This window comes from Mesorhizobium sp. M0276 (genome assembly GCF_040321755.1).
Taxonomy (GTDB): domain Bacteria; phylum Pseudomonadota; class Alphaproteobacteria; order Rhizobiales; family Rhizobiaceae; genus Mesorhizobium.
Genome location: NZ_JAMYSC010000021.1, coordinates 55,170 through 110,173, shown reverse-complemented (window position 1 = coordinate 110,173; position 55,004 = coordinate 55,170). Strand labels below are relative to the sequence as shown.

57 protein-coding genes (1 of these 57 only partly in view) are annotated in these 55,004 nt (G+C 61.8%); 24 read left to right on the top strand and 33 right to left on the bottom strand.

Features of this window, described 5'->3' with window-relative positions; translation table 11 throughout:
* Window positions 1-154 precede the first annotated feature (154 nt).
* Window positions 155-1,144, bottom strand: a complete 990-nt coding sequence (locus tag NKJ01_RS18275) for a methyltransferase (RefSeq protein WP_352729898.1) — start codon at window positions 1,142-1,144, stop codon at window positions 155-157.
* 269 nt (window positions 1,145-1,413) lie between these two features.
* On the opposite strand from NKJ01_RS18275, the gene purM reads away from it, so the two are divergent.
* From purM to NKJ01_RS18260, 3 genes are read left to right on the top strand one after another with little or no spacing between them, the layout of a single operon-like run.
* The gene (gene purM / locus NKJ01_RS18270) at window positions 1,414-2,535 is read left to right on the top strand and encodes a phosphoribosylformylglycinamidine cyclo-ligase (RefSeq protein ID WP_352729896.1); all 1,122 of its coding nucleotides are present in this window, start codon (window positions 1,414-1,416) and stop codon (window positions 2,533-2,535) included.
* Window positions 2,532-3,245, top strand: a complete 714-nt coding sequence (gene purN, locus NKJ01_RS18265; RefSeq protein ID WP_352729894.1) for a phosphoribosylglycinamide formyltransferase — start codon at window positions 2,532-2,534, stop codon at window positions 3,243-3,245. The genes purM and purN overlap by 4 nt, the downstream gene beginning before the upstream one ends.
* Before the next feature lie 17 nt (window positions 3,246-3,262).
* The gene (locus tag NKJ01_RS18260; RefSeq protein WP_023761928.1) at window positions 3,263-3,772 is read left to right on the top strand and encodes a SixA phosphatase family protein; all 510 of its coding nucleotides are present in this window, start codon (window positions 3,263-3,265) and stop codon (window positions 3,770-3,772) included.
* A 209-nt stretch (window positions 3,773-3,981) separates the two neighbouring features.
* Here the strand turns inward: NKJ01_RS18260 and NKJ01_RS18255 are convergent, their stop codons facing one another.
* Window positions 3,982-4,239, bottom strand: a complete 258-nt coding sequence (locus NKJ01_RS18255) for a DUF680 domain-containing protein (RefSeq protein WP_352729892.1) — start codon at window positions 4,237-4,239, stop codon at window positions 3,982-3,984.
* Window positions 4,240-4,821: 582 nt separating this feature from the next.
* On the opposite strand from NKJ01_RS18255, the gene NKJ01_RS18250 reads away from it, so the two are divergent.
* Complete coding sequence (locus NKJ01_RS18250; RefSeq protein WP_352599055.1) at window positions 4,822-5,499, top strand: response regulator; 678 nt, start codon at window positions 4,822-4,824, stop codon at window positions 5,497-5,499.
* Window positions 5,496-6,848: a sensor histidine kinase gene (locus tag NKJ01_RS18245; RefSeq protein ID WP_352729890.1), complete on the top strand. Its 1,353-nt coding sequence runs from the start codon at window positions 5,496-5,498 to the stop codon at window positions 6,846-6,848. Before NKJ01_RS18250 ends, NKJ01_RS18245 begins: the two co-directional genes overlap by 4 nt.
* A gap of 17 nt (window positions 6,849-6,865) precedes the next feature.
* Here the strand turns inward: NKJ01_RS18245 and NKJ01_RS18240 are convergent, their stop codons facing one another.
* The 6 genes from NKJ01_RS18240 to NKJ01_RS18215 form a co-directional block, all read right to left on the bottom strand.
* Window positions 6,866-7,744 (bottom strand): ABC transporter permease, encoded by an 879-nt coding sequence (locus tag NKJ01_RS18240; RefSeq protein ID WP_023761924.1) that lies wholly within the window; start codon window positions 7,742-7,744, stop codon window positions 6,866-6,868.
* A gap of 100 nt (window positions 7,745-7,844) precedes the next feature.
* On the bottom strand, window positions 7,845-8,699 hold the full coding sequence (locus tag NKJ01_RS18235; protein WP_023761923.1) for an ABC transporter ATP-binding protein: 855 nt from the start codon (window positions 8,697-8,699) through the stop codon (window positions 7,845-7,847).
* A gap of 160 nt (window positions 8,700-8,859) precedes the next feature.
* Window positions 8,860-9,873, bottom strand: coding sequence for an ABC transporter substrate-binding protein (locus NKJ01_RS18230; protein WP_352599059.1), 1,014 nt, complete (start codon window positions 9,871-9,873; stop codon window positions 8,860-8,862).
* A gap of 150 nt (window positions 9,874-10,023) precedes the next feature.
* Entirely contained in the window at window positions 10,024-10,818 is a 795-nt protein-coding gene (gene dapB, locus NKJ01_RS18225) for a 4-hydroxy-tetrahydrodipicolinate reductase (RefSeq protein WP_352729887.1), read from the bottom strand.
* 17 nt (window positions 10,819-10,835) lie between these two features.
* Window positions 10,836-12,929: an ATP-dependent helicase gene (locus tag NKJ01_RS18220; protein ID WP_352729885.1), complete on the bottom strand. Its 2,094-nt coding sequence runs from the start codon at window positions 12,927-12,929 to the stop codon at window positions 10,836-10,838.
* Between the two features lie 84 nt (window positions 12,930-13,013).
* Entirely contained in the window at window positions 13,014-13,187 is a 174-nt protein-coding gene (locus NKJ01_RS18215; RefSeq protein WP_352729883.1) for a hypothetical protein, read from the bottom strand.
* Between the two features lie 406 nt (window positions 13,188-13,593).
* Between NKJ01_RS18215 and NKJ01_RS18210 the strand changes: the two genes are divergently transcribed.
* On the top strand, window positions 13,594-13,788 hold the full coding sequence (locus NKJ01_RS18210; protein ID WP_352729881.1) for a hypothetical protein: 195 nt from the start codon (window positions 13,594-13,596) through the stop codon (window positions 13,786-13,788).
* 24 nt (window positions 13,789-13,812) lie between these two features.
* On the opposite strand, the gene NKJ01_RS18205 is transcribed toward NKJ01_RS18210, so the two are convergent.
* From NKJ01_RS18205 to NKJ01_RS18180, 6 genes are all read right to left on the bottom strand, one after another.
* The gene (locus tag NKJ01_RS18205) at window positions 13,813-15,921 is read right to left on the bottom strand and encodes a molybdopterin-containing oxidoreductase family protein (RefSeq protein WP_352729879.1); all 2,109 of its coding nucleotides are present in this window, start codon (window positions 15,919-15,921) and stop codon (window positions 13,813-13,815) included.
* A 214-nt stretch (window positions 15,922-16,135) separates the two neighbouring features.
* On the bottom strand, window positions 16,136-18,013 hold the full coding sequence (locus NKJ01_RS18200; RefSeq protein ID WP_352729877.1) for an ABC-F family ATP-binding cassette domain-containing protein: 1,878 nt from the start codon (window positions 18,011-18,013) through the stop codon (window positions 16,136-16,138).
* Between the two features lie 135 nt (window positions 18,014-18,148).
* A complete protein-coding gene (locus NKJ01_RS18195) occupies window positions 18,149-18,607 on the bottom strand; it encodes a Ros/MucR family transcriptional regulator (protein WP_023761547.1) in 459 nt (152 codons plus the stop codon).
* A gap of 152 nt (window positions 18,608-18,759) precedes the next feature.
* Window positions 18,760-18,963 (bottom strand): hypothetical protein, encoded by a 204-nt coding sequence (locus NKJ01_RS18190; protein WP_023761548.1) that lies wholly within the window; start codon window positions 18,961-18,963, stop codon window positions 18,760-18,762.
* Window positions 18,956-19,876, bottom strand: a complete 921-nt coding sequence (locus tag NKJ01_RS18185; protein ID WP_352729875.1) for a DMT family transporter — start codon at window positions 19,874-19,876, stop codon at window positions 18,956-18,958. The genes NKJ01_RS18190 and NKJ01_RS18185 overlap by 8 nt, the downstream gene beginning before the upstream one ends.
* 45 nt (window positions 19,877-19,921) lie before the next feature.
* A complete protein-coding gene (locus tag NKJ01_RS18180) occupies window positions 19,922-20,755 on the bottom strand; it encodes a hypothetical protein (RefSeq protein ID WP_023761550.1) in 834 nt (277 codons plus the stop codon).
* Window positions 20,756-20,865: 110 nt separating this feature from the next.
* Here NKJ01_RS18180 and NKJ01_RS18175 point away from each other — a divergent pair, with 110 nt between their 5' ends.
* Window positions 20,866-21,825: a LysR substrate-binding domain-containing protein gene (locus NKJ01_RS18175; protein WP_023761551.1), complete on the top strand. Its 960-nt coding sequence runs from the start codon at window positions 20,866-20,868 to the stop codon at window positions 21,823-21,825.
* A 159-nt stretch (window positions 21,826-21,984) separates the two neighbouring features.
* On the opposite strand, the gene NKJ01_RS18170 is transcribed toward NKJ01_RS18175, so the two are convergent.
* The gene (locus tag NKJ01_RS18170; RefSeq protein WP_023761552.1) at window positions 21,985-22,497 is read right to left on the bottom strand and encodes a DinB family protein; all 513 of its coding nucleotides are present in this window, start codon (window positions 22,495-22,497) and stop codon (window positions 21,985-21,987) included.
* 61 nt (window positions 22,498-22,558) lie between these two features.
* Between NKJ01_RS18170 and NKJ01_RS18165 the strand changes: the two genes are divergently transcribed.
* On the top strand, window positions 22,559-23,251 hold the full coding sequence (locus tag NKJ01_RS18165) for a glutathione S-transferase family protein (RefSeq protein ID WP_352729872.1): 693 nt from the start codon (window positions 22,559-22,561) through the stop codon (window positions 23,249-23,251).
* A gap of 73 nt (window positions 23,252-23,324) precedes the next feature.
* Here NKJ01_RS18165 and NKJ01_RS18160 read toward each other — a convergent pair whose 3' ends face one another.
* Window positions 23,325-23,579 (bottom strand): DUF2934 domain-containing protein, encoded by a 255-nt coding sequence (locus tag NKJ01_RS18160; protein WP_352599077.1) that lies wholly within the window; start codon window positions 23,577-23,579, stop codon window positions 23,325-23,327.
* A gap of 291 nt (window positions 23,580-23,870) precedes the next feature.
* On the opposite strand from NKJ01_RS18160, the gene ndk reads away from it, so the two are divergent.
* Together ndk and NKJ01_RS18150 are read left to right on the top strand one after the other, a co-directional pair.
* Window positions 23,871-24,293: a nucleoside-diphosphate kinase gene (gene ndk, locus NKJ01_RS18155; protein WP_023761556.1), complete on the top strand. Its 423-nt coding sequence runs from the start codon at window positions 23,871-23,873 to the stop codon at window positions 24,291-24,293.
* 110 nt (window positions 24,294-24,403) lie between these two features.
* The gene (locus NKJ01_RS18150) at window positions 24,404-24,547 is read left to right on the top strand and encodes a hypothetical protein (RefSeq protein WP_352729870.1); all 144 of its coding nucleotides are present in this window, start codon (window positions 24,404-24,406) and stop codon (window positions 24,545-24,547) included.
* A gap of 30 nt (window positions 24,548-24,577) precedes the next feature.
* On the opposite strand, the gene NKJ01_RS18145 is transcribed toward NKJ01_RS18150, so the two are convergent.
* The 7 genes from NKJ01_RS18145 to NKJ01_RS18115 all read right to left on the bottom strand — a co-directional run bounded on the left by NKJ01_RS18145 (window position 24,578) and on the right by NKJ01_RS18115 (window position 30,097).
* Entirely contained in the window at window positions 24,578-24,847 is a 270-nt protein-coding gene (locus NKJ01_RS18145) for a hypothetical protein (RefSeq protein WP_352729868.1), read from the bottom strand.
* Window positions 24,848-25,009: 162 nt separating this feature from the next.
* The gene (locus NKJ01_RS18140; protein ID WP_352729866.1) at window positions 25,010-25,774 is read right to left on the bottom strand and encodes a YbaY family lipoprotein; all 765 of its coding nucleotides are present in this window, start codon (window positions 25,772-25,774) and stop codon (window positions 25,010-25,012) included.
* 63 nt (window positions 25,775-25,837) lie between these two features.
* The gene (locus NKJ01_RS18135) at window positions 25,838-26,314 is read right to left on the bottom strand and encodes a molybdenum cofactor biosynthesis protein MoaE (protein ID WP_352729864.1); all 477 of its coding nucleotides are present in this window, start codon (window positions 26,312-26,314) and stop codon (window positions 25,838-25,840) included.
* A 1-nt stretch (window position 26,315) separates the two neighbouring features.
* On the bottom strand, window positions 26,316-26,573 hold the full coding sequence (gene moaD / locus NKJ01_RS18130; protein ID WP_352599085.1) for a molybdopterin converting factor subunit 1: 258 nt from the start codon (window positions 26,571-26,573) through the stop codon (window positions 26,316-26,318).
* 1 nt (window position 26,574) lies between these two features.
* Window positions 26,575-27,171: a CDP-diacylglycerol--glycerol-3-phosphate 3-phosphatidyltransferase gene (gene pgsA / locus NKJ01_RS18125; RefSeq protein ID WP_352599087.1), complete on the bottom strand. Its 597-nt coding sequence runs from the start codon at window positions 27,169-27,171 to the stop codon at window positions 26,575-26,577.
* Between the two features lie 101 nt (window positions 27,172-27,272).
* Entirely contained in the window at window positions 27,273-29,336 is a 2,064-nt protein-coding gene (uvrC, locus tag NKJ01_RS18120) for an excinuclease ABC subunit UvrC (RefSeq protein ID WP_352729861.1), read from the bottom strand.
* Window positions 29,333-30,097 carry an SDR family oxidoreductase gene (locus tag NKJ01_RS18115; protein WP_352729860.1) on the bottom strand — a complete coding sequence of 255 codons (765 nt, stop codon included), beginning with the start codon at window positions 30,095-30,097 and terminating at the stop codon, window positions 29,333-29,335. Before NKJ01_RS18115 ends, uvrC begins: the two co-directional genes overlap by 4 nt.
* Window positions 30,098-30,508: 411 nt before the next feature.
* Between NKJ01_RS18115 and NKJ01_RS18110 the strand changes: the two genes are divergently transcribed.
* Window positions 30,509-31,168 (top strand): outer membrane protein, encoded by a 660-nt coding sequence (locus NKJ01_RS18110; RefSeq protein WP_023761565.1) that lies wholly within the window; start codon window positions 30,509-30,511, stop codon window positions 31,166-31,168.
* 125 nt (window positions 31,169-31,293) lie between these two features.
* Here NKJ01_RS18110 and NKJ01_RS18105 read toward each other — a convergent pair whose 3' ends face one another.
* Both NKJ01_RS18105 and NKJ01_RS18100 read right to left on the bottom strand, forming a co-directional pair.
* A complete protein-coding gene (locus NKJ01_RS18105) occupies window positions 31,294-31,890 on the bottom strand; it encodes a glutathione S-transferase family protein (protein ID WP_352729858.1) in 597 nt (198 codons plus the stop codon).
* Between the two features lie 304 nt (window positions 31,891-32,194).
* Window positions 32,195-32,659, bottom strand: a complete 465-nt coding sequence (locus tag NKJ01_RS18100; protein WP_352729856.1) for a hypothetical protein — start codon at window positions 32,657-32,659, stop codon at window positions 32,195-32,197.
* 561 nt (window positions 32,660-33,220) lie between these two features.
* Here NKJ01_RS18100 and NKJ01_RS18095 point away from each other — a divergent pair.
* The gene (locus tag NKJ01_RS18095) at window positions 33,221-33,532 is read left to right on the top strand and encodes a transcriptional regulator (protein ID WP_352729854.1); all 312 of its coding nucleotides are present in this window, start codon (window positions 33,221-33,223) and stop codon (window positions 33,530-33,532) included.
* A gap of 194 nt (window positions 33,533-33,726) precedes the next feature.
* Here NKJ01_RS18095 and NKJ01_RS18090 read toward each other — a convergent pair whose 3' ends face one another.
* From NKJ01_RS18090 to NKJ01_RS18080, 3 genes are all read right to left on the bottom strand, one after another.
* Window positions 33,727-34,179: a hypothetical protein gene (locus tag NKJ01_RS18090; RefSeq protein WP_352599099.1), complete on the bottom strand. Its 453-nt coding sequence runs from the start codon at window positions 34,177-34,179 to the stop codon at window positions 33,727-33,729.
* Between the two features lie 255 nt (window positions 34,180-34,434).
* Window positions 34,435-35,289 (bottom strand): 23S rRNA (adenine(2030)-N(6))-methyltransferase RlmJ, encoded by an 855-nt coding sequence (locus tag NKJ01_RS18085; protein WP_352729852.1) that lies wholly within the window; start codon window positions 35,287-35,289, stop codon window positions 34,435-34,437.
* Between the two features lie 62 nt (window positions 35,290-35,351).
* A complete protein-coding gene (locus NKJ01_RS18080; RefSeq protein ID WP_352729850.1) occupies window positions 35,352-35,954 on the bottom strand; it encodes a hypothetical protein in 603 nt (200 codons plus the stop codon).
* 773 nt (window positions 35,955-36,727) lie between these two features.
* Between NKJ01_RS18080 and NKJ01_RS18075 the strand changes: the two genes are divergently transcribed.
* Complete coding sequence (locus NKJ01_RS18075) at window positions 36,728-37,765, top strand: UDP-glucuronic acid decarboxylase family protein (RefSeq protein WP_352729848.1); 1,038 nt, start codon at window positions 36,728-36,730, stop codon at window positions 37,763-37,765.
* Entirely contained in the window at window positions 37,762-38,829 is a 1,068-nt protein-coding gene (gene galE, locus NKJ01_RS18070) for a UDP-glucose 4-epimerase GalE (RefSeq protein WP_352729846.1), read from the top strand. The genes NKJ01_RS18075 and galE overlap by 4 nt, the downstream gene beginning before the upstream one ends.
* A gap of 849 nt (window positions 38,830-39,678) precedes the next feature.
* Here galE and NKJ01_RS18065 read toward each other — a convergent pair.
* Entirely contained in the window at window positions 39,679-40,149 is a 471-nt protein-coding gene (locus NKJ01_RS18065) for a DUF995 domain-containing protein (protein ID WP_352729844.1), read from the bottom strand.
* A gap of 351 nt (window positions 40,150-40,500) precedes the next feature.
* Between NKJ01_RS18065 and NKJ01_RS18060 the strand changes: the two genes are divergently transcribed.
* From NKJ01_RS18060 to NKJ01_RS18045, 4 genes are all read left to right on the top strand, one after another.
* Window positions 40,501-42,129, top strand: a complete 1,629-nt coding sequence (locus NKJ01_RS18060) for an ArnT family glycosyltransferase (protein ID WP_352729842.1) — start codon at window positions 40,501-40,503, stop codon at window positions 42,127-42,129.
* A gap of 184 nt (window positions 42,130-42,313) precedes the next feature.
* The gene (locus tag NKJ01_RS18055; RefSeq protein ID WP_352729841.1) at window positions 42,314-43,240 is read left to right on the top strand and encodes a lysylphosphatidylglycerol synthase transmembrane domain-containing protein; all 927 of its coding nucleotides are present in this window, start codon (window positions 42,314-42,316) and stop codon (window positions 43,238-43,240) included.
* A gap of 44 nt (window positions 43,241-43,284) precedes the next feature.
* Window positions 43,285-44,286, top strand: a complete 1,002-nt coding sequence (locus tag NKJ01_RS18050; protein WP_352729911.1) for a glycosyltransferase family 2 protein — start codon at window positions 43,285-43,287, stop codon at window positions 44,284-44,286.
* 26 nt (window positions 44,287-44,312) lie between these two features.
* Complete coding sequence (locus NKJ01_RS18045) at window positions 44,313-44,495, top strand: hypothetical protein (protein WP_352729839.1); 183 nt, start codon at window positions 44,313-44,315, stop codon at window positions 44,493-44,495.
* A 138-nt stretch (window positions 44,496-44,633) separates the two neighbouring features.
* On the opposite strand, the gene NKJ01_RS18040 is transcribed toward NKJ01_RS18045, so the two are convergent.
* Together NKJ01_RS18040 and NKJ01_RS18035 are read right to left on the bottom strand one after the other, a co-directional pair.
* Window positions 44,634-45,041, bottom strand: a complete 408-nt coding sequence (locus NKJ01_RS18040; protein ID WP_352729837.1) for a hypothetical protein — start codon at window positions 45,039-45,041, stop codon at window positions 44,634-44,636.
* Between the two features lie 284 nt (window positions 45,042-45,325).
* Window positions 45,326-47,209, bottom strand: a complete 1,884-nt coding sequence (locus tag NKJ01_RS18035) for a glycosyltransferase family 2 protein (RefSeq protein ID WP_352729835.1) — start codon at window positions 47,207-47,209, stop codon at window positions 45,326-45,328.
* Between the two features lie 617 nt (window positions 47,210-47,826).
* Between NKJ01_RS18035 and NKJ01_RS18030 the strand changes: the two genes are divergently transcribed.
* On the top strand, window positions 47,827-48,750 hold the full coding sequence (locus tag NKJ01_RS18030; protein WP_352729833.1) for a glycoside hydrolase family 26 protein: 924 nt from the start codon (window positions 47,827-47,829) through the stop codon (window positions 48,748-48,750).
* A gap of 88 nt (window positions 48,751-48,838) precedes the next feature.
* Window positions 48,839-49,357 (top strand): DUF995 domain-containing protein, encoded by a 519-nt coding sequence (locus NKJ01_RS18025; protein ID WP_352729831.1) that lies wholly within the window; start codon window positions 48,839-48,841, stop codon window positions 49,355-49,357.
* A 126-nt stretch (window positions 49,358-49,483) separates the two neighbouring features.
* Here the strand turns inward: NKJ01_RS18025 and NKJ01_RS18020 are convergent, their stop codons facing one another.
* Both NKJ01_RS18020 and NKJ01_RS18015 read right to left on the bottom strand, forming a co-directional pair.
* On the bottom strand, window positions 49,484-49,933 hold the full coding sequence (locus NKJ01_RS18020; protein ID WP_352599114.1) for a DNA polymerase III subunit chi: 450 nt from the start codon (window positions 49,931-49,933) through the stop codon (window positions 49,484-49,486).
* A 28-nt stretch (window positions 49,934-49,961) separates the two neighbouring features.
* Window positions 49,962-51,473, bottom strand: coding sequence for a leucyl aminopeptidase (locus NKJ01_RS18015; RefSeq protein ID WP_352729829.1), 1,512 nt, complete (start codon window positions 51,471-51,473; stop codon window positions 49,962-49,964).
* 50 nt (window positions 51,474-51,523) lie between these two features.
* Here NKJ01_RS18015 and NKJ01_RS18010 point away from each other — a divergent pair, with 50 nt between their 5' ends.
* The 4 genes from NKJ01_RS18010 to NKJ01_RS17995 all read left to right on the top strand — a co-directional run.
* Entirely contained in the window at window positions 51,524-51,712 is a 189-nt protein-coding gene (locus tag NKJ01_RS18010) for a hypothetical protein (RefSeq protein ID WP_156938602.1), read from the top strand.
* Between the two features lie 113 nt (window positions 51,713-51,825).
* Window positions 51,826-53,028: an LPS export ABC transporter permease LptF gene (gene lptF / locus NKJ01_RS18005; protein ID WP_352729827.1), complete on the top strand. Its 1,203-nt coding sequence runs from the start codon at window positions 51,826-51,828 to the stop codon at window positions 53,026-53,028.
* On the top strand, window positions 53,025-54,110 hold the full coding sequence (gene lptG, locus NKJ01_RS18000) for an LPS export ABC transporter permease LptG (protein ID WP_352599342.1): 1,086 nt from the start codon (window positions 53,025-53,027) through the stop codon (window positions 54,108-54,110). Before lptF ends, lptG begins: the two co-directional genes overlap by 4 nt.
* Window positions 54,110-55,004: the start of an LPS-assembly protein LptD gene (locus tag NKJ01_RS17995; RefSeq protein ID WP_352729825.1), read on the top strand. The gene runs 1,526 nt beyond the window's last position; only the first 895 of its 2,421 coding nucleotides appear in the window; its start codon is at window positions 54,110-54,112; its stop codon lies off the right edge, out of view. Before lptG ends, NKJ01_RS17995 begins: the two co-directional genes overlap by 1 nt.

Genomic DNA, 55,004 nt, shown 5'->3' with positions numbered 1-55,004 from the left:
GAGACGGAGGAGGATCGCAAGGGAGCAGCGCGCCAGACATGGCAAAGGTCTGTGTGTGAACCACCCCTGCGCCCTGCCGGTCGGCCATCTCGACAGTCTCGCGTATGCGATGTCCCTAACCTTCACGGAAAAGGTGCGGCGACACTTTGCTTGATCAGACCGCAGACGCCTCGAGGATGGAAATGGGTCCTCGGGTCTGAATCACTCGTTCAAGGCGTAGCCCGGCGGCGTCGAACAAGCTTGCATATTGGGTCCGCGTTCTCTCCAGGCCGCCAGTGACGGCGAGCATGACCACGTCGATACCCTTGATCTGGTTCGGTTCGTCACCTGGCGGCACGAGCGTCTCGGCCACAAGCACCTTCCCGTTCGGCAGCATTGCCTTGCGGCAATTTCGCAGGATCTCCGCGGCACGCCCATCATCCCAATCGTGAACGACCTTCTTGATGATGTAGACGTCACCGGTGGGAACGCTTTCAAAGAAATTACCGGCGACAAATTCGGTGCGCGGCAGGTCGCCTCCGGCACCCTGGCGTGCTGCCGCGACGCCCGAAGGCAGATCGAAAAGCACGCCGTCCAGGTGAGGGTTGCGCGCCAGGATCGCCGAGAGAAGCTGGCCATGTCCGCCGCCAACGTCGACGATCCGCGTGAACGGCTTGAAATCGTAAGCTTCGGCAACGGCCTCGTTACTACCTTGGCTCAAGGCGACCATGGCACTCTGAAACAAGGCAGCCTGCTCCGGATGTTCCGACAGCCAGTCAAACCTTGGGCTCCCGAAAACCTTGTCGAAGGCCGGCTTTCCAGTGCGAACAGAATGCAGGAGCTGCTCGAAGGCAAGATAGGCCTCGCTGTTGATCATACGGACGAAGTCACGGGGACCCGGCCGATCGGAGCGCAGCACCGCACCAACCTCCGTCAATTCGAAATGACGGGGCAGCACTTCGCTAAACACCCCTTCAGGCGCGAGAAGTCGCATTACACGATAAAGCGAGTCAGCATCCGATTGAGTGGCAGCCGCCAGTTCATCCACCGACCGCTCGCTGGCAGCCAGGAGATCGGGGATGCCGAGTTCGATAATGACGCGCAGCGCCTGTGACACGGCGAATCCGAGCCCTAGCCTCATGATCTGTTGCGAAGGATTGAGCATGGCTTGTTCCCCGATGCCTGATGCCTGATGCCTGATGCCTGATGCCTGGCAACAGAGCACCAACAACAACTACTTACAAGGATGCAAAGGGGTGAGACGAAATGGAGATGCGAGGTTTTGCCTCCGATGAGAAACGAGGGCGGAGGAGATTCTGCACAAGGGCGCCATCGCCTCGCTTTTATCGGGGGCAAAAGCCAACCATTCTGTCGTCATCCTTGCGAGGCGCAGCCGTTCATGCGAAGAGCCCGCAAACGAGCAGGAAAATTGCGATGAGCAAGCGCGACACAAGCCAGCCCAAAACGGGCCAGCCCAAAACGAGCAAGCGCAGGAACGGGCTCACCAACGGGCTCACCTATGCCGAGGCCGGCGTCGATATCGACGCGGGCAATCTCATGGTCGAGAAGATCAAGCCGCTGGTGCGCGCTACGCGCCGGCCGGGCGCCGATGGCGAGATCGGCGGTTTTGGCGGCCTGTTCGACCTCAAGGCCGCCGGCTTTATCGATCCGGTGCTGGTGGCCGCCAATGACGGCGTCGGCACCAAGCTCAAGATCGCCATCGATGCCGGCAAGCACGATACGATCGGTATCGATCTCGTCGCCATGTGCGTCAACGACATCGTCGTGCAGGGTGCCGAGCCGCTGTTCTTCCTCGACTATTTCGCCACCGGCAAGCTCGATCCCGACCAGGGTGCCGCGATCGTCGGCGGCATTGCCGAGGGCTGCCGCCAGGCCGGCTGCGCGCTGATCGGCGGCGAGACGGCCGAGATGCCCGGCATGTACCACGGCAACGACTACGACCTTGCCGGCTTTGCAGTGGGCGCGGCAGAACGCGGCCAGCTCTTGCCCACCGACGACATCGTCGAAGGCGACGTGCTGCTGGGCCTCGCTTCCTCGGGCCTGCATTCGAACGGATATTCTCTGGTGCGCCGCATCGTCGCCGTCAGCGGCCTGGCGTGGGGCGATCCGGCGCCATTCAACGACGAGGCCACGCTTGCCGAGGCGCTGCTTGAGCCGACCCGCATCTACGTCAAGTCTATCCTCAAGGCTATCCGCAACACGCATGGTATCAAGGCGCTCGCTCACATCACCGGCGGCGGCTTCCCGGAAAACATTCCGCGCGTGCTGCCCAAGGATTTTTCGGCCGAGCTCGACCTCGAGGCGATCGATGTCCCTTCAGTGTTCTCGTGGCTGGCCAAGACCGGCGGCGTGGCGCCGGAAGAGATGATGCGCACCTTCAATTGCGGCATCGGCATGATTTTGGCGGTCGCGTCCGGCCAGGCGGCGCAGGTTGCCGCCGTGCTGCAGGAGGCCGGCGAGACGGTGACGCCGATCGGCCGCATCGTGCCGCGCCGAGATGCCGGCGTCATCTATCGGGGCTCGATCGGCCTATGAGCGCGCAGAAGAAACGCACCGTTGTCCTGATCTCGGGACGCGGCTCCAACATGACCGCGCTGATCGCGGCAGCCAGCGACCCGGCCTTCCCGGCCGAGATCGTCGGCGTCATTTCCGACAAGGCCGACGCTGCCGGCCTCGGCATCGCCAGGGCGCGCGGCATCGCCACGCAGGTCATTCCGCGCGCCGATCACGGCAGCAAGCAGGCTCATGACGCCGCCATCGACGCAGCGCTCGCGGCATTCAACGCCGAGATCGTGGCGCTGGCCGGCTACATGCGCATCCTCACCCCCGGCTTCGTCCAGAAATGGCAGGGCCGCATGATCAACATCCACCCTGCCCTGCTGCCTGCTTTCAAGGGGCTCGATACTCATGCGCGTGCACTCGCCGCCGGCATACGCATCCATGGCTGCACCGTGCATTTCGTCACCTCCGAGATGGATGACGGCCCGATCATCGCCCAGGCGGCCGTGCCGGTGATGATCGGCGACACCGCGGATACACTGGCTGCCCGCGTACTGAAGACGGAGCATCGGCTCTATCCGCTGGCGCTGGGGCTGGTCGCCGAGGGCAAGGCGCGCATGGAGGCCGGCCGCACCGTGCTTGCCCATTTTGCCGACGATGCCGACAACAGCACCTCGGTGGTGATGGCCCCCGACCCGCTGCGCGAGGAAGCCGACCTCGAGCATCTGGCGCGCATCACGCCGTGAGTATCGAGAGCGTGGCGATGAAACAGCTTCTCCTGCTTCGCCACGCCAAATCGAGCTGGGACGATCCGGCACTCGATGATTTCGACCGTCCACTCACCGATCGCGGATTGAAGGCAGCACATTTGATGGGGCGTGAGCTTGCGGCGCGCGACTGGCTGCCGGAACTGGCGCTGGTGTCGCCGGCATTGCGCACCCGCGACACCTGGCGGCTGGTGGCGGCGGAACTGCCTGCGCATCCCAAGGTCGCATTCGCCAAGGCGCTCTACGACGCTTCAGCGGCGGATATTCTAAGCCAGATTCGTCAGGTCGATCCGTCGGACGGCAGCTTGCTCGTGGTGGGACACAATCCGGGTCTGGAAGATCTGGCCAACCAGCTTGCCGGGCCAGGATCGGAGGCCAAGGCGCGCAAGAAGCTCGAGGAAAAATTCCCGACAGCGGCCCTCGTGCGCTTCGTTTTCGAGGGCGACTGGTCGGCCTTGTCTTGCGCCCGGCTGACACATTGTCTGCGGCCGAAGGATCTGGGCTAGAATCCAGGCGCGGCAGACCGAGCCTGCCATGCAGCGGACCCCAGCCAATCCAATTTTATTTTTGGCCGAGAACTGTTTGTTGCCGACAGCGAAGATTGGCCGCTTGGGCCAGCGCCCCCGGCTGGTGCTACTCTGCGCAAAAAACAAGAGCGGCGGGCCAAGCCCACCGCTCTTTGTAGTCAAGACTTGGTAGTCAAGACTTGCCTGGATTAGCGGCCCCAGATGCCCCGGCCAGACTCAGCCGGCACCTTGGCGTTGGCGTCGCCCTGTGCCTTCGAGGGCTTCAGGATCGAGCCGGTGCGCGTGGTGTCGATGTTGAAAGTCGACTGGCCCGAAATCGACTGGCTCGAAGTCGACTGGTTGGGAACCGGCTGGTTGGCGTTGTAAGATCCGTAATTGTCGCTGCCGGCAAAAGCAGTGCTCGTGGCCACAAGGATGGCTGCGGCAGTGAGTGCGATCTTGGTCATTTTATTTACTCCAATGGTTCTCTGTTCTGTCCGTCTAATGCGTGCCCTTGGGAGGAATTTCGCGTCGCTCGGACCTCCCCGAGATGGGTTTGCCCTGCCGCGGATTCCAATCACGAAGATGTTCCAAAGATTGTGAGATTTCGGTCCTTGAAACTCGACAAATGGCCTTGGCAATCATAATTTTATCATTCAAAATCAAGTTGTTAACAGACGTCACCACCGCAGGCGCGACCGTGCAGCGAGCCGGTCGTTCACCAAGGGCTGCACGGTCCGTCAACGGAAAACGAACCGATCGGTTCGATTTGTCTGGATCGACTGGTTCCAGCGTTCTCTTCTGAGCGCCGAAAGGGTTCCAATTGTGTGGGCCTGACCTACGCCGGATGACAGCCGGCTGTGTTTTTGCGGCTTCCAATCTGTTGGTTTGGAGGCTGCGGTTCACGGTGCCCGTCGGCCGTGCATTTGCCTTGGCGTCAGATCGATATTATCGCTTGTGCACGACCATCAATCCGACGCGACCTTGGCTGTGCCGGTCGAAGAACGGGCGGAATTCCGGGTGACCTGCTTTCCAGGAAAGCGATAGAAATGCGGCTGCTGCTCGTCGAGGACAATCGCGAACTGGCTGACTGGCTGGGCAAGACTCTGCGTCAGGCGAATTATGTCGTCGACATCGTTCATGACGGCGAGGATGTCGAGCACGCGCTGGCCGCCGGCGACCACGCGCTTGTCATCCTGGACTTGGCGCTGCCGCGCATGGGTGGGCTGGAAGTGCTGCGCATGCTGCGGGCGCGCGGCAACCGAGTGCCGGTGATCGTGCTGACCGCCAATGCCAGCCTCGACGGCCGCGTCAAGGGCCTCAATGAAGGCGCCGACGACTATCTGGCAAAGCCGTTCCAGATCGAGGAGCTGGAGGCTCGCATCCGCGTGCAGCTGCGCCGCGCCAATGACCGCACCGCGCCTGTCGTTGCCTGCGGCGATCTCGTCTTCGACACCAATACCCGGCTGTTTTCGCTCGCTGGCGAGACATTGGCGCTGACGCCGCGCGAACACGCAGTGCTGGAGCAATTGATGGTCAAGGCCGGACGCACAGTGAGCAAGGCGGCGTTGTTGGCCGCGATCTATGATTTCGAGACCGACGCCGACCCCAGCGCCATCGAGATCTATGTGCACCGTGTACGCAAGAAGCTAGAAGGATCTCGTGTCCAGATCGCCACCTTGCGTGGCCTCGGCTATCTCTTGCGTCATGACGATTTGGCGCCATGAGGATTAGCAGCCTCCGTTTGCAGTTGCTGGCCTGGGTGGTGTTGCCGCTCGCCGGGCTCGCCACCATTAACCTGTGGACCAGCCACCGCGGCGCGCAGGCGACCGCCGATCTGGTCACGGACCGGATGCTGTTGGGTTCCGCACGCGCCATCGCCGAGCAGGTCGCCATCGTCGACGGCGTGCTCGACGCCACGGTGCCGCCGGCGGCGATCGAGATGTTCGACACCGGCGATCGCGACAGCGTCTATTATCGTGTCGAGACGGCTGGCGGGCGTTTGCTGACCGGCTACCCCGACCTGCCCGAAGGTCCGAGGCAGCCCAGCACAGAAGGGGTCTATCGCGGCCACGCGCTGCGGCTGCTGACATTCAATCATGCGGTGGTCGGCGCCGGCGCTGACTCGCCAATATCCGTCACCGTTGGTGTCACGCCGGCCGGGCATGATGCGATGGTGAAACGGCTGTGGCTGAGCGCCTTTGCCCAGCAACTGGCGCTGGTGGCCATTGCCGGCATCTTCGTGCTGCTCGGGCTGCGTCGCGGTCTGGCGCCGCTGATCCGGCTGCGCGACGCGGTGCGCTCGCCAGGCCGCAGCAAGCTTGACCCGATCGAAGTGCCGGGGGCGCAAAGCGAGATTCAGCCGCTGATCGATGCGTTGAACGCCTACATGGAGCGGGTGCGCGCGCAGATGGCGGCGCAACGCCGCTTCATCGCCAATGCGGCGCACCAGTTGCGCACACCGCTGGCGCTGCTGTCGACACAGGCAAGCTACGCGCTTCGCGAAAGTGCTACGGAGGCGCGCCAGGAAGCCCTGGTGGCGCTGCAGGCAAGCTCCGGCAAGCTGGCGCGGCTGGCCGAACAGTTGCTGACCTTATCGCGAGCCGAACCCGGTAGCCGGCGGCCGCGCGCCGACCGCATCGACCTGACCGACGCCGCCCGGCACGTGCTGGAAACCCAGGCGCCGGCCGCGATCGCTCGCAGGATCGATCTCGGCTTCGAGGAGGCTGGCCCCGTACCGGTCATCGGCGACGGCACCATGCTGCGCGAGATGATCGTCAATCTTGTCGACAATGCGCTTCGCTATTCGGCAGCCGGCGGCAGCGTCACGGTGAGACTGGCGGCCACAGACGGCGAAGCCGTGCTGAGGGTCGCCGATGATGGGCCCGGCATTCCGGCGGAAGAGCGAGACCATGTGTTCGAACGCTTCTACCGCATTGCCGGTTCGACGGAGGAAGGCAGCGGGCTTGGCCTCGCCATCGTGCGCGAGGTCATCGAAAATGCCGGCGGACGCGTCACCCTTGGAGATGGCGCGACCGGTGGCCTGGTGGTTGAGGTAAGATTGCCTTTGGCCTGATCGCATGCCGAAGTGGATCAGGTCCCCTGCTCGTTGAACGGCGCCGGCCGCCATTTGACGACGTAGTTCTCGAAGCGGGTGATGATGAACTCCACCACCAGCGCCATCACCGCCAGGATGATCATGGCGGCAAAGACACCATTGGCGTTGAAGGCGCCCTGCGCCGTGGAGATCAGCAGGCCCATGCCTTGCTTGGCGCCGAGGAATTCGCCGACCACCGCGCCGACCAGGGCAAAGCCGAAGCTGACATGCAGGCTGGCCAGGATCCAGCTCATCGCCGACGGGATGATGACGGTGCGGGTGATCTGGAATGGCGAAGCGCCGAGGATCTGGGCGTTGGCGATCATCGCCCGGTCGGCCTCGCGCACGCCCTGGAAGGCGTTGGCGAAAACGACGAAGAACACCATTACCACGGCGAGCGCCACCTTGGAGGCCATGCCGAGGCCGAGCGCGATGATGAACACCGAGCCCAGCACGACGCGCGGCACCGAGTTGGCGATCTTGATGTAGATCGAAAAGACGTCCGCCAGCAGCCGGTTGCGGCCGAGGATGATGCCCGCGGCGATGCCTCCGACGGCGCCTATGACGAAGCCGAGGAAGGTTTCCTCGAGTGTCACATAAATTTGCACCCAGAGCGGACCTTGCGACGTGCCCTCGGTGACCCACACCCAGATCTGGTCCCAGATACCGGACGGGCTGGCGAAGAAGAACGGATCGATGATGTTGTGGTCGGCACCGAGTTCCCATAGGCCGAGGAAGACGACCAGGATAGCCAGGCGTAGGCCGATGACCAGCGCATGCCGGCGGCGGAGCCGCGCCTTCGCCCGGCCTTCGGCAACGGCAATGGAGGCATCGCGGACGGCGGCTTGGGAAGTGGTGGGAGATATGGCGGTCATGGCAGCGTCTCCTCTCAGAGCAATTCCAGGAAAAGTGCCAAGCGGTTTTCCGTCCGGAATTGCGAAAAACAAAACCATTAGAGCGGGTCGGCGACCCGCTTTAATGGCCGGTTTGCAAGGTGCGGCTCTGGCCGAGTTGCACTTCCTCGCGCAGGTCGTTCCAGATCACTTTGGCGATCTCGACGAATTTCGGGTCGTAGCGAATGTCGGCCATGACGCGCGGACGCGGCAGGTCGATGCGGTAGACGCTCTTGACCGTGCCCGGCCCGGCCGTCAGCACATAGACCTTGTCGGCCAGTGCCACTGCCTCCTCCAGGTCGTGAGTGACGAACACGACGGAAGACTTCTGCTGCGACCACAGACCCAGCAGCTCGTCCTGCATGGCGGTGCGCGTCTGCATGTCGAGCGCGCTGAACGGCTCGTCCATTAGCAGGATCTTGGGCTGGTTGATGAAGGTCTGAGCGAGCGCGACGCGCTTGCGCATGCCGCCGGACAGCTGGTGCGGATAGTGCTTTTCGAAGCGGCCGAGGCCGACACGGGCGATCCAGTCACGCGCCAGCTCATAGGCCTGCGCCTTTGGCATGCCGCGATAGAGCGGGCCGGCGGCGACATTGTCGATGACACTGCGCCAGGGAAACAGCGCGTCAGCCTGGAAGACGAAGCCGATGTCGCGGCTGATATCGGTGACGGGGCTGCCCATGACACGGACATTGCCTGTCGTCGGCCGCAGCAATCCGGTGACGAGATTGAGCGTCGTCGACTTGCCGCAGCCGGTCGGCCCGACGACGCAAGCGAATTCGCCGCGCGCCACCGTCATGGTGAAATCGCGGATCGCCGTCATCATGTGGCCGTCCGGTGTGACGAAGCGCAACGTCACGTCGTCGATGGCGATCGCCGCATCGGCTGGCAGTGCGGCCTGAGACAGCTTCTCGGCCGCCATGGGTTGCAGTTGCATGACACACTCCTGTCGCGATGGGGCAAGGGAGCCCGCAACGCTGCCGCGGGTCTCCTGGTGGTCCGGCAAGGCCGTGCCGCTGCCGGTTAGATTCAAGCAAGCGGCGCAAACCGTTGTTCTTCAGCGAGCGGAGACGGGAAGCAGTGCCCGTCGGGCGACGCTACTTGGCAGCGTCGACGAACGTCGTCGTATAGGTCTTCGACAGGTCGATCTGCTTGCCTTGCAGACTCTTGGAGAATGTCGAGAGGACCTTGAGCACGGTTGGCGGGCCGTCGGCCGGCATGCGGCCGTCCGGCGTGAACATCGCCTTGCCGCCGGCCAGCCCCTGCACGTAGAGGTCCCTGTTGCCAGCGTAGTAGTCCTTCGGCATCTTGTCGGCGATCTCCTCGGCCGAATGCGTTGCGATGAACTTCATCGTCATGACGAAGGCATTGGCGAGTTTCTGTGCCTCATCCTTGTGGTCTTCGAGCCAAGCGGACTGGACGTAGAAGGACGCCGCCGGATAGGGGCCGCCCAGCGCTTCCTTGGTCTTTTCAGGGGTACGCATGTCGACCAGGACACTGGCCTCACCGGTCTTCAGCAATCGGCCAATCGTCGGCTCGGTGGTCATGCCGGCCTGGATCTGATCCTGTTTGACGGCGGCAATGAAGGTGTTGCCGGCGCCGACTGGCAGCAGCGTATAGTCGCCGGGCTTCAGCCCGTTGCGCACGGCCAGATACTGACTGAGGAAATCGGTCGACGAGCCGAGGCCGGTGACGCCGAGCGTGGCGCCCTTGAAGTCGGCCGGCGATTTGATTTCGGGATGCTTGGCGGAGACCAGCTCGACCTCGCCCGGCGCCTGGCTGAACTGGACGATCGACTGGATGTATTTGCCCTTCGACTGCAGGTCGACGGTGTGGTCGTAGAAGCCAACGACGCCCTGCACGGCGCCGGCCAGTAGTTCGTTCTCAGCCTCGACGCCGGCGCGCGAGTTGACCAGTTCGACGTCGAGCCCCTGGTCCTTGAAGTAGCCGAGCTGTTGGGTGAGCACGGCCGGCAGATAGATTTGCTTCTCCATACCGCCGACGATGATGGTGATCTTGTCGGCCGCCGATGCCGCCGTGGCGCCTGTCGCAGCGATGACAAGGGTTAGCGCCGCTGTGCGCAAGGCGCACTTCGAGATGAAACCGGTCACGAAACTTCCTCCACTTGGGCGACGCGCCGTGAAGCTGCGCCGCATTCTCCTCCTCGCCGGCCGCTTGAGGACCGGTTATGCGGTGACACCGCGACCCTGTCATGGCACGCCCAAGCTTTCAGCTGGCTTTCAGCCACTGGGCGAAAAAGGTTAGCCGCAATGCCGTGCCGGGGCGCCCAGTCCCAGCACGTCGCGCATGTCATATTCGCCGGGTGGGCGCCCCGCCACCCAGAGTGCGGCGGCGATGGCGCCGCGGGCGAACATGACACGGTCGCCGGCCGCATGCGACAGGGTCACGGTCTCGCCCTCGGCGCAGAAGCCGACGCTGTGTTCGCCAATGATGCTGCCGCCGCGCATCACCGCAAAGCCGATCTCGCCTGCTGGGCGCGGGCCGGTGACGCCGTCGCGGACCCGCCTTTCGACCGTTTCCAGGTCAATGCCACGCCCGCCGGCGGCGGCTTGCCCGAGCATCAGCGCCGTCCCCGACGGCGCATCGATCTTGTGGCGGTGATGCGCCTCGACAATCTCGACATCCCAGTCGTCGGGATCGAGCGCTTTCGCCGCCTGCTCGACCAATCCGGCCAGCATGTTGAGCCCAAGCGAGTAGCTGCCGGAGCGCACGATGGCGACGCTCTTCGCGGCGGCTGCAATAACGGCAAGCTCGGCGGCGTCGAACCCGGTCGAACCGATCACAAGTGCTGGCCCGCTACGCGCGGCGCAGGCTTCGGCGAGCGCGGCGGACGCAGCCGGCGTGGTGAAATCGATCACGACATCGGCCATGGCAAGCGCCTCGTCGCGGCTCACCAGACCTTCGCCGACGATCCCCGGCCGGTGGAATCGGGCGGCAAGCGCCAGCCGCGCATCGGCCCGGACGGCATCCGCCATCTGGCGCCCCATGCGGCCGAGCGCACCCGCGACGGCGATCTTGATCGGTGGTTGCGACATCGCGCCGACGCCTGAGACTATTTCCACATGCCGCGCATGCGCGCGCCGATGTCGACGCGCACTTCAGGCCGGGCTGCCCTACCCTGTGCTGCCTGCGCGCTCGGCCACGATACCTGTTGGAATGCCGCAAGGATCGAAGCCGGGATGAAGCGCGTGCGCGAGGCATAGAGATGGCGGTCGCCGCGCGCCGCCTGGCCGTGCGGAAAGAAGCGTTGCGGCATGACCAGGTTGAGATTGTCCTTGGCCCGTGTCATCGCCACGTAGAGCAACCGGCGCTCCTCATCGATATCTTCCTTGGTGCCGACGCCGAGATCGGCCGGGATGCAGCCGTCGACCGTGTTCAGGACGAAGACATTCTTCCATTCCTGGCCCTTGGCCGAGTGGATGGTCGAGAGGATCAGATAGTCCTCGTCGCGATGCGGTGGGCCGGCCTGGTCGCTGGTCGCATCGGGCGGGTCGAGCGTCAGTTCGGTGAGAAAGCGTTCGCGCGAGACATAGCCCGAACCGATCTGCTCAAGCTGCAACAGGTCGGCGCGCCTGGTCGTCGCGTCCTCGTGGATGCGCTCCAGATGGGGCTCGTACCACAGCCTGATCTGTTCGAGATCGGCCGGCCATTTGGTGCCGGCCCGCAGGCCGGAATAGAGCGAGACGAAACGCGGCCAGTCATCGGCCGCGCGTTGCGGCGGGCGCCAACCGGCCAGGCCCATCGCTTCGTCGAGCGCCGTCGTCATCGTCTCGACTATCTGCGCGGCGGCCGAAGGGCCGATGCCCGGCATCAGTTGCAGCACACGGAAGCCGGCGACGCGGTCGCGCGGGTTTTCGGCGAAGCGCAACACCGCCAGCACGTCCTTGACGTGAGCGGCATCGAGGAACTTCAGGCCGCCGAACTTGACGAAGGGAATGTTGCGACGGGTCAGCTCGATTTCCAGCGGCCCGCTGTGATGCGAGGTGCGAAACAGCACCGCCTGGGATTTCAACGCCGTGCCGGCCTCGCGCTCGGCCAGGATCGTATCGCAGACGAAATTGGCCTGCTCGACCTCGTCGCGCACGGTCACCAGCCTCGGTCTGTCGGTCGACTTGCGCTCCGACCATAGGTTTTTGGTGAAGCGCTCCGAGGCCTCGCCGATCACGGCATTGGCTGCGGCGAGAATGGTTTCGGTCGAGCGGTAGTTGCGCTCCAGCATCACCACGTCGGCGGCCTGCGCGAACTGTTTGGGGAAGTCGAGGATGTTGCGCACCTCGGCGGCACGGAACGAATAGATCGACTGGGCATCGTCGCCCACCACAGTCAGCCCGGCGCCGTCGGGTTTCAGCGCCAGCAGGATCGAGGACTGCAAGCGGTTGGTGTCCTGATACTCATCGACCAGCACATGGTCGAAACGGCCGCTCAGATGGGCCGCCATTTCAGGCTCGGCCGCCATCTGCGCCCAATAGAGCAGCAAATCGTCATAATCGAGCACGTTCTGCGCCTGCTTGGCCTCGACATAACCGGCGAACAATTGCTTCAGTTGCTCCGCCCAGCCGGCGCACCAGGGAAAGGCAGACCCCAATACCTCGTTGAGCGGCGCCTGTGCATTGACGGCACGGGAATAGATGGCAAGGCAGGTGCCCTTGGTGGGGAAACGCGCTTCCGTCTTCGAGAAACCCAGTTCGTGGCGGACCAGATTCATCAGGTCGGCGGAGTCCTCGCGGTCATGGATGGTGAAGGCCGGGTGGAGGCCGATCTCCAGCGCATAGTCGCGTAGCAGCCGCGCGCCGATGCCGTGAAAGGTGCCGGCCCAGGTCAGCGCATCGGTGATGACCGCGGCATCGCGGCCGAGCACTTCGCCGGCAATGCGTTCGACGCGCTTGGCCATTTCGGACGCGGCGCGGCGCGAGAAGGTCATCAGCAGGATGCGGCGCGGGTCGGCTCCCTTGACGATCAGATGGGCGACGCGATGCGCCAGTGTGTTGGTCTTGCCCGAACCGGCGCCGGCGATGACCAGCAACGGGCCGGCGATCTTGCCGTCGCCATGCTCGACGGCCTGGCGTTGGGCATCGTTCAGCCGGGCGAGATAGGCAGGCTGGACGGTCGGTTCCCGGAAAGTCGAATCAGCGGTGGCGAGGTTCATCGCCCATCAAGCATCGTTTCTGCTTTGTTCGCAACGTTGATGCGAAGCAGACATAGCCTAGCGGAGCGAGGAAACGTGTCACCGCTAGCGCTGGGGATCGACGCCCATGGCGGCTGACTGTCGGCGCAAGGTCTCGCGATCATATTTCAACGGCGGCAACAGCAGCGGGTCGACTGTATTGGGCACGTCTTCGACCATCTTCCTGACGATGCGATAGGCGACATAGGCCAAGGCGCCAGCAACAAGCAAACGGAACATGGTTGCAACACTCCTTTGGAGCAGGACCAACCGAGGAGACAGCATTTGGTTCCCTGCCGATCAACCACGCGCGGTCTACGATCGAAGGCGGCGATGGCTTCGCTGGCGCTTCCCCGATGCGTTCTCGAAGGAACCTGGCGTTGCGAAATTCGTGTCCTGTGTGGCCTCCGGAGCTGAGGCCGCAGGCTCTTGAAGAAGAAGGCCGGCGCCGCTTGGGAGGAAGGGAGCGCCGGCCAAGCGGATAATGAGGTCCGCCGCGCAGCAGAAGGTAGCTGAGTCTTTCCCCAGCGTCATCGGGGGATTGTCTTCGTTAAAAGCGTACCAACAACCAAGGCGCCCGTTTTGCCGACGGCAAGCATTGCGAGTTCGATGCGATCCCACAGGCTTCCGGCCGCGCTATGCCAGATTGTTGCACTCCGGCATCCAGCCGGGCCGCAGCGCCGTCAATGCGAGGGCTTCGGAGCTCGGCCTTTATCTCATCGGCTTTCACAATCCGGTCACCGGACTGCTGCGCGAAATCTCGATCGAGGCAGAGCAGATCGCCGACGACATCAGCTACCGACGAAACCGAAGGAAGGCTGCCGAAATCCTGCCGGTATGATTTGGCGCGTGAGGAACTGAGTTCTCAGCCTGCCGCGCGCAGCCAGACCTTGTTGTCGTGGAAGGCAGCACCGCCATAGGGTGCCGGCGCATCGGCGCCTGTCAGCACGTTGATACCCTCGCCACGCTCATGCGCGCTGTTTGGCCAGATGCCTTCGGCGATGACCACGCCTCGCTTGATGCCCTCGAAGAGTTTTGCGTGCAGCACGACTTCTCCACGCTGATTGCCGACTTCGACGCGATCGCCGTCGGCCAGCCCATGTTCCGCGGCATCGTCGGGATGCAACAAGAGTTCCGGCCGGCCTTCCCTGGCCTTCGACACCGGCGTCTCCGAGAATGTAGAGTTGAGGAAGTTGCGCGCCGGCGACGTCGCCAGCCGGAACGGATGCGCCTCGTCGGCGACCTCGATCAAGTCGACATGGTCGGGAAATTCCGGCAGCCGCGCCACTGGGCCGAACAGGCCCATGCTTTTCGGCGGCCGGTTGGGTGCCGCCTGCCCGGTCCAGTCGGCGCGGAAGCGGAATTTGCCATCGGCATGGCCAAACCCCTTGATGAAATGCGCCGTGTCGAAATCCGGCTGCAGGTCGACCCATTTGTCTTGCTTCAAGCTGTCGAAGCTGCCCAGCCCGCGCTTGCCCAGGATGATGTCGATATGCTGCTGCTCGGTGAGACCAAAACCCGGACGGTCGGCGACCCCGAGACGCTCAGCCAATTCCTCGATGACGAAATGGTTGGTGCGCGGCCCTTCCGGCGGCTCGATCAATTTAGGGCCAAGCGTGATGTGCTGGTTGCCGCCGCCCTTGTAGACGTCATCATGTTCAAGGAACATCGTCGCAGGCAGCACGACATCGGCGAGCTTGGCCGTGTCGGTCATGAATTGCTCATGCACGCAGGTGAACAGGTCGTTGCGCATAAAACCTTGCTTCACCAGCCGCTGTTCCGGCGCGACATTAACTGGATTGGTGTTCTGGATCAGCATCGCCGTCACCGGCGGGCCGCCATAAAGTGCATCGCTGGCGCCGGTCAACACCGGGCCGATGCGTGAATGGTCGAGATGACGGATCGAGGGGTCGCGCATCTTCGTGCCTTCGAGCACATCCTGGTTGAGCTTGAAGATGCCGGAATTGGAGTGGAAGGCGCCGCCGCCCTCATATTGCCAGCTGCCGGTGACAGCCGCGATACAAGATGCGGCATGCATGTTGACGGCGCCATTGCGCTGACGCGCGAAGCCATAGCCGAGGCGGAAATAGGTTTTCTTGGTCGTGCCGACTATCCGGGCGAAGGCCTCGATCTCGGCGACCGTCAAACCTGTGATATCAGCCGCCCACTCCGGCGTGCGCGTCCGCAGATGGGCCTCAAGCCCTTTCGGGTCGTCGGTGTATTTTTCGAGATAGGCGCGGTCAGCGAGGCCGTCGCGGAACAGCACATGCATGATCGCGCAGGCCAGCGCGCCATCGGTGCCTGGCTTCAGCACCAGGCCGAGATCGGCCTGCTTCATCGTCGCGTTCTCGTAGACATCTATGACGACGATCTTCGCGCCGCGCTCCTTGCGCGCCTTGATGGCGTGGGTCATGACGTTGACTTGGGTCACCACCGCATTGGTGCCCCAGATCACCACGCAGTCGGATTTCGCCATCTCGCGCGGATCGGGACCACGCAGCGCGCCTGCCCCCATCATCCAGCCGGTCCAGGCAAGATTGGTGCAGATCGAACCGAAGAAGCCGGAATATTTCTTGGCATGGCGCAGCCGGTCGATGCCGTCGCGCTGCACCAGTCCCATCGTGCCGGCATAGTAATAAGGCCAGACCGACTCCGAGCCGAATTTTTCCTCCGATGCGATGAACTTCTCGGCGACAAGATCGAGCGCGGCTTCCCAGCTCGCTTCCTTCCAGGCGCCATCGCCCTTGGCACCGGCGCGGATCAGCGGCTTCAGAAGCCGGTCGGGATGATGGACGCGGTCGGCATAGCGCGCGACCTTGGCGCAGACGACACCGGCCGTATAGCTGTTGGACTTGGCGCCATGGACGCGGCCGATGCGGTTGCCGTCGAGCAGTTCGACTTCGAGCGCGCAGGTCGACGGGCAATCATGCGGGCAGGCCGAATGGCCGATTCTGAGGTTGGCGTGCTGGTTCATGAACTGAGGTTAGCCGGTTCCAGACGTAGCGTGTAGGGCCAGATTTGCCCATAAGCTGCCTTTGGGAGATGTCTTTTCCACCTGATATGGTGCGGCGGTGGTTCACCCTCCCCTTGATGGGGAAGGTCGGCGCGCAGCGCCGGGGTGAACTGCTGCGCTGCCCCCACCCCGCTCCGCTTCGCGGATCGACCCTCCCCACAAGGGCGAGGGTAAATCACTCGGCCGTGCCTTCCTCATATTCGGCCGACATGGTCAGCCATTTCTCCTCATGGCCGGCCAGCGTCTGGGCGAGTTGCGAGCGCTCCTTGGCTAGTCGGGTCGCTGTCGACGGGTCCTTCTCGTAGACAGCCGGATTGGACAGCTCGTCCTCGATGCCGTCGATGCGCCTTCTGATGCGGTCCATCAGCGCCTCGGTGGCGCGGATCTCCTTCGCCAGCGGCTCAAAAGCGGCGCGGCGCGCTGCCGCATCGCGGCGGCGATCGGCTTTTGACGCCTTGTCGGCCTCGCGCTTGCCGCGGCGGTCGCCTGATACGCCGGTGACCAGCGTCTTGTAGTCTTCCAGGTCGCCATCATACGGGTTGACCGCGCCGTCCTTGACCAGCCACAGCCGGTCGGCGGTCGCTTCCAGCAGATGCCGGTCGTGCGAGATCAGGATGACGGCGCCGGGAAACTCGTTCAGCGCATGGATCAGCGATTCGCGGCTGTCGATGTCGAGATGGTTGGTCGGTTCGTCGAGGATGAACAGGTTCGGACCCTCGAAGGCCGACAGCCCCATCAACAGCCGCGCCTTCTCGCCGCCGGATAGATCCTTGGCGGCGGTGTTCATCTTCTCGGTGGTGAGGCCGAACTGCGCGACACGACCGCGCACCTTCGATTCCGGGGCCTCCGGCATCAGCCGGCGGACATGCTCATAGGCGTTCTCTTCCGGCCTGAGATCGTCGAGTTGATGCTGGGCAAAGATCGCCACCTTCAGCCCGGGCGCCACCGTCATGGTGCCGCTCTCTTGCTTCAGCCGGCCGGACAGCAATTTGGCGAACGTCGACTTGCCGTTGCCATTGGCGCCGAGCAGCGCGATGCGATCGTCGGCGTCGATGCGCAACGTCATCTTTTTCAGGATCGGCTGCCCCTCGGTGTAGCCGACATTGACGTTGTTGAGCGCCACGATCGGTGAGGCCACCGTCTTCACCGGTTCGGGGAATGAGAATGGCCGCACCGAATCGTTCACGATTGCCGCGATCGGCTTCATCTTCTCCAGTGCCTTGATGCGCGACTGTGCCTGCCTCGCCTTGGAGGCCTTGGCGCGGAAGCGTTCAACGAAGGATTCCATGTGCTTGCGGGCGGCCTCCTGCTTGACGCGGCCCTTCTCCTGCAACTCCTTCTGCTCGGTGTACTGGCGCTCGAACTGGTCGTAGCCACCGCGCCAGAAGGTCAGCTTCTTCTGGTCGAGGTGAACGATCGAGTTGACGGCGCGGTTGAGCAGGTCGCGATCGTGCGAGATCAAGAGCACTGTGTGCGGATATTTCGACACATAGTTTTCCAGCCACAGCGTGCCTTCGAGGTCGAGATAGTTGGTCGGCTCGTCGAGCAGCAGAAGGTCGGGCTCGGCAAACAGCACGGCGGCGAGTGCCACGCGCATGCGCCAGCCGCCGGAAAAGGACGAGGCCGGTCGCCGCTGCGCGGCGTCATCGAAGCCAAGGCCGGCAAGAATGGTGGCGGCGCGTGATTCGGCGGAATGCGCGTCGATGTCAGCCAGCCGCATGTGGATGTCGGCGATACGGTGGGGATCGGTTGCCGTCTTTTCCTCTTCGAGCAGCGCCGAGCGTTCGAGATCGGCCTTGAGCACGATCTCGATCAGCGCATCCTCGGTACCCGGAGCTTCCTGCGCCACCTGGCCGATGCGGGTGCTCTTCGGCAGACCGATCGAGCCTGTCTCCGAGGGAAAATCCCCGGTGATAGCTTTGAACAGCGTCGTCTTGCCGGTGCCGTTGCGGCCGACAAGGCCGGCCTTGGTGCCGGCCGGCAAGGTCAGCGAGGCATGGTCAAGAAGCAGGCGTCCGGCCATCCGGAGCGAAAGGTCGTTGATGATCAGCATGGCCGCGCTTTTGCACCGGACACCAACGCTTCGCAAGGCCTTGCGGGCCAGTTGGCCGCACACGGCCTGGAAACGACGCCCGCAAGGGCGTCGTCGAAGCAGTCGATCACGACTCGCCTACCGGCCAAGCAGGATTCAGACAGTCGCCTTGCGCTTCGTCGCCTTGGCCGCTGCGGCCGGCGCTGCTGCCGGCTTGCGGCCAAGTCCTGTCGACTTTGCCAGCGCCGACCGCGTCGCCGAGTAGTTTGGCGCAACCATCGGATAGTCCGGCGGCAGACCCCATTTGGCGCGGTAGTCGTCCGGGCTCAGGCCGTGGTCGGTCCGTAGATGCCGCTTGAGAGACTTGAACTTCTTCCCGTCCTCAAGACAGATGATGTAGTCAGGAAACACCGACTTCTTCGGATTCACTGCCGGAACAAGATTTGGCGTTTCCGTGACAACTGCACCGGCGAGCTTGCGAACCGAAGCACTGACGCTAGCAATCAACTCAGGCAAGCCAGAAGCCGGAAGTGGATTGTTGCCTACATAGGCCGAGACAATATCGGCCGTTAGCTCGATAACGGTCTTATCATCGATATTTGACAATTCTTTCATCCTATTTGCGACAAAATCCTCCACCCCAGCGAAGACTTACGTCGATGTATCTCTTTAACCGCGTCCCCCAACGGACCGCCAATCTCAACAAGGAGCAAAGAATCGGCAAAAGTAGCTTTCATCCGAAATCGACGTCACGCAACTTAGAAAATCTAATACTTCGAACCAGCAGATTTCACGGCGGGGCCATCGGCCAATATCTCTAAAATACGCCTCCAGAGTGCGCAACGCCTGAAATCCTTCTGTTCTATCGCCTTTTCGGCCTTCATCGCGGCATAGAGCGGCGCCTCCGCGCCGAATTCCTTGATCAGCCAAAGCGCTTCCCGAACGGCCAGGCGTTCATTTTCGTCAAACATGGTTTTCGGCCTCCGATCGTTCCACGCCGACCGTGACGCAGCTGCCGATGACCAGGACGGCTCCGACAATGGCCGTCATCGTCAGCCGTTCACCGGACAGCGTCAGCAGCAGGGTCGAAGCGACCGGCGTGAGATAAGCGACGACCGCGACCTTGCCGCTACCTTCGAGCTTCAGGGCGCGAGACCAGAAATAGTAGCCCAACCCCATCGGGCCGGCGCCCAGATAGAGGCCGAGGGCCAGGTCCGTACCGAAGGGCCAGGTGAAACCGTCGCGAACACACCACAGAAACGTCATGGCGACGCCGATCAGCGCCGATGGCAGCAACAGACGATCCGGTGAGGTGGCAACCCGGCCCACCATGATCGAATAGAATGCCATGCACAGTGCGGATCCGAATGCGGTGAGATAGCCGACGAGATCGCCCTGGAGCCAGGCTTGGTTGAGCCCTCCCGAAATCACCAAAGCAACGCCAATAAAACCCACCACCGCGGCAACGCCAAGCAGAGCCGGGCGCCGCGGATTTTCCAAAATGATGACCGCCGCCGCGACCATCAACGGCCAGGTGTAGGCCAGCAGATTGGCCTCGATCACCGGCATCGACGAGAAGGCTATGTATTGCAGCACCATGGTGCCGACCAGGCCGATGAAGCCGACCGCGAGAGCCATGGGTGCGGCTCCGGCCGCGACCGGCGCGGCGTTTTCCCGGCTCATCAACCGGATGGCAGCAAAGACGATTGCGGCGCCTGCAAACTGCAGGAACTGCACCTGCGACACTGGGTGGCTGGCCAGCAGGGATTTGCCGACCAGCGCGTTGGTCGACCATAACGCCACCGCGCCGGCGGCGAAAACCAGCGCGGATATCGAGCCCGATCCATGCCTGAACAATCGGCATCGAGCACTATGCTCAACCATGGTCCTGCCCGAAAACCGGTTCCCATTTTTCAGAATCATGGCTAATCACCATGATTCCCTGGCTCCACCCGGAACCGGCGCGTCGACGGCGGCAGGCACTGGATGCTCTGCCTCGAACCGGCGATAGGCCGGCAGCTGGTTGGTCCAGACATCTTCGGCCAGTTCGCCGACCCACTCACGGTCGTGGTCGTTGTCGGCGGCGAGATAGAACATGCGGTTGTCGTCGACATAGGGTTTGGCCACCGAGCGCTGGTTGAGCACCAGCGTGACGCGCTCGCCGAACCGGATCGGGGCGGTGCGATGCAGGACGCCCAGGAACTGCCCCAGCGTCGCGTAGTTCATCTTGTGATCGATGCGCATGACGCGGTTGCGGGGAATCTCGCGGCCGGATTCGAGGATAGCGCGGCCGGTTTCGGAGTCGTCGCAGTAGATTTCGAGATGGCCGCCGACCAGCGGATTGCTGATCGACAGTGGAATGAGTTCGGTGACAGGAACACCATCGCAATGCCATTCCACGGCGCCGTCCTTTGGATTCATGAAAGTAACCGTCGAGCCGACGATCGACAGCGGATAGGGCTCCAGCTTGGTGCCCATCATGTCCGACAGCCGCTCCAGGCGCAGCTTGTCATGCAGCAGTTCCTTGATCTCGGGGATGAAACGGTCTGCCCCGGTGATGAAGGTCAGATCGAGGTGCTTGTGCACGGCATGGCTGGCCTTGAGCTTCAGAGCAGCCTCCTCGATCGCGGCAAGCAGTGCCGGATCGTAACCATGCAGATATTGCGCGACGCCGAAATTCGACACTTTCCAGGCGGTTTCGTGACCGATGATGGCCTCGCGGCTCATCGCATAGCGCAATTCGGGTATGGTATGGGCGTTCATTGTACTTCTCCAAGTGAGGGTAATCACTTAGTTAGCAGTCGATTAAATTAGCACCCCCTGTAAAATTAGGAATGCTGGTGCTAGTGTAAGCTCAGCTTAAGGTCGAAACCGTGCGTCTGCTCAGTCAGGTCAACCTCAATTCGCTGAAAATCGTGGAAAGTGCTGCGAGGCACGGAAATTTCACGCGCGCCGGCGAAGAACAGTTTATCACCGCTTCAGCGGTCAGCCAGCGCGTCAAAAGCCTGGAGGATCAGCTGCGATTCAAGATCTTCCAGCGCGGCGGCAATGCGGTGTCGCTGACGCCGGAGGGCGAGACCTATGTCTCGCGCGTTCGCGAGGCGCTGGAGCGAATCGTCGCCGCCAGCATGGAAGCGACGGGGCAATCCCAGGAACACGTGTTGAAGATATCGGTGCTGCCGACCTTTGCGGCACGCTGGCTGTTTCCGCGCCTGCCGCTGTTCCAGCAGCAATATCCCGATATCGTGATGCGGGTCTCGACCTCCTATGCGACGCATGAGTTCACGACCTCCGAGTTCGATCTTGAAATCCGCTATGGCGACGATCATTTTCACGGGCTTCAATCGGATCTGCTGTTTCGGGAAGACCTGACACCGGTGTGCAGCCGCAAGCTGTTCCATGAGGTTCTCGGCGACAAGCAGTTGTCGAAGGTGACACCGGACGATCTCAGGCACTTCACGCTGCTGCATTCCGATACCTGCACCCAGAACTGGCAATCCTGGCTTGGTTTCGCCGGCGCCAGCTTCGTGCTCAGCAAGGCCAAAAGCATCTATTTCGACTCGTGCATGATGTCCTACGAGGCAGCGAATTCCGGGATGGGTTTTGCGGTGGCCAACCGTGCCTATATGGCCAGCGATATCCGTGCCGAGAGGCTTGTGGCTCCGTTTGCCGTCCATCATCCGAACACGGCCGGCTGGTATTTTGTCTCTCCCCCACAACGCCTTGCCACACGCAAGGTTGTGCTTTTCAAGCAATGGGTGATGGCGGAAGCGGCTCTGACGCAGCGCCAGCTCGACAGCGAAACCAGCGGCGAGGCCGCGATGGCTGTCTGACACCATTTCGTTGTCTGCCGATGAGATCCGACCAGCAAGAGTCCGTTGAGAGCCACTGGTTAGTGGCCTGACGTAAGGACGATGCTGCAGCACAAAATGCAGCGATAGCAAGCGAGGGCCCTCAGGCTTCGGACTCACAACCGCCAAACATCGCCAGGATCAGGCGAAAGCCCTGCCTTCCTCACTTCGCTGGAAGAGCATCAGGTCCAACCCCAGGCTTGGCCGTCCCAGGATGGTCAGAATTGCATGCGCTTGGCCGCGATGGTGAGTCTGATGATTGAAGACATGGTCCAGCGCCGGCGCCAGCCTTTGCGAGACCGTGCGCATGTCCGAGACTGTCATGTAGGTGAAGCGGCCCGTCAAAGCCTTGTCATTGAGGCCGCCGACCCAATCGATGATCCTCCGATCCTCGGCTTCACGCGCCATCCGCAGACCGGGCAAGCCCCGATGCAGGATGGCGTCCAGCGTCGTCGGCGCGTCGCCTTCGCCGGTGAAGCGCTTCATCCAGATGCGGTCGGCTGTCAGCAGGTGGTTGAGCGTGCCCATCATCGAGCCGAAGAAGGCGCCGACATTGCGGTTGAATTCCTCTTCGTCGAGCTCCGCGGCGGCATCATAGATGCGGTTGTTGGCCCATTGATTATAGGCCGCAAACATCATGAAATGCTGTCTCATGGCTTCCCCTCGGCTCGCATCGATAAGGAGGCCTACCTAACCCGCGAGAGGGCCGCCGCCAATGACCATTCTGCTCTATGACCTCGTCGGACGCGACACCACACGTCCGTTCAGTCCGCATTGCTGGAAGGTGGCGATGGCGCTTGCCCATAAGGGGCTCGACACAGCAACCGCGCCGACGCGCTTTCTCGAGGTGCCCGCTGTCGAGGGCGGCGTTTCGAAAACCGTTCCGGTGATCCGCGACGGCGAGACGGTCGTTTCGGATTCCTTCGCAATCGCTCTCTATCTCGATGAAGCCTATCCGGACCGTCCGACGCTGTTTGGCGGTGAAGGCGGCAAGGCGATGGCGCGCTTCATCGAACGCTGGTCGCAACTGACCATTCACCCCTATGTGACCACCGCGGCGATCATCGACCTGCATGCCATGCAGGACGTGGAGAACGCCGCCTATTTCCGCCAGAGCAGGGAGCAGCGTCTCGGCAAGCGGCTGGAAGACGTGATGGCAGCCCGGGAGGCCGGGCTCGGCAACTTCAGGGCCTCGCTGGAACCCTTGCGTTCATTGCTCGGCTATCAGCCTTTCATCGGCGGTGCATCGCCGCTGTTTGCAGACTATATCGTCTTCGGCGCGCTGCAATGGGCGCGCATAGCCTCACCCTACCAACTGCTCGACGACGGCGACGTGGTGGCGCAATGGTTCGCCCGCTGCCTCGACCTGCATGGCGGGCTGGGACGAAAGGTGGCCGCGGCAGCGTGACGCCGAACGCCTGCTGCAAGACAGCACGAAGGCCGCCGATGTCCGGCAGAAAAGCTCGGTAGCGAGGAGAGCTTTACTTGGCCGACGCCTTCTTTGGCTTGCTGGCCTTGGTGGCAGCCTTTGCTTCCTTGGGGGCGGCCTTTGCCTTGGCGGCGCCAGCTGCCTTCCTGGTTGGCTTTTTGGCCGTCGACGCCCCCGCGGCATCCTCCTGGTCGACATCGGCCGTCGCCTGACGCCAATGGCGCTCATGGTGTCCAGCCGGCTGTCCCTCTTGCAGCCAGATCTGATGCGCGCGGTTGCGAATGCGTTCCTGACGATCGTCTGCCATGGTCGTGTTATCTCCATGCGGGCCGACTTCAGCGCGGCGCCGACAGGTGACTATAGCAAGCAAAGCGTTGCTGTGCAGCCATCCGATCTCGCCTCCGGCCTGCCCATCGGCGCCCCGCTTTGGCCTCACCCCCCTCCAGTGGCTCGCGATGAAACCGGACAACTCATCTGCTGCCTAATCCGGACAACTTTGTCTGCCTACGGCACAAGTCGGTCTCGCCCCTTGGCAATGGGCCGGACGGCTTGTATAGAGCCCGCCACCCTCAATTCCATTCTCAGACAAGGACGACCCATGGCGCTCGAACGCACATTTTCCATGATCAAGCCGGACGCAACCCGGCGCAACCTCACCGGCGCCATCACCAAGATGCTGGAAGAGGCTGGCCTGCGCGTCATCGCCTCGCGCCGGGTCTGGATGAGCCGCCGTGAGGCGGAAGGCTTTTACGCCGTGCACAAGGACCGCCCGTTCTTCGGCGAACTGGTTGAATTCATGTCGTCGGCACCGACCGTCGTGCAGGTGCTGGAAGGCGAAAACGCCATTGCCCGGAACCGCGAAGTGATGGGCGCCACCAACCCGGCCAATGCCGCCGAAGGCACGATCCGCAAGGTGCATGCGCTGTCGATCGGCGAAAACTCGGTGCACGGCTCCGATGCGCCGGAGACCGCGGCGGAAGAGATCAAGTACTGGTTCTCGGATACCGAGATCGTCGGCTGAGCCGATAGTCCAAAGCGTGATCACGTAAAAAGGCTGGCGTTTCGCCGGCCTTTTTCATTGCCGAACAGTCAGTCAGCTCTGCGTGCGAACTGCATGTACCTGGATGAGACATGGAGCCGGACCGAGGACCGAAATTGAGGCTGTCTCCGGAACAGACTGTGGCGGCCGCCGAGGAGGGTGGACTCAGGCTTGCCAACCTGGTCGAGGTGCCGCCCTATCACTATGGCGCCGTATTCGAACAAACGACGGCTTGAGGGGCCCGCCGCCGCCACGGCGGGTTCTGGTCACTTCGGCTGGCGATCTTTCACGTTCGCATGGGCGTTCGCTGCTTCCGTATCCGTGGCCGGTGTCTGGGTGTCGGCACCCGCAAATGGACTACCCTGCCCAGGCGCGAGATCGCCGCTGTGGCCGGCCTTGTTGGTGTGGAACGGCTGGCTATCGGCGCTGAGACCATGCTGAAGGGCGTTGAACAGATGATCGTCCGCCGACGCAAGGCCGGTAAGAGCAAGGAGCGATACGCCTGCGGCAGCAAGGATAAGCGTGTGCGTTTTCATCTCTGGACTCCTTTGCGTTAAGCCAGAACGAGCCGCAGCAGGTCTGGCGGCTTCAACCAAGGGATATTCGAAATATCCCCTTTGCCTTGCCCGCCATGTCTGGGAGAGAAACGCTTCTCTTGCGCAAATTATTCCGAAAAAGTTTTGGCAATGAGATTTGCGCTAGCTTGCGGCGCTGAAGCGCAGGATCTCGCGGCCATCCTTGTCGGCAATGATGAGCTTGCCAGCAGCGACATTGTATGACGCAGCCTTGGCCAACGCATTGAACAGCGCCTTTTCCTCAGCCATTACCTCGGGCGCGCAGGCCTTGTAGGTCGAGCCGATATCGCTGATCGCGATTGTCTGGCCATCGATCTTGGCGGTGGCGAAATAGGCGTTGCAGGGGCCCTTGCCGCCTGCCTTGCCAGCCTCGCTGACGCTGAACGTCGCCTGCGGCGCGGTGCTGGCGCCGAAGCCGTCGACATAGTCGACCAGCCAGAGCTGGTCAAAGACGGAACCCGTTGGCTCGGCGCTCGGCGTGACCATCTTCAGCATGATCGTCTGCGGCACGTCGGTCAGCGGATCGACCTGATGACGGACATCGGAGATGAACAGGAGCTTGTCGTCTGCGGTAATGCGGGCTTGCAACGCGTAAGTCATCTGCGGCCGGATGACGGAAGGATCGAATTTGATCTCGAAGCTGATCGGCACCTGGCCGGCCGGCCTGACTTTCTGCTCGGCGACGATGGTGGCCGGCGCACCGGCTCGCGACACATCGGCAAGTTGTACGGAGAGCATGGCACTGGGCGGCAAGGCGATGCGCTCGCGATAGATCACTTCGCCTCTCACGGACTTTCCAGCGGCAACAGACGGTTCCGGCACGGCCAACATGCCGACGACCAGAGGCACGAAGCCGAAGACGAAGAACTCCGCGATCCTGTCCAGCATGACCATCTCCCCTTGCGGTCAATTGGCCAAAGGATTGCGGTCAATACATGGCTGCGGTGGGATTTATTCGGACGGTTTCCAGCGTTGTGCGGCGCTGGCGTCGGCTTCCTTGGCCTCGACCCAGCCCCCCTCGGAACCATCGACGCGATGCTCTTTCTTCCAGAACGGCGCACGCGATTTCAAATAGTCCATGAGAAAATTCGCCGCCTCGAATGCCGCTTGGCGATGCGCCGAGGCGGCCACCACCAGCACGATGTTGTCGCCGGGCGCGATCTTGCCGTGGCGGTGGATCGCGGTGAGACCCTGCAGCGGCCACCGCTGAACCGCTTCAGCGGCAATGCGGCTGATCTCGGCTTCCGCCATGCCGGGATAGTGTTCGAGCTCGAGCGCCGAGAGCGTGCCCTGCTCGTCGCGGCAAAGACCGGAGAAGGTGACGACGGCGCCGATATCGGCGCGGCCTTGCGTCAGTCTGGCGATCTCGGCGGCGACGTCAAAATCCTGCGCCTGAATGCGCACGACAGGTACGACCGCGCCGGTCATCTCAGCCCCCGGTCATCGGCGGGAACAGCGCAATCTCGCGCGCGCCTGATATCTTCTCGCGGTGCTCGACATGTTCCTGGTTGATGGCGACGCGGATCACGTCGGGATATTGCAGCGCGTGCTCGTAGCTTTCGCCGCGCGATTTCAGCCAGCGCAGGAGGTCTGCGACCGTCTCGATGTCAGCAGGCAAGTCGACGTCTTCCTCGGGCACGCCGATGCGTTCGCGCACCCAGGCAAAATAAATGAGCCGGGTCGTCATCTCACTCGTCCATGATGTGTTTGAGGCCGGCGCGGAAATAATCGTAGCCAGTGTAGAGCGTGACCAAGGCCGCGATCCACAGCAGCACCAGCCCGGTCTGGGTGGTCAGCGGGAAGATCTTGTCGCCGGCCGGCCCGGCCAGCAGGAAGGCGATAGCGACCATCTGGATGGCGGTCTTCCATTTTGCCAGCTGCGTCACCGGCACCGAGACCTTGAGCGCCGCCAGATACTCGCGCAGGCCGGAGACGAGGATTTCGCGGCACAGGATGATGATCGCCGCCCACAGCGACCAACCGGCAATGCCCGCATGGCGATCGGTGTCGGCGGCCAGCAGCAGCAGGCAGGTGGCGACCAACAGTTTGTCCGCGATCGGATCAAGCATCTTGCCGATATTGGAGGTCTGCTGCCAGGCGCGCGCCAGGTAGCCATCCAAATAATCGGTGATCGAGGCGAGCAGGAAGATTGCCAGCGCCGACCAGCGGGCGAACTCGCTCGATTTCAGATGTCCTTCAAGAAAAAAGCACAGCACCACCAGCGGCACCGCGACAATGCGGGCGTAGGTAAGCATATTGGGCAGGTTGAATGCGCGCTGGGCCATATCTGGGAAAACTCTTTCTGCCTGCCTACTCAAATCAGATGCCAATGTAGGGGGTCAACAGGCGACAATCGATTGGCCAGACAAAAATGGGACCCTGACCGTCAGCTCTCGTGGAAATGATTGTAGACCAGTTTCGCCACCCGCTCGGAAATGCCGTCGACTTTGCGCAGATCCTCGATCGCGGCGCGGCTGACCGCCTTGGCGGTGCCGAACGCCAGCAGCAGGGCGCGCTTGCGGCCGGGGCCGATGCCGCTGATCTCGTCGAGCGGGCTCTTGACCATCTCCTTCTTGCGGCGCGCACGGTGCGAACCGATGGCGAAACGGTGGACCTCATCGCGCAAGCGCTGGACAAAATAAAGGACGGGGTCGCGGACCGGCAGCGAAAATGAGTCCCTGCCCCTGACGAAGAAGCGCTCGCGGCCGGCGTCGCGATCCTGGCCCTTGGCGATACCGATCGCCACCACGCGATCTTCGATGCCGAGATCCGAAAGGATCTTGCGCACCGCCGTCATCTGGCCCTGGCCGCCGTCGATCAGGATGACATCTGGCCAGGCCGGGAAGCTGCCGGAGATATCATCCTCGATATCGTCGCCCGCCCCGCCCGCATCGCCGGCAACGGCAACATCGCCATGTTCCTTGAGCAGCCGCGAAAACCGCCGCTCCATCACCTCGCGCATCATGCCGAAATCGTCGCCAGGAGTGATCTCGGTCGAGCGGATGTTGAATTTTCTGTATTGGTTCTTCACAAAACCTTCCGGCCCGGCGACCACCATGGCACCGACCGCATTGGTGCCCATGATGTGCGAATTGTCGTAGACTTCGATGCGCACCGGCGGCTTGGCCAGGCCGAAGGTTTCGGCGAAACCGGCAAGCAGGCGTCCCTGTGTGGAGGTTTCGGCCAGCCGCCTGCCAAGTGCCTCGCGGGCATTCTGCAGCGCGTTGTCGGTCAGGTCCTTCTTCTCGCCGCGCTGCGGCACAGAGATCGCGACCTTGCGGCCGGCGCGGGTGGAGAGCGCCTCGGCCAGCAATTCCTGGTCCTGGACATGATGCGACAGAAGAATGTTCCGCGGCGTCGGCTTGTCGTCATAAAACTGCGCCAGGAAAGAACCCAGCACCTCCGATCCCTCCAGCGCCGGATCGGCCTTGGGGAAATAGGCGCGGTTGCCCCAATTCTGGCCGGTGCGGAAGAAGAACACCTGGATGCAGACCTGGCCGCCTTCCTGATGGATGGCGAAGACATCGGCCTCGTCGACGGTCGCCGGATTGATGCCCTGGTGGCTCTGCACATGCGACAGGGCGGCCAGTCGATCCCGATAGATCGCGGCGCGCTCGAAATCGAGAGCTTCGGACGCTTGCTGCATGGCGGCCGAGATTTCCGTCTTCACCTTCTGGCTGCGGCCGGACAGGAAGTCCTTCGCTTCGGCGACAAGCTTCGCATAGTCCTGGTGCGAGATCTCTCCGGTGCAGGGGCCGGCGCAGCGCTTGATCTGATAAAGCAGGCACGGCCGCGTGCGGTTCTCATAGAAAGAGTTGGTGCAGCTGCGCAGCAAAAAGGCGCGCTGCAGAGAGTTGATCGTGCGACCGACGGCGCCGGCGGAGGCGAAGGGGCCGAAATAGTCGCCTTTGCGCGAACGTGCGCCGCGATGTTTGTAGATGCCGGGCGAGATATGGTCACCGGTCAACAGGATATAAGGAAACGACTTGTCGTCGCGCATCAACACGTTGAATCGCGGCCGCAAGCGCTTGATAAGATTGGCTTCGAGCAGCAGCGCTTCGATCTCGGTGCGGGTGACGACGAACTCCATCGTCGATGTCTCGCGCACCATGCGGCCGATGCGGGTGGTGTGGAAGCGGCCTTGCGCGTAGCTGGTGACACGCTTCTTCAGGCTGCGCGCCTTGCCGACATAGAGCACGTCGCCGGCGGCGTTCATCATGCGGTAGACGCCGGGCGCGTTGGGCAGCCGCTTGACCAGCGTCTGGATCACCTCGGCGCCGACCATGCCTTCGGCGTCGCCTGCATGCGGCGTCCAGTCGATGGCGGTGAAGGCAACATCGGGACCCGCAGGTTCGACGATCTCCTCGACCGCCTCGTCCTCGAGGTCGATATCGGGGGGCAGATCATCGGCGCCGCCGCGCGGCTTGTTCTTGTGATCCAAAGGACTCATTCCATCATGCCTGTCACATCGGGCGTCTGCCATGCAAGATGCTGGCCGCCATCGAGCGCGATCATCTGGCCGGTGACCGACCGCGCGGCCCAGAGATAACGGATTGTGGCGCCGAATTCCGGCAATTCCGGGCCGCGCTTGAGGATCAAGCCATCGACTTGCGCGGCAAAATCGCCGTCGTCCTGGCGTGTGTTCTTCAAGGTCGGCCCTGGACCGATGGCGTTGACACGGATGCGGGGACCGAGCGCCTGCGCCATCATCTGCGTTGCCATCCACAGCGTCGACTTGGACAGGGCATAGGAGAAATAGCGCGGCGTCGGCCGCCAGACGCGCTGGTCGATGATGTTGACGATCAGCCCCTCCTGCCCCTCAGGCAACGCCCGGGCGAAGTTCTGCGCCAGCAGCGCGGGTGCCTTCACATGCACTGCAAAGTGCCGATCCCAGGCCCGCCAGTCGAAATCCAGAACCGAATCGTCGACGAACAGCGACGCATTGTTGACCAGCAGCGAGATCGGCCCGAGCGCTGCTTGCGACTGGCCGACGAGGTCGCCGACGGCGTCCATATCGGTCAGGTCGGCGGCGATCACGGCGGCGCGGCCGCCCCCGGCATTGATTCCGGCAGCCAACGCATCGGCTTCGGTACGCGAGCGGTTACAATGGATGGCGACGGCAAACCCGTGGGCGGCGAGATCCTCGACAATTGCCTTACCAATCCGTTTGGCCCCACCCGTCACCAGCGCCGTGGCCGTGGCTTTGCTCATATGGTGTCAATCCTCAATTTCGGCCCGAAAAACGGTGCTGGCGAAATATGGCCCGGCACGCGTTAAATGGCGTTCGCACCTTGGGCAGCATTGTGGCGAAACGGCCTTTTCGGCGTCTCGACTCGCTTGGACTCGGAGCCGCCCGACCGGAATATAGGGCGCTGGACTCCTTGCACCAAGCGGTGTGCAGCGCAGCACGGGACGGCTCCTGCCATTTCGCTGTTGCGAAGATGCAACGTCAAGTTTCTGCCTCATTCGTGCCGGGGAATGACCCAAGTTCAGGTTCGGTTCAGCCGCATTTTGACACGACATTTGGAACCGGCGAACGCCAGATCCGTTTCACCCCCCGGACGGGTAGATGGCGATCGTGAGAAACAAGCCTGTGTCCTGTGGCTTAAGGAGTAAAGAACAATGCAAGCCAATTTCAAATTCGCACGGCCGCTGGCCGTGGCGCTCGGGCTCTTCGCCCTCAGCGGAACTGCCTATGCCGCGGACGTCGTCCAGGAAGAGCCGCCGGCACCCGCGCCGGTCGCCGAACTTCCGGTCGCTTCGTGGGCCGGCCCCTATGCCGGTCTCAACGTCGGCTATGGCTTCAGCGGCCGTACGAAGGAAAAGGATTTCGGCGTTGAGACCGATACCAAGGGTTTCGTCGGCAGCGTCTTCGGCGGCTACCAGTGGCAGCAGGAGAACTTCGTTTACGGTGCTGAAGCCGAACTCGGCTACAACGGCGTGAAGGGTGACGATAACGGCATCGACTCCAAGGCCGGCTTCGAAGGCTCGCTGCGTGCCCGTCTCGGCTACGCTGTGACCCCGGAAATCCTGCTCTATGGCACCGGCGGCCTCGCCGGCAGAAGCCTGAAGGTGGAGGACACCGTGCTTGGCACCAGCGACACCGCAACCATGCTCGGCTGGACCGCCGGCCTCGGTACAGACATCAAGCTGACCGACAATGTGTTCGGCCGCGTCGAATATCGTTACACCGACTTCGGCAGCAAGGACTTCGGCGGCGGCATTGGCAATGTCAAGGCCACCGACAACCGCGTCACCTTCGGCGTTGGTATGAAGTTCTAAGTCGTTCAAGCCACGACACGAAAAAGCCGGGCCTCGCGCCTGGCTTTTTTTGTTCGGATGGTCACGCGGGAGGCCGAGGCGATCACCCGGGGTGATCAAGCGAATCACCCCGGGGTGATCAGCGATCACCCCGGAATGCAGGGCTTCAGTTCTGGAAATTTCTCGTCGAAGCGCGCTACCCACCGCGTCAGCCGGGCGCGGCCCCTTTCCCATTTTCCGGCGAAGCGCAAAGAGAGATAGCCAAGACAGGCGCGCAGCGCCATTTGGCCGGCAGTGATTTTCTTCGGCAGCTTCGGCGGGTTGGCGTTGAGCAAATCGAGTGCTGCCGTGATCTTTCCCCATTGGCGGTCGAGCCAGGGCTGGTAGACCATCTCGTCAGGCCGCGTGCGCCGCTCATAGACCATCGACAGCGCACAGTCGCAAATGCCGTCCGCCAATGCCTCCAGCACTTCCGCCTCGAGCCGCTTGTCGGGATTGCGCGGAAAAAGCGCGCTCTTCGACAAACGGTTGAGGTGCTGGATGATGGCGCGGCTGTCATGGATGGAGCGGCCGTCATCGAGCACCAGAACCGGAATCTTGCCGAGCGGGTTGGCGATCATCAAGTCGGCTGGCTTCTCCTCGGTCTTGATCGGCACCAGATCGACGGCGATGCCGGCATAGGCTGCTGCCATTCGCACCTTGGAACTGTAGGGAGAAGACGACGCGTAGAGCAGCTTCGGCATGGATCGGTTTCCTGTTTTGCGGCGGGCAGTGTTGACCGATCAGGCGCGATCGAGCAATGGCCAGAAGCGGAAAACCCGACGGCCGGCGGCAAGACCGAAAAGCCTCACGGCAACCTTTGACCCGCATCGTTGACACAGAAAAAGCTCCACCGGACTCCGCCCTACGGCGAAGTCCTGGGAGCTGCGAAAAGATATCCTCCGTCCGCCTCTGTTCTCGCCTTCCGAGTGCCGAAGCAACAAGCGGGGCGCCTGTCGGCACCCACCCTTGACTGTCTCGATACTGCCCCCGGCGAGGGAGACGCGATTACTTCTTGCCGGACTTCGCGGGTGCTGCCTTCGGCTTGGCCGCGGGTGCCGCTTTCTTCACCGGCGCTGAAGATTTCGCTGCCGCCGCCTTCTTTGCCGGCGCAGCCTTGGCTGCCGGTTTCTTGGCAGGTGCAGCCTTCGCGGCCGGCTTCTTGGCAGGCGCTGCCTTCTTTACAGCGGGTTTTGCCGCAGCCTTTGCAACCGGCTTCTTGGCCGGCGCCGCCTTCGCAGCCGGCTTAGCCGCTGCCTTGGCAGGAGCTGCCTTCTTCACTGCAGGTTTTGCCGCTGCCTTTGCCGCCGGCTTCTTGGCCGGCGCTGCTTTTGCCTTGGGCGCGACCGCCTTCGGCTTGGCAGCAGGTGCTGCTTTCTTGACTGCAGTTGCGACCTTCGCCGTCGCTGCTTTTACGGGTGCTTTCTTTGCCGGTGCCTTGGACGCCGGCGCTTTGGATGACTGCTTAGCCATGCGATGCCCCTTCCGTTGTGCCGACGGCCGTAATGACCCGGCGCGCTCATGCATATCTGACTCGCGGCTTGCTAGCCAGCGAAGCAATAGACTGATTTTCGCAGCTTAAATTTTGGTTACGGTTGGCACATGATCGTGCTGATCATCGTAGAAATCCGCTGCTGATCTTCAACCATTGCCCAAAGTGTACGGCTGACACTCTCCACACGCTGCAACCGTGGAGCTGTGAAGATCAGCCTCCAGCTTTGCGCGCCGATCTCCGGCCACGGTTACGATGACCTGCAGCTTCAACGGCGCGATCATCTCGTGCAAGCTGGCGATCTACACGGAACATGATGGCCGATCGACGCGTCACCTTGTCAAGCATGATACCGGCGTTCGCTCTTAGGTCAGTTGACAGACAACTCTACGTCACGGAGTATTCTGCGCGAGCTACGCGAGTGCTTCAATGTTGATCACACAGGCGCAAGGGGCGGTGTCGCTGTTCGAGATTGGCGCGACGGCGCCTCCTGGTGGCCGCGTCGTCGGTGGTCTCCGGCGTCGCCGCATTGGAGCTGACCGATGAGTGCCGACGAAATCATCCACCAGAGCACGCGGCTCAGGATCATGGCCACCCTGAACATGCTGGAAAGGCGGGAAACGCTGGACTTCAGCCAATTGAAGGCCATCCTGGACGTCACCGACGGCAATCTCGGCGCGCATCTCGATACGCTGGCCAGGGCCGGCTATGTCGATATCGAAAAGCTGTTCGTCGGACGCCGGCCGCAGACGCGCGTCAGGGCGACGACGAGCGGACGGCGCGCGTTCCGCGGCCACGCCGCTTTCCTACGCAAAATCCTCGATCATGCCCAGGCGGCGCCGCGCAGGAAATAGCGCGGCGATCGCGCGGTTCACCCGGCGCACGATCTTCGGCATGCGCAACAGGTCCTCGCTGGGTAACTGGCGATACCTCGCCATCTTGGCCACATCGGCCTCGGCGATGAACCCGTCGACGCCGGTGCGTGGGCGCGCTTGCCCGCAGCCATCAAGCCGCAGGCGCGAAAAAGGATCGAAACGGGAAAGCGGTCTTAGCGCAGGACGCGGCAGCGGCCGTTGTAGACCATCCAGCGGTCGAAGCCCGAGACGCAGAATTCGACGTTATCGCCGATCGAGGCGAAGCCCTGGCCTTCCTCGATCAAGTACCAGATCGTGCGGTCACGGCCATCGGAGAGACTGACGGTGGCGCCGCAGTAGCGGCGGCCGATCGGCCAGGTGTCGTTGGCTGGCAGATAGCGGTGCTGGTGGATGCGCTGGAAATCAGTGATCTGAACGACCGGCAGATGCGGCACGTGATGCACCTGGTAGGAGAAGCGGCTGGTGATCTTGTTCAGAACCCAGGCTTCGCCACAGACGCCGCTGTCCTCATCGGAATAGACCGTGAGATCGGCCGCCTGCACGGCCTGGGTGACGCCCAGAGGCGCGGCAAGCGGAGTGCAGAGCGAAATCAGGGCGGCGAGTGCGGATTTGGCGAAGCGAGTCATGACAGCCTCTCAAGGTCGATTGCGCGCACTGTGCGGATTCGCTTGGCAACGGTCAAGCGGTTGTGCAAACAATGGTTTCCCAGGTTGAAACAGCATTGGCCAGAGCCGGACTTGCGTGGATCGGAATCACCGCGGCCCGTTGATAGCCGGCCCGAGAGAGCCCTGGGTCGTAAAAGAGTTCCGCCATCCTGGCCTTCCGGAACGCGGGCATTTTCGCGCCTGGCGCCGAACGGCGATATCCGAAGCCCTTCGCCGTCAAGCCTGCTCGCCTGCCAGCCATTCCAGCGACCAGTGCGCCGGCCTCCCAACCGCAAGCAGCCGGTGCAAAGCCGGCAGCAGCATCCGCAGTTCGCCCTCCAGCGTGAAAGGCGGGTTGACCACCAGCAGGCCGCTGCCGTCTAAGCTGGGCTCCGAAGAGGCCGGCCTGATCTCAAATTCTATGTCGAGCAGCTTCGGGATGCCGGATTGCTTCAGCGCCTTCCTGAAGGCAATTATCGCCTTGCGGTCCTTGATCGGATACCACAGCGCATAGATGCCGCCGGGCCACCGCTTGTGCGCCCTTACGAGCCCGTCGACGAGGCGCTCGAACTCACCCGTTTCCTCGAAGGGCGGATCGATGAGAACCAGGCCGCGCTTTTCCTTCGGCGGCAGATGCGCGCCGAGCGCCAGCCAGCCATCGAGTTCGATTATCCGGGCCTGGACATCGCCGGCAAAAAGCGTCCTCAGCTTCGCCACATCCTTGGGGTGCAGCTCGATCGCCGTTAGCCGGTCCTGCTTGCGCATGAGATGACGCGCGATCAGCGGCGAGCCCGGATATTTCTGGATGCCGCCCTCCGGGTTGAGCGACCGCACCGTCTCCAGATAAGACGCAAGCAGTGCTGCTACCGGCGCGGCAAGCTGGGCATCGATCAGCCTGCCGATGCCGCCTTGCCACTCACCGGTCTTCTGCGCTTCGACCGAGGACAGGTCGTAGCGGCCGATGCCGGCATGGGTGTCGATGACCCGAAACGCCTTGTCCTTCTGCTTCAGATACTCGAGCAACCGCGTCAGCACGACATGCTTGACGACGTCGGCGAAATTTCCGGCGTGATAGGCGTGGCGGTAGTTCATGGTTCGGTGCCGTTATGCATGTCGTTGTCCCAAAACCGCTGCACACTTGTGGGCGACATGCATCAGCCCCTGCCCCAGCGAGGCGGTGGCTGCGAGTTCGGACTTTCCGGCCGGCCGCCATGAGAACGCAAAGTCAGCAAAAACCCGATCAAGCCGACCGCCATCAGCGAGAAGCCGACTGGCCGAGCACGGCTGTCGATCTCGCCGACACCGGAGCGCAGGATCAGATCGACCGCTCGCATCGGTATGTCGTCGGCATCACCCTGTCCGACGGTGAAGACATAAGGACCTGGGTTGACGTTCTCGATCACGCCAGCCTCGTCGCGAAAGATCTTGTCCGGCAACTGGGGGCTGGCCTGGCGCGGATTGTCGGAATGGTTGAACTGGAGGGTCGAGGCGAGCACCGTGCGGCCACTGCTGGCTGCTGTCAGCGTCAGCACGGTGCGCTGCTGCGAGACGATGCGCTCGGCTCTTGCGGTCAGGTCGACCAGCACCCGCACTGGCGCGTCGCGACTGCCGAGCGGCACCGTCAGGGGCTTGAAGCGGCCCTGCTCATAGACCCGCCAAGTGCCGATCTCATGGCCGGAGAAATTGCTCGTTGCCCAGGGATAGATGACACCGATGCCGGTGCCGGCGAGCAGGATCAGGACAAACACAAAGCGCATTCACATCACCACAGGCTATCGTGACCTTGCCAATAGCGCCCCGACGGCCAAAAGGCGATGGCCAGGTGTTGCAGCTTTCGGGCCGCTGGAGCGGGATCACTCGGGGCAGCAACCAGATCGGCGGCGGCACAGCAAGGCAGGCAAGCTTCTACCTATGCGCTCAAACGCAATGGCAATAATGACCGGCATTCCCTCAACGAAATGAATGCGCGTGTACGCTTTCTGGCAAGATGGCGACCACTGGCCCGGGCGCCCGCCTCAAATTGCTTCACCTGTTCTTTGTTGGAATTCCTCGCTGCCAAGCTCTCATTCTGCCTTGAAACGAGATGCCGCGTCCGACCGCATTTTTTCCACGAGCGAGCCAATACACTGATTCATAATGAGGATCGGCCTTGGGCGCCTATGACTCGGGCTCGAGAAGCCGGCACCCGGCCATATGAACCATTCGCAAACAGATATGATTAAGGAATTGCTAATTTAGTTGACTATGATTTCCACAGGTATATTTTTGATATGTTGGGATGTGCAATTTGGGCGAGCAATCGACGATGATGGCACCAGACGTGTGATCGCGATTTCGGGGCACAGAGAACGCTGAGCGGCAACACATAGATCGTGTAGCGAAACCAGCTTCGCGAACCCCAAAGAACAGTTAACGCACATCAGCGATGGCGACTCCGCAGATGCGGAGGGTTTGCCACGTTCTCATGGACGTGGCCGGGCAATGCTTTGTCCGGCCAGGCAATAGCGTGTGCTGTGGGTAAGAGGAAACCATGAGTAAGCTTATCAAGGTCCTTAAACTGGAATCCGACTGCCAAAGGGGCGCCAACCAAAACCGAAGCCGCGCCCTGGTCGCCGGAGGTGCTGGATTTTTAGGATCGCATCTGTGCGAACGCCTTCTGCGGGACGGATACGACGTTGTCGCTCTGGACAATTTCCATACCGGCAAAAAAAACAATCTCAATGCCCTTCTGCGTAATCCGAGATTCATGTGCATCGAGCACGATATCGTCAATGCACTGCCTTCGGGTCTTCGGTTCGATGAGATCTACAATCTCGCTTGCCCAGCCTCTCCGCCGCACTACCAGGCCGACCCGATCCATACCTTCAAGACAAGCGTGCTCGGTTCGCTGAACCTCCTGGAGCTCGCGCTCCAGAACAATGCCAAGATATTCCAGGCCTCGACCTCCGAAATCTATGGCGACCCTTTTGTGCATCCACAGCCCGAGAGCTACTTCGGCAACGTCAATACGCACGGACCGCGGTCCTGTTACGACGAAGGCAAGCGCTCGGCCGAAACCTTGTTCTTCGACTATTCGAGAACGTATGGCCTCAATATCCGCGTCGCCCGCATTTTCAACACCTATGGCCGCCGCATGCAGCCCGATGACGGGCGCGTGGTTTCGAACTTCATCGTCCAGGCGCTGCAGGGCAAAGACCTGACCGTCTATGGCCATGGCCTGCAGACGCGTTCGTTCTGCTATGCCGACGATCTGATCGAGGGCTTTGTCCGGCTGATGAATGCGCCGAATGCACCCGCGCATCCAGTCAACCTCGGCAACCCCAGCGAATTCACGATCATGGAACTGGCGACACTGGTCATCGATTACACCAACTCCCGATCGAAGATCGTGCATCGGCCGCTACCGATCGACGATCCCAGGCAGCGCAAGCCGGATATTTCCTTTGCCAGGGCCAATCTCGGCTGGGAGCCGAAAATCGGGCTGCGCCAGGGGCTCGCGCGTACCGTCGAGTATTTTGACACCCTGCTTTACGGAGGCCAGCTGACCAAAGGAGCTACGGCTTCATGACCCGGCCGGCAATTCTGGTGACTGGCGGAGCCGGGTTCATCGGCAGCCACACCTGCAAGCTGCTGGCTTCCGCCGGCTATTTGCCGGTAGTTTTCGACAATCTAAGCCGCGGCAACGAGAAATCCGTTGCCTGGGGTCCGCTTGTCGTCGGCGACATCCGCAGCCAGACCGCGCTGCAGGCGGCGATGAATGCGTATCGGCCGACGGCGGTCATCCACTTTGCGGCGCTGGCCTATGTCGGAGAATCCGTTCACCAGCCGGCCGAATACTATTCGACCAATGTGACAGGCACCGTCGCGGTGCTCGATGCGGCGCGTGCGAACTCAATCGAGAACATCATCTTCTCCAGCAGCTGCGCGACCTACGGCGTGCCGGAAGCGTTGCCCGTTCGCGAGACGTCCGCGCAAAACCCGATCAACCCATACGGGCGCACCAAGCTGATGGGAGAACAGATCATCGGCGACTATGCGTCCGCATACGGAATGAAATTCGCGATCCTGCGCTATTTCAACGCTTGTGGCGCCGATCCCGATGGCGAACTCGGTGAGTGGCATTCGCCGGAAACGCATCTGGTTCCCAGGGTGCTAATGGCTGCATCAGGACTCATCGACGAGATCGAGGTTTTCGGCACTGACTACGACACGTCGGACGGCACCTGCGTACGCGACTATATCCACGTCAGCGATCTGGCCCGTGCCCATCTGAAAGCGCTCATGCATCTCGAGGGTGGCGGACAAAGCCTGGCCGTCAACCTCGGCACAGGGCGGGGCATATCCATCAAGGAGATTGTCCAGGCGGTCGGTCGGATGACGTCAAGATCTGTTCCGGCCGTCTTCAGGAATCGGCGGCCGGGAGATCCGGCGGAGCTTTACGCCGATCCTGGAAGCGCACGCGAACGTCTCGGCTTTGTGCCGGAGCTCTCCGACATCGACACGATCATCAGAACGGCTGCCCCATTTTTTGGGTTGGACACAAAACCGATGAAGGAGGCGGCAGCGCCAGCCGCTGCTCGACAGATCAGAGATAGCGGGGGCGGCAGCTCGCGCGTTGGCCAAATCCGCTAGGGCTGCAGATATAAGGCGAACCGCCCAGGAACGTGCCACCACCGCCCGGAGTGAACGAGACCTTCACCGGCGCCGGCGTGCGGACTTCGAGCCGCTGCGGCGATGCAAAAGCGTAGGTTCTTTCAGTCGTCCGTATTGTGCTTGTCGTCAGGATCGGAGGGTCAACTCTGAGCGAACGCACAAAGAATCCAGCTTGGACCGGCTGTACAGCCTGGCCGCGCGCTGCGTGGACCACAGGCTGGATGAGGATCGAATCGGTCTCAGTCGCGTCCATGCCCTGGCAACCTGCAACCAGAAGACTCATTCCCACCGCCGCGGCAATAGATACGAAAGTATTACTTGGGCGAAATGCACCCTTTGCGTCGCTGTCCATCATTTATCCCTTGCTACCAAGTATAATCCAAGGGCGCGTTGCGACATACTATGCCTTCGCCGCTTTCACGCCGGATGAGTGACCATTCGCACATCACACGTGAACATTAGACATCACTAATTATTAAATTTCATCAAACCCGTGTGGTAGGCCCACCATCTTGTCGTTCTGTCACATAGGATTGAATGCTATCATGCAGCGGTAGGCGCGCTGATCGCACGTGCCGAACGGCTTGATGCTTGACCATAAGCGATTCGCCGCTTGCTGGACAGGCGCCCGGCAAAGTGCAGCCTGCTCTCAAGAACAGCGATGGATTTGGAGGTTGTTCAACCCGTCACGATGGGTCGGGAGCGGATTGCGAAAATCATCGGCTGTGTCATGGCTCATGCCGGCCATGCCGAACGGTACCACCAGAAACCAAGACCGGGCGCCCTCTGGGCCGAGTCCGCTTGTGCCTCAACGCGGCTGAACAGGGCCTAATTCTTGGAATCGACCAGCTTTCGGGCCTCTTCGAACTGCGCGCCCTTTGTGTCGCCTGTTTCGAACTTCCTGTGTTCGTCGGAAATACCCTCGGGAGATCGCTTGAAACTATACCATTCCCCATCCGGGTCCTTGCGTTTCTCGACGTTCCCGCCCTGGATTCGGTGGCTGTAGCAGGTGCGATGCTGCTTGCCGGCGTAGCTCTTCGACCGCCAGGCGAGTTCCATGCACATCTTGCCGCCGCTGGTCACCAGCCATCTGCCCTCCGCGACTGATGCCGTGTCCTGCCCGGACGTCCAGGCCTTGAGGTGTCGGTCGCCCTGAGCGAAATAGGCCGCTCCGTTCTTCCATACCCATGTGCGGCCGGCATACATAAGCTGCAGTTCGTAAGCAGTTGGAACAGTTGCGCTATTCGCTTGCGCAACTGCGCTGTCCTTAGCGGCGTAAGCCGTTCCAGAAAGGGCCACCTGGCCGAAGACGGCCAGGAAAAACAGAAGTTGCTTGCAACTTGCGAACCGACGACGGTCCTTGTGTCGCCAACGATCAACACCTGGCGGCGATCTGGTCGGAGCTATCTGCACCATTGACATTCGTACGTCTGTTTGACCAAGGGCAGTGCTATCGGCGCGACAGCTATGCGAACTATTTAACAGCCGCGAGAACCGCGATGTCAACGTTCGCGAGGCCAAAGGACAGCACTTATTCGAGACACGCATAGACCGCCGTCGTCAAATTAAGGATTGCGTCGTATACTTCCGCATCTTTGACAATCGCACGCAAGAGCAAATCCGCGGACGTCAGAGGGGACGCGGTTTCAAATGACAGACGACCCGGAATTGAATCAGGCTGAAGTTCGGCAATACCTGCCGCGTTCGACCGGCCGGGACACGGCTGCTCGCAACTATCTGGTCCCCAACACGGCGATCTTGCTGGGGATCCTGTTCATTGCGGTCGTATTCAGGTTCCACAACATAACCTTGCCGCTGGTCGATGCCTTCAGCTGGCGCGAGACGAGCACGGCAATGATGGCAGACAATTTCCAGCAGCGTAGCTGGAATATCTTCTTCCCGGAGGTCAGCTGGACAGGGCCCGGGCCAAGTTACCAAGGCCGCGAATTCCAGATCGTCAGCTATCTCACCGCCCTGCTCTATCAACTCTTCGGCTGGCACGACTGGTTCGGCCGGATGGTTGCGGCCTTCTTCGGCCTGGTGACGGTGTTTTCGCTGCACAGATTAACGGCGCTATGCTGGGGCGAGACGCACGCCCATGCCGCAGCCCTTGCCTATGCGCTGATGCCGGCGGCTATCATGATCGACAGTTCGTTTCTTCCCGATCCCTCGATGCTGGCCCTGGTGACGCTCGGCGTCTGGCTTTTCGCGAAATACTGGGCCGGCGGCAACGGCCGGCTGTTGCCGCTCGCCACGGTCAGCTTCTCGCTCGGCGTGCTGTCAAAGCCGCCGGGCCTCGCCGCCGGCGCCGTCATCTTCTACCTGATGGTCTGCTGGTTGCTGGAGAAGAAGTGGAAGCCGGCGACCAGGGTCTTGCTGTCGGGGCTTTTGAGCCTGGCTATTATCGGCGCCTATTTCAGCTGGGCCATCTATCTCGGCCACCGCTATCCGCCGTTTCATGTCGCGGGTAGCGGCTACATCTGGGATTCCGGCTTCTGGACATTCTTCAGGAACAGCTTCTACTTCAAATCCGTGTGGAACACCTCAGTCTGGTGGTTCTACGGCTATCCGTTCATGGTGCTGATCGCGGTCGGCTTCTGGATGCCGCCCAGACCCGCCAAAGACCCGAAGCAACGCGCTCTTTCGGCCATTCCCTATGTTTGGCTGGCCGCGGCCATGGTCGTCTATCTGGCGGCGGCGCGCGAGATCACCAGCAATCCTTGGAATTACCACATCTTCCATGTGCCGTTCGCGATGTTCTGCGGCCGCGGCGCACTTCTCCTGGCGACGCTTGCATCGGGAACCGTTCTGTCGCCGGCGGTCGTGCTGCGATCGATCTGCATCGCGGTCGTCACACTCGTGTGGTCGACCTTTCCCCTCGTCAGGACGATGAAGGCACCGATCGCCATGAACGGCAAACTGCTCGGCGAGGAATTGGCGCGGTTGGCGCGCCCGGGCGACCTCGTCGTCGCTATCGCGCCCGAGGCCGGCGATCCCGTCGCAGTCTATTACAGCAGGGCGCGCGGCTGGGTGTTCCCGCCTGGTGGAGGCGATGTCGAATGGTCGAAATTCGTCGCGGACGATGCCACCGCGATCGCGCAGCTCGAGGAGTTGCGCGCACAGGGCGCGGACCTGTTCGGCACGGCCAAGAACGCCGCCGACAAGCAGGATCGGTTGTTCGTCGAGCATCATGACGGGGTCATCGACTATCTGGACAAGACCGGAACCAAGCTTGTGGATTCGGATGATTTGCTGGTCTATAGGATCACCCGTCCATGAGAACTGCGACGGTCCGGGGCGTAGGCCCTCGACAAGAAATGGTCCGACGGTTCAGCGGGCCCCGCATTCGCCTGCGGAAGGCAGCGCGGCGGACCAGGCGAAGCGATCCCTGATGACGCCAGGGATATTCGGGCGCACCGACGCTGCCGCTGGAACTCGGCGGAGAAAACCGGCGGAGAATTGGTTGAAAAGAGCAATCTCGATAGTCGTGACGCTGGCCCTGCTGGCCTGGCTGGCCAGCGACTCGCGCTGGCGCATGGTCGGCGACGCCTTCGAGCGCATTACGCCCGGCACGTTCGCTGTGGCGACGATCGCGTTTTTCGTCACCTATGTCTTGCGTGCGCTGCGCGTCTGCGACGAGTTCCGCGACGAGGTGAATGGCCGTTTCGGCGCCTGCCTGCGCATTATCCTGATCCACAATGCGATGATCAACGTCATCCCCTTCCGTGGCGGCGAGACGGCCTTCCCGCTGCTGCTGCGCCAAGTCTTCGGCGTACCGATCATGCGCGCCAGCGCCTCGCTGCTGTGGTTCAGGCTGCAGGACGCCTTCGTTGTCGGCGTGCTGGCCCTGGCGGTGTGGCCGGACCTGCATCCGGCGATGAGGATCGCCGGCGTAACCGCCTTGATCGCCGCCGCCTGGTACCTGCCGCGCTGGGCACGTGCTCCGCATGACTGGGCTGGGCGCAGCAGGATCGTGGCCAAGCTCGGCCTGCTTCGCGACACCTTCACCGACGCGACCGGTCGCTCCCGCTACGGCTGGTGGTGGACAATCGCCAACTGGTCGCTGAAGCTCACCGTGCAGGGATGGCTGCTGGCGCTGATATTGGGGACATCGTTCACCACCGCCTTTCCCGGCGTCGTCGGAGCCGAAGGCGCCGCCATACTGCCAGTGCAAGGCGTCGCCGGCTTCGGTACCTATGAGGCGGGTGCGGCGGCGGCGTTGCTCACCTCCGGAATCGCGATGAAGAGCGGCCTGCAGGCGGCGCTGGCGCTGCACCTGTTCATCTTCTGCTCGGCTATCGTCACGGGCGCGATCGCCTGGCTGTTTCCCTCGAAATCGACGCTGCCGGGGAACCCGGCTGTCGGACCTGCAAGGAAGCCATCACAATGAACATATTGCCCATCCCTGCTTCGGGACTGCCTGACGGCGCAGTGATGCCGGACCATACGCTGTCCATCGTCGTACCCATGTACAACGAGGCCGAGAACGTCGAGCCACTGCTGGCACGGATTCACCAGGCGATGGAAGGCTACGGCCGGCTGTGGGAGGTCGTGCTGGTCGATGACGGCAGCACCGACGCGACCGTGAGCGAGATCAGGCGCCTGGCAGCGCATTACGGCCCGCATGTTCACGCGGTCGAGCTGGTGCGCAACTACAAGCAGACCGCCGCGATGCAGGCCGGCATCGACGCAGCACGCGGCGACGTCATCGCCACGATCGACGGCGACCTGCAAAATGATCCTTTCGACATTCCGCGCATGGTTTACCGCCTGCTGAGCGAGGATCTCGACCTGGTGGTCGGCTGGCGCAAGGACCGCCAGGAAGGCTTTTTCATGCGCAGACTCCCCTCGCGTATCGCCAACGCGCTGATCGCGCGTGTCACCGGCGTTCGTCTCAAGGACTATGGCTGCAGCCTCAAGGTCTATCGCGGCAATGTCATCCGCAGCGTCAAGCTCTATGGCGAGATGCACCGCTTCATCCCGGCTTGGCTGGCCACGGTGACGACCCCCAGACGCATCGCACAGGAGGTGGTGACGCATCATGCCCGCATCCACGGCGAGTCCAAATATGGCATTTCGCGCACCTTCAGGGTCGTTCTCGATCTGGTGTTCATGTATTTCTTCATGCGCTATCGCACACGTCCCGGACATTTCTTCGGCGGCATCGGCATCGTGCTTGGCGCGCTGGGATCGTTGATCCTTGCCTACCTGCTTTGCCTGAAGTTGTTTTTCGCGCAGGACATCGGAACACGCCCGATGCTGTTCACCGGCTTCTTCCTGCTTATCGCGGGGGTGCAGATGGTGACGTCGGGCGTGCTGGCCGAGATGCTGGCACGCGTCTATCACGAGGCGAACGGAGCATCGGCCTATGTCGCGCGGCCGCAGCCGGCTTCCGACAACAATGACGGTTGGCACCGCCCTGGCCGGTCATCGTGACCCGATTGGAACACCCTAGAGGTTCCATGCCGATCGTGGTGACCGGAGCGGCGGGCATGTCTGCCGGCGGCTTGCGGATCGACGAAGTCGTCGGCAACATGAACGCCTGGTGCAATCCGGCACTGAAGGTGGCAAGGCGAAGCCGGCTTGTCGCCAGGAAGGTGCGGATCGAGCTAGGACTGGTTTGCCGAACCGTGTCGCCAGAATGATGGTCGAAGGGCAAGAGGTAAGGTGCAACGCCTGCGCCAACCTCTTGCCCTTGACTCTCGCCCCCCGGCGAAGACCAGAGCGGCCGGCTCTCCACTCAAACCGCGCCGCCGCTTTTGCGTCTGATGTTCTAAACTAAATCAGTAACGCGAACGGCAACTGGCGCGTTGGCCGAAGCCGCTCGGGCTGCAAATCCAGGGCGAATGACCCAGGAACGGGCCGCCATTGCCTGGACTATAGGAAACCTTCACCGGCGCCGGCCCGCCGACCCGCTGCGGCCGCACGAGAGCCGCATAGATCTCCTGCCTCGTACGCGTCACGGTCGTCATCCGTGTCAGCGGTTTGCGATTGATCAGATGCAGCGGCTTGTTCTCGACGGAGTGCTGCTTCTTGCCGAGCGTATAAACCACGGGCTTGGTGCCGATCGAGCTGGTCTTGTTCGCATCCATGCTCTGGCAACCGGACGCCATCGAGATCAATGCAACAGCGGTAAATGCACAGGCGTATTTCTTGCCGATCCTTGCCCCGCTTACCATAAATTTCTTCATCGCATCCCCTGCCACAAATACAAGTCGCTGGAGCGCTGAGATCTATTTCTCTTATTATGTCTCCGCGCCACGTCAGCAGCCTATCGCCACTTACATCGTGGCCACATATTAGAGGAAGCTTATTAAGATTCGGGCAAACGACATGATGAGCGCGGTCTTTCGGCGCTCAATAAGATTTTATTAAAATTTGATCTTTTGAGCGCGCCGCCACTGCTGCGGTCGCTGGCCTGCTATCAAGCCAAATGCAGTTCAGGGAACTGTTTGCGCGCGTACGCCTCACGGCGTCAGCGCGGTGATACCCAGCCGGGATCGAAGTAAAAATTGCGGGCACCGATGTTGCCCTGACCGGCGCCGGAAACCACATAGGCGATGCGTACGATGCGGAGGCCGCCGGCGCCCTGCTGCAGGCCATAGACGCCTTCCAGACCGCGATCGTAGAAGCCCACGGCCGGAACGGCGAGCGCCAGCGTGGCAAGCGACGCCTGCAAGGCGAATTTCGCGGCATTGGCACGCAACGGGATCCTGTTCTCGATGACGTGTCTTGCGACGATGACCACCACCAGAAGCCCATAGAGGAAGGCGTTGAAGGCGGCGAACCAGTAGAAGCCGGTGGCGTCGAAGGGGTGATCCACGAGCAGCACGGGCAGCGCCGCGCCGATCGCCAGCGCCACATAGGGAGCGAGGGCGCGGGCCGGCAGAAGGCTTTTTGGGCCGCTGCCCTTTGGCGTGACCCGAAAATCGACGAACGATTTGGTCAGATAGTCGCGGATCGACGACAGCGTGCCGGCGAGCACCCAGGGCCAGCGCGCGAAGAAGACGAACAGCGTGCCTTCCCAACTGATCGTCTTGGCCGTCATCGGGCGCGAGAGGCCGAACGCCTTCAGCATCATAACCAAGCCAACCAGAGCGACGGCGTTCGGCAGATAATAGAAGAGGAAGTCGACATACATGACATTGGCAAAGTTGCGTCCGGTCGACAGCGCATAGATCGGCATGACGTACATCAGCAACGCAAAGACGGCGAACAGCGGATACCAGAGTTGGCAAAAGAGGAACTGGAACCGCATCCGCGGTGACAGCTTAGGGAGATAGCTCGGCGAATATTCGAGCAGGATCGTCATCAGGCTGCGCGACCACTGGAACTCCTGGGTAACGAGGTCGGCGAAGGTCTGTGGGCCGTCGCCATGGGCGATGGCGTCGAGCGCGTGCACCCCGCGCCATCCGGCCGCATTGATCAGCATCGAAGTGGAGTGATCCTCCGCCAGTTCCGGACCGAGACCGCCAGCCTGCTTCAGCGCCTTGGTCCGCACGGCATAGTGCGAGCCAATGCAGAGCGGAGCTCCCCCGCCCGTATGCCCGGACTGCAGAGGTCCGTGAAACATCCCTTCCGGAAACAGCCTGCCGCGCGCCGCCCAACTTTCGGCGGCATTGTTGTCGCAGATGCTCGGCGCCGACACATAACCGACCGCGGGATCGGCGAAGGGATAGAGGACTTCCCTGAGATAGGTCGGCGTCGGCACATGGTCGGCGTCCATCTGAGCGACGAAATCGTAATACTCATAGCCATAATGGTCGTAGAAGAACGCCAGGTTGCCTTCCTTGCAGCGGGTGCGGCGCGGCCATGTCGTACGGTGATAGTCTTCCCTGCCGCGCCGCGTCGAAATCAGCACGCCGCGAGCCTTGCACCAGCGCTCCGTCTCCTCGGAAGGATCCTCATCCGCCAGCCAAGTGTCATGTGGATAGTCCTGCGCAAGCATTGCCTCCAACGTGCGGGCAACCACGGCAAAGGGTTCGGATGGCGCCTTGGTCACGACCATGGCGACCCGCGAGCGCTTCGGGATCGTGTGAAGCTTGGACGGCTTTTTCGACGCATGCACGTTCAGGAGAAAGTACAAAGGCATGAGCGTGAGCCACACCAGAACGAGTGTCGCGAATGCGTATGGCCCAGCATGCTCGACATGCTCGGGCTTTAGCCACCAGATCCAGAAAAATCCGAGCGTGACGAACCAGAAAGCCAGCGCCAGTCTCAGGGTCCATTGCTGAGTGACCGACAGCACGGGCACCAAAAAAAGCCCTTTGCGCGCAGTGGCGGCCAGAGCCGTCTTAGAGCGATGCGCTGCCCGTCTGCTCGCACGGCCGATGATGCCAGCTTGTACGGAAGCACCCATACAGTTACCCGCCGCCACTTTGGGCTTCCGCCGACAAGTGGCTGAAGCTCGCAAAACCCGGGCAACAGAATCGGCCCACACTTTCTTAGTGTCAACTAAATTAGATATTCGTTAAGTATTTTTCCTGAGATCTGGTGAGCTACGCTTGGAAGGCCTTGGGAGAGGAATAGCCGCCATCGAGCGGCTTGTAGCGGGTGAGCCGGCAAACTCTTCGGCGTTGGAAATCCACCGACAGGATCGAGGCCATTCGGAGGGGATCCGGCCAGAGGGCGGCGTCACCCGCAGTGCCAATGACATGGTTAAGCAACCATTAATTGTGCTTGACTCTTGGCCCTGACCGGCTCTTAAATTAGCTAGGGATGATATATCGGGATATTGACGCGAATTTGTGAGTATCGCGGCGAACTTCTCTCTGTAGCTCCTCGGTGTTGGTGCAGCGAGAGATAGTTTTTGGGTGGCTCGGTGCGAAGGCTCGCACGCCCGCCAATGGTCGCTCCGAAATCCCGCAGATTCAGCCAATTGGACCGATTGGTTTTGGACAGTCGTGTCGATCAATCATCGATACGCATGGGCGAAGCTTTAACTTCCGCGGGAAGTTAAAGCTATGGAGGTCAGGCATGAAACGTTCTGCAGCAAATGCACTTGCAATCGCGCTTGCATTGGGCGGGAGCGCCGCATTCACCACAGCAGGAAGCGCCGGCTCCGTCGCCGGGACAGACCCCGTTCAGACGAGCAGCGCCGCTTCGGCATTCGGATCCTACGATCCCTATGGCGACTTCAGCGCCGACAAGAGCGCCAGCATCGAAGAGTTGTTCCTACCCTGGGAGGACGTCGATCTGGCGACGCTGCCACTGGCCGATACGTATGCACTGCAACGCGGCCGTTCGCTGCTTATCACGATTGAGCCGTGGACCTGGTCGAAGGACTGGCGCATCACCCCACCCGAATTGCGCGACGGCATTTTGGGCGGCAAATATGACGCCAACATGCAGGCTATCTGCGACCTGGTGGGACAAATGAAGAGCCCGGTGACCATTCGCTGGGCGCAGGAAATGGAGGACACGAACGGCCGCTTCACCTGGGCCAACTGGGCTCCCAAGGATTGGATCTCCGCTTACAAGCGCGAAGTCGATCTTTGCCGCAAGGCTGCCCCCGCCGCCAAGTATATGTGGTCGCCCAAAGGCGAAGAGGGCTTGGAAAAATATTACCCTGGCGATGACTATGTCGATGTCATCGGCCTGTCGGTATTCGGTCTGCAGAAGAAGGACATTAACGAGGCCGGTCATGACCGTACGTTCGCCGAGATGCTGAAGCCCGGCTATGACCGCGTGGCAAGGTTCAACAAACCGGTCGTGGTTGCGGAACTCGGCTATGTCGGAAAGCAGGACTATGTCTCGAAGTGGCAGGAAGATACCCGTAAATCCTATGCGGAGTTCCCGGCGCTGACTTCGGTCGTCTACTTCAACCAGAAGGAAGTGTGGCCGTGGTTGGATGGCTACGGGCTGCCGGACTGGAGAGTGACGCAGCACGTCCTGCCGTAAGCGCATCATGCCGATCCATCTCCTTCCGGAACCAGCGGTTCGGGAAGATGGTTGAGGCATGGCATAAATCAGTCCGTGGGGGAGTTTGATGAAACAAATACCGGGAAATTGTCGCGGAGCGGCATTCGCCTGCTCCGTTGTGGTTCTTGCCTTCCATATCCCTTCGACAGCCGACGCGGCGACGACAATCGCCGAGCAGGCGCAAAAGGCCACCGTTATTCCTGACGATGGCGTCTACCGGATCTACCAGAACCATTCGTGGCTGTGGGCCAAGAAGGGCGCCGGGTTCTTTGCCGTCAAGCAGCGGCAATTCGACGCCTGGACCTACGACAAAGGCAATCCGGGCTATGGCGACGGCATGTGGTTTATCCCCGGCGGCGGCAAGTTGTGCTACCGTGCGCAATGGCATGGCTCCTGGGGTGTGAAGGGCTCGATGACCTGCTTCGAGCATCGCCAGGCAGGCAAGGTGATCTACAAGCGTAAATCACCTGATGGTGAGTGGTATGTTTTCAGGAGTTCGCATCGCAACCGGTCGGACGAATCCATGAAATTGAAATACGGAGACTACGTCACCAAGAAAATGAACCTGATCAAGGCAAAGCAGTAGATACTGTCTTCTGCGACGAGCCACTGGTCTAAAGCAGATCGGCTGAACGGTTCAGGCGACCTGTTTTAGGCCGCTGTTTTAAGCCTGTCGCTCTCCCAAAACCGAGGATACTTTGGGCGACATGCATTAAGCCTTGCGCTCCCAACGACGGTCTGGCGTCTGTTGCCAGTAAGTGACGGCATGGCCGGCGTCCTTCATCACCTTCCAGTGTCCCCGCGCCGCTTCGAGCTGGGTGGCATCGTGGCCGTCGAACAAGAACACCGCGCGCTCGTAGCCACCAAGGTCAGGCGGCACCGCGCCGTCAACGAGGAACCTTACCTTGGCCTGGTTGGGATTGCCGTCTCCGGTGGTCAGCAGGATCGGCTGCTCGCCGGGATATGCCTCACGATCGGTCGCGTGGGCGAGGAACGAATCGTCGCGGAAGGTCCAAAGATGCTGGTCGAGCGCATCACGGCGTTCCTCGGTGCCGGTCTGCACCACGGCGCGCCAGCCACGATCGACGCTGCGCTCCAGGAGGCCCGGCAGCGCATCCTCCAGCGTCGATTCGGTCAGGTGATAGAACAGGACGTCGGCCATCGCTTCGTTCTATAGTGATTGAATCGGATCACTGCTCATAATTGTCGCGCACCAACCGATCCAGCAACCGGACGCCGAAGCCAGACCCCCAGGACTGGTTGATCTCGTTCGACGGCGAGCCCATTGCCGTGCCGGCAATGTCGAGATGCGCCCAGGGCGTGTCCTTGACGAAGCGCTGCAGGAACTGCGCAGCGATGATGGCGCCGCCATAGCGGCCGCCGATGTTCTTCATGTCGGCGTTCTTGGAATCGATCAGCTTGTCGTATTCGGCGCCGAGCGGCATGCGCCACAGCCGCTCCTGTGTAGCGTGCCCCGCGGCCGTCAGCCTTTCGGACAGTTGGTCATTGTTGGAAAACAGCCCGGCATAGTGCTGGCCGAGCGCGACCATGACGGCGCCGGTCAGCGTCGCCAGATTGACCATGAATTTCGGCTGAAAGCGGTCGTTGCAGTACCACATCGCATCGGCCAACACGAGGCGGCCCTCGGCGTCGGTGTTGAGCACCTCAATGGTCTGGCCCGACATCGAGGTGACGATGTCGCCGGGACGCTGAGCATGGCCGTCGACGGCGTTTTCGACCAGGCCGATGATGCAGACCACGTTGGCCTTCGCCTTGCGCGCGGCCAGCGCATGCATCAGGCCTGTAACAGCGGCGGCACCGCCCATATCGCCCTTCATGTCCTCCATGCCGGACGCCGGCTTTATCGAATTGCCGCCGGTGTCGAAGGTGACGCCCTTGCCGATGAAGGCAATCGGATTGTCCTTTGGCTTGCCGCCGTTCCACTGCATGACCGCCATGCGAGCGCCGCGCGGCGAGCCCTGCGCGACGCCGAGCAGCGCGCCCATGCCGAGCTTCTTCATCTCTTTCTCGGCCAGGATCTCAACCTTGACGCCGAGCGCCTCGAGTTCCGTGGCGCGAGCGGCGAACTCGACCGGCCCGAGCACGTTTGCGGGTTCGTTGACGAGGTCGCGCGCCAGCAGGACGCCGTCGATCACCGCCTCGGCATCGGTGAAGGCTTTTTTTGCCGCAGCCGGATCGGCGGTGTGGATGATCACCTTGACCGGCTTTTTCGGCTCGGCCTTGCCGTCGTCCTTGTCCTTCCTGGTCTTGTACTTGTCGAAGGAATAGCTGCGCAGGAGAATGCCCGCCGCAAGGCTTGCCGCATCCTTGCCACTTGGCGACGCGCCGGCGACGTCGAGCACCACTGCCACCTCGGCCGCCTTGCGCAGCGACGCGGCAATGGTGCCGCCAAGCTTCAGCCACGCATAATCGTCCAGTCCCGACACCTTGCCGGCGCCTATCGCCACCAGCCTGTCGAGCGAGGCCCCCTGCGGCGCCAGAACTTCCACCACGCTGGCGAACTTGCCTGTGAACTCGGCCACCGGAAAAGCCCGCTCCAGCGTCTTGCCGGGATCGCAAGCCTTCGCTGCATCGCTCAGACCGCCCTCATCCGCCGAGAGCACGAAGGCTGTGCCTTGTTTGCTCGACGCGGTCTGAGGTGAGGAGAATTTGGCGAAGGCGATCGACGGTCTTTGGCTCATAATGTCCTGCTTTCAGGGAATGCGCAGCTTTTGGGGAAGGGTTCGAGACGATGCGCGACATTTGGTCGTTTTCTGGCATTTGGCAAGACTTTGCCGAATTCGCATCCCATATGACCTACGGAATCGATGGTGATTCTTCGCGGCACGGCACCGCTTTTCGCCGCAACCTGTTGTTAACCATCGATGTTCTCCCTTTCTTATCCATTCCCGCCGACACTCCGGCCCGCCGGGGCGGGTGACTTGGGACGGGAACCGGATCGACCCTCTGATGGAGCCAGTTGTGCAGGCGCTGCCGGACGGCTACCCTTGTGTGGTGGCATGATGCCGTTCGAAAAGATCGAGAAAAGCCTTCATGAAGGTCGTTGAACGCTACATCATGCGCCGCACTTTCGTGGTCTTCATGGCCGCGCTTGTCTGGACGCTGGCCATCGTGTGGACGACGCAAGTGCTGGCAAAGATCGACCTGGTCACCGACAGCGGCCAGTCGGCCCTGACCTTCTTCGAGGTCGCCGCCCTCATTCTTCCGTCCATCATCCCGGTCGTGGTGCCTTTCGCGCTGGTGGTGGCGGTCGCACAGACGCTCAGCGTCATGAATTCGGATTCCGAGCTCGCCGTTGTCAACGCCGCAGGCGCCTCGCGCTGGACGATCGTGCGGCCAATCATGCTTTTGGCGCTCGCGGCAGCCGTCTTTTCCTTTGCGGTCGACAACGGCATCGACCCCTATGCACGGCAGAAAAACCGGGCCCTGGTGGCATCGTCGCGCGCGGATCTGTTGTCGCTGATCATCCAGGAAGGCACCTTCCGCAAGATCGAAGACGGGCTGTTCCTCCAGGTCGGCGAACGACTTCCCGACAATCGACTGGGCGGCATCTTCGTCGCCGATTCACGCGAAGAAGGCGTGAACCTCGTCTACTACGCCAAGACCGGCAGCATCGTCGAACGCGGCGGCGAAAAGGTGCTGATGATGAATGACGGTGTCATCCATCGCAAAACGCTGACCGGCGATCTCTCAGTCATCCGGTTCACCTCCTATGCCTTCGACATGTCGGCGTTCATGGCGTCAGCTTCGACGGTGACGCTCTTGCCGAAGGACCAGACGACCCAGTACCTGCTCAACCCAAGCGCCAACGACAAAAGTTATCAGCAGAACCCCTATGAATACTTGGCTGAGGTCAACCAGCGATTTTCGGAATGGATGTATTCCATGGTCTTCGCGCTCATCGCGCTCGCGGTCGCCGGAGATGCGCGTTCGCACCGCGAGGCGCGCGTCAATCCGCTGATTACTGCCATCGGGATATCGCTGTTCGTGCGCTGGCTGGGCTTTTTTGCCGCCAGCAAGGCCGACGATATCCCGCAATATGCCTATATGGTTTATGGCATACCGGTCGTGGCTTCCGCGGTGGCGATCTGGTTCATCGTCTCCAACCGGACCATGGAGCTGCCGGTGGCCTGGGCGGACTGGATGACAAACTTCGCTACCCGCATGGGTGACAGCTGGAACGCTCTCAAACTGCGGCTGTCCGGGCGCGGCACTTCAGGGCAAGGGGTCGGCTGATGGGCTGGACGCTGGGCCGCTATTTCTTCTTCCGCTATGTGACGATCACTATCTGGTTCTTCATCGGGCTTCTGGCGCTGGTGTTCCTGATCGATTTCACCGAGCTCTCCGGCCGCACCACCGGCCTGCCCGGCTTCACCTACGGGACGGCAGTGGCCATCTCAGGCCTCCGAATGCCGATGATCATGCTGCAGACCGTGCCGTTCGTCGGTCTCTTCTCGGCGATGGCGACGCTGGTGTCGCTCAACCGGCGCTACGAATTGGTCATCGCGCGTTCCGCAGGCGTTTCCGCCTGGCAATTCCTCTTGCCGTGCTGCATCGGAGCCTTGCTGTTCGGCGTCCTGTCAGTTGGCGTCATCAATCCGCTCGCCGCGCATGCATTCTCCTGGTCCGAGCAGATCGAAACCCAGCTGCGTTCCGGAAAATCGAACAAGGTTTCGGCCGATGCCGCACCCTGGATTCGGCAGAAAACCGGTTCGGGGGACACCATCATCGGCGCGCGGGCCATCTTGAACCAGGGCCTGGAGATGGCCGATGTCGTCTTTTTCGTTCTCGACCCGCAAGGCAACATCGTCGAGCGCAAGGACGCCGCCCGTGCCTTCCTACGCGACGGCTATTGGGAATTGCAGGACGTCAAGACATTGCAGAACGGCACGATCCAGGCATCGGCAAACGATCGCGTGCCAACCAATCTGAAGCCAGAATTCGTGCAGGAACGGCTGGCGCGGCCCGAAACCATCCCGTTCTACGATCTGCCGGGAAAGATCGAAATTGCCCGTTCCTTCGGGCTCAAGGCAAATGCCTTTGCCATGCAGTTTGATTCGCTGGTGGCGTTGCCGTTCCTTCTCGTCGCCATGACGCTGATTGCGGCAACGGTTTCAATGCGATTTGCTAGGATGGGGCAGTCGGCGACGATGATTCTGGGTGGCATCATCGCTGGCTTTCTGCTTTATGTCGTTTCGGTGCTGGTAAAGGCATTCGGCGTGGCGGGATTCGTGCCGACTGTCGTAGCCGCCTGGGTGCCGGTCGTGGTGGCTATGTTCTTCGGGGTGACTTTCCTGTTATACAAGGAAGACGGCTAGTGAGAGAGGCGTTTTTGCCCAGCAACAGGCAGGCCCGGTTGGCGCGCCTCTATGCGGCGACCGCCTTGGCGTGCCTGCTTACCTGCGCCGTCCCGATGCCGGCCTTCGCGCAGGATGTTGGCGACATGGCGACAACGGTTCCGTCCGGCTCGCAGATGTTGCTGGCGGCCGATACGCTGGTCTACAACAACGACAATCAGACGGTGACCGCCGTCGGTGGCGTGCAGATCGACTACGGTGGCAATCGCCTTGTCGCCCAGCGGGTCGAATACAACCGCAACACCAAGCGGATGGTCGCGAGCGGCAATGTCGAGGTCGTCAACAGCGACGGCACCAAGATCAATTCGGAACATATCGACATCACCGATGACTTCGCCGACGGCTTCGTCAACGCGTTGCGCGTCGAAACCATCGACAAGGCGTATTTCGCCGCCGAAAGTGCCGAGCGCATGGGCGGCGTGCTGACCACGTTCCACAATGGCGTCTACACCGCCTGTGAACCGTGCGAGGACAAGCCCGACAAAGCGCCGACCTGGCGGGTCAAGGCGCGGAAGATCATCTGGAACGGCGAGAAGAAGACGGTTCGCTTCGAGAACGCGAATTTCGAGTTCTTCGGCTTTCCGCTCGCCTATCTGCCTGCATTCGAGATTGCCGACCCGACGGTGAAGCGCAAGAGCGGCTTCCTGATACCCGGCATCGTCTACAAAAACGATCTCGGCGTCGGCGTAAAAATTCCCTATTACTTTGCATTGTCACCGACCTATGACCTGACCGTCACAGGTACCGGCTACACCAAGCAAGGCTTCCTCGGTGAGGCTGAGTGGCGCCAGCGCTTCAACAATGGCCAGTACAGCTTGAAGATCGCCGGAATCCATCAGCAGGATCCCAACGCCT

What these genes read in the sequence shown, in the direction of transcription:
- NKJ01_RS18275 (WP_352729898.1), bottom strand. Translation starts at nt 1,144, where the DNA reads ATGCTCAATCCTTCGCAACAGATCATGAGGCTAGGGCTCGGATTCGCC.
- purM (WP_352729896.1), top strand. Translation starts at nt 1,414, where the DNA reads ATGAGCAAGCGCGACACAAGCCAGCCCAAAACGGGCCAGCCCAAAACG.
- purN (WP_352729894.1), top strand. Translation starts at nt 2,532, where the DNA reads ATGAGCGCGCAGAAGAAACGCACCGTTGTCCTGATCTCGGGACGCGGC.
- NKJ01_RS18260 (WP_023761928.1), top strand. Translation starts at nt 3,263, where the DNA reads ATGAAACAGCTTCTCCTGCTTCGCCACGCCAAATCGAGCTGGGACGAT.
- NKJ01_RS18255 (WP_352729892.1), bottom strand. Translation starts at nt 4,239, where the DNA reads ATGACCAAGATCGCACTCACTGCCGCAGCCATCCTTGTGGCCACGAGC.
- NKJ01_RS18250 (WP_352599055.1), top strand. Translation starts at nt 4,822, where the DNA reads ATGCGGCTGCTGCTCGTCGAGGACAATCGCGAACTGGCTGACTGGCTG.
- NKJ01_RS18245 (WP_352729890.1), top strand. Translation starts at nt 5,496, where the DNA reads ATGAGGATTAGCAGCCTCCGTTTGCAGTTGCTGGCCTGGGTGGTGTTG.
- NKJ01_RS18240 (WP_023761924.1), bottom strand. Translation starts at nt 7,744, where the DNA reads ATGACCGCCATATCTCCCACCACTTCCCAAGCCGCCGTCCGCGATGCC.
- NKJ01_RS18235 (WP_023761923.1), bottom strand. Translation starts at nt 8,699, where the DNA reads ATGCAACTGCAACCCATGGCGGCCGAGAAGCTGTCTCAGGCCGCACTG.
- dapB (WP_352729887.1), bottom strand. Translation starts at nt 10,818, where the DNA reads ATGTCGCAACCACCGATCAAGATCGCCGTCGCGGGTGCGCTCGGCCGC.
- NKJ01_RS18220 (WP_352729885.1), bottom strand. Translation starts at nt 12,929, where the DNA reads ATGAACCTCGCCACCGCTGATTCGACTTTCCGGGAACCGACCGTCCAG.
- NKJ01_RS18215 (WP_352729883.1), bottom strand. Translation starts at nt 13,187, where the DNA reads ATGTTCCGTTTGCTTGTTGCTGGCGCCTTGGCCTATGTCGCCTATCGC.
- NKJ01_RS18205 (WP_352729879.1), bottom strand. Translation starts at nt 15,921, where the DNA reads ATGAACCAGCACGCCAACCTCAGAATCGGCCATTCGGCCTGCCCGCAT.
- NKJ01_RS18200 (WP_352729877.1), bottom strand. Translation starts at nt 18,013, where the DNA reads ATGCTGATCATCAACGACCTTTCGCTCCGGATGGCCGGACGCCTGCTT.
- NKJ01_RS18195 (WP_023761547.1), bottom strand. Translation starts at nt 18,607, where the DNA reads ATGAAAGAATTGTCAAATATCGATGATAAGACCGTTATCGAGCTAACG.
- NKJ01_RS18190 (WP_023761548.1), bottom strand. Translation starts at nt 18,963, where the DNA reads ATGTTTGACGAAAATGAACGCCTGGCCGTTCGGGAAGCGCTTTGGCTG.
- NKJ01_RS18185 (WP_352729875.1), bottom strand. Translation starts at nt 19,876, where the DNA reads ATGGTTGAGCATAGTGCTCGATGCCGATTGTTCAGGCATGGATCGGGC.
- NKJ01_RS18180 (WP_023761550.1), bottom strand. Translation starts at nt 20,755, where the DNA reads ATGAACGCCCATACCATACCCGAATTGCGCTATGCGATGAGCCGCGAG.
- NKJ01_RS18170 (WP_023761552.1), bottom strand. Translation starts at nt 22,497, where the DNA reads ATGAGACAGCATTTCATGATGTTTGCGGCCTATAATCAATGGGCCAAC.
- NKJ01_RS18165 (WP_352729872.1), top strand. Translation starts at nt 22,559, where the DNA reads ATGACCATTCTGCTCTATGACCTCGTCGGACGCGACACCACACGTCCG.
- NKJ01_RS18160 (WP_352599077.1), bottom strand. Translation starts at nt 23,579, where the DNA reads ATGGCAGACGATCGTCAGGAACGCATTCGCAACCGCGCGCATCAGATC.
- ndk (WP_023761556.1), top strand. Translation starts at nt 23,871, where the DNA reads ATGGCGCTCGAACGCACATTTTCCATGATCAAGCCGGACGCAACCCGG.
- NKJ01_RS18150 (WP_352729870.1), top strand. Translation starts at nt 24,404, where the DNA reads ATGGAGCCGGACCGAGGACCGAAATTGAGGCTGTCTCCGGAACAGACT.
- NKJ01_RS18145 (WP_352729868.1), bottom strand. Translation starts at nt 24,847, where the DNA reads ATGAAAACGCACACGCTTATCCTTGCTGCCGCAGGCGTATCGCTCCTT.
- NKJ01_RS18140 (WP_352729866.1), bottom strand. Translation starts at nt 25,774, where the DNA reads ATGCTGGACAGGATCGCGGAGTTCTTCGTCTTCGGCTTCGTGCCTCTG.
- NKJ01_RS18135 (WP_352729864.1), bottom strand. Translation starts at nt 26,314, where the DNA reads ATGACCGGCGCGGTCGTACCTGTCGTGCGCATTCAGGCGCAGGATTTT.
- moaD (WP_352599085.1), bottom strand. Translation starts at nt 26,573, where the DNA reads ATGACGACCCGGCTCATTTATTTTGCCTGGGTGCGCGAACGCATCGGC.
- pgsA (WP_352599087.1), bottom strand. Translation starts at nt 27,171, where the DNA reads ATGGCCCAGCGCGCATTCAACCTGCCCAATATGCTTACCTACGCCCGC.
- uvrC (WP_352729861.1), bottom strand. Translation starts at nt 29,336, where the DNA reads ATGAGTCCTTTGGATCACAAGAACAAGCCGCGCGGCGGCGCCGATGAT.
- NKJ01_RS18115 (WP_352729860.1), bottom strand. Translation starts at nt 30,097, where the DNA reads ATGAGCAAAGCCACGGCCACGGCGCTGGTGACGGGTGGGGCCAAACGG.
- NKJ01_RS18110 (WP_023761565.1), top strand. Translation starts at nt 30,509, where the DNA reads ATGCAAGCCAATTTCAAATTCGCACGGCCGCTGGCCGTGGCGCTCGGG.
- NKJ01_RS18105 (WP_352729858.1), bottom strand. Translation starts at nt 31,890, where the DNA reads ATGCCGAAGCTGCTCTACGCGTCGTCTTCTCCCTACAGTTCCAAGGTG.
- NKJ01_RS18100 (WP_352729856.1), bottom strand. Translation starts at nt 32,659, where the DNA reads ATGGCTAAGCAGTCATCCAAAGCGCCGGCGTCCAAGGCACCGGCAAAG.
- NKJ01_RS18095 (WP_352729854.1), top strand. Translation starts at nt 33,221, where the DNA reads ATGAGTGCCGACGAAATCATCCACCAGAGCACGCGGCTCAGGATCATG.
- NKJ01_RS18090 (WP_352599099.1), bottom strand. Translation starts at nt 34,179, where the DNA reads ATGACTCGCTTCGCCAAATCCGCACTCGCCGCCCTGATTTCGCTCTGC.
- NKJ01_RS18085 (WP_352729852.1), bottom strand. Translation starts at nt 35,289, where the DNA reads ATGAACTACCGCCACGCCTATCACGCCGGAAATTTCGCCGACGTCGTC.
- NKJ01_RS18080 (WP_352729850.1), bottom strand. Translation starts at nt 35,954, where the DNA reads ATGCGCTTTGTGTTTGTCCTGATCCTGCTCGCCGGCACCGGCATCGGT.
- NKJ01_RS18075 (WP_352729848.1), top strand. Translation starts at nt 36,728, where the DNA reads ATGAGTAAGCTTATCAAGGTCCTTAAACTGGAATCCGACTGCCAAAGG.
- galE (WP_352729846.1), top strand. Translation starts at nt 37,762, where the DNA reads ATGACCCGGCCGGCAATTCTGGTGACTGGCGGAGCCGGGTTCATCGGC.
- NKJ01_RS18060 (WP_352729842.1), top strand. Translation starts at nt 40,501, where the DNA reads ATGACAGACGACCCGGAATTGAATCAGGCTGAAGTTCGGCAATACCTG.
- NKJ01_RS18050 (WP_352729911.1), top strand. Translation starts at nt 43,285, where the DNA reads ATGCCGGACCATACGCTGTCCATCGTCGTACCCATGTACAACGAGGCC.
- NKJ01_RS18045 (WP_352729839.1), top strand. Translation starts at nt 44,313, where the DNA reads ATGCCGATCGTGGTGACCGGAGCGGCGGGCATGTCTGCCGGCGGCTTG.
- NKJ01_RS18040 (WP_352729837.1), bottom strand. Translation starts at nt 45,041, where the DNA reads ATGAAGAAATTTATGGTAAGCGGGGCAAGGATCGGCAAGAAATACGCC.
- NKJ01_RS18035 (WP_352729835.1), bottom strand. Translation starts at nt 47,209, where the DNA reads ATGGGTGCTTCCGTACAAGCTGGCATCATCGGCCGTGCGAGCAGACGG.
- NKJ01_RS18030 (WP_352729833.1), top strand. Translation starts at nt 47,827, where the DNA reads ATGAAACGTTCTGCAGCAAATGCACTTGCAATCGCGCTTGCATTGGGC.
- NKJ01_RS18025 (WP_352729831.1), top strand. Translation starts at nt 48,839, where the DNA reads ATGAAACAAATACCGGGAAATTGTCGCGGAGCGGCATTCGCCTGCTCC.
- NKJ01_RS18020 (WP_352599114.1), bottom strand. Translation starts at nt 49,933, where the DNA reads ATGGCCGACGTCCTGTTCTATCACCTGACCGAATCGACGCTGGAGGAT.
- NKJ01_RS18015 (WP_352729829.1), bottom strand. Translation starts at nt 51,473, where the DNA reads ATGAGCCAAAGACCGTCGATCGCCTTCGCCAAATTCTCCTCACCTCAG.
- NKJ01_RS18010 (WP_156938602.1), top strand. Translation starts at nt 51,524, where the DNA reads ATGCGCGACATTTGGTCGTTTTCTGGCATTTGGCAAGACTTTGCCGAA.
- lptF (WP_352729827.1), top strand. Translation starts at nt 51,826, where the DNA reads ATGAAGGTCGTTGAACGCTACATCATGCGCCGCACTTTCGTGGTCTTC.